41 protein-coding genes, 1 tRNA gene and 5 pseudogenes (1 of these 47 only partly in view) are annotated in these 43,669 nt (G+C 39.2%); 28 read left to right on the top strand and 19 right to left on the bottom strand.

All coding sequences use genetic code 11. The annotated features are described in order from the left end of the window. Positions 1-209: 209 nt before the first annotated feature. A pseudogene (groL, locus tag ACFIJ9_RS01945) lies at positions 210-1,854 on the bottom strand (chaperonin GroEL). 58 nt (positions 1,855-1,912) lie between these two features. Beyond that, positions 1,913-2,209: a co-chaperone GroES gene (gene groES / locus ACFIJ9_RS01940; protein ID WP_005774667.1), complete on the bottom strand. Its 297-nt coding sequence runs from the start codon at positions 2,207-2,209 to the stop codon at positions 1,913-1,915. A gap of 226 nt (positions 2,210-2,435) precedes the next feature. Here groES and fumC point away from each other — a divergent pair, with 226 nt between their 5' ends. The 3 genes from fumC (at position 2,436) to ACFIJ9_RS01925 (ending at position 6,163) form a co-directional block, all read left to right on the top strand. Next, positions 2,436-3,824: a class II fumarate hydratase gene (gene fumC / locus ACFIJ9_RS01935; RefSeq protein ID WP_375635572.1), complete on the top strand. Its 1,389-nt coding sequence runs from the start codon at positions 2,436-2,438 to the stop codon at positions 3,822-3,824. A gap of 319 nt (positions 3,825-4,143) precedes the next feature. After that, positions 4,144-4,275: a hypothetical protein gene (locus ACFIJ9_RS01930; RefSeq protein ID WP_375635571.1), complete on the top strand. Its 132-nt coding sequence runs from the start codon at positions 4,144-4,146 to the stop codon at positions 4,273-4,275. A 997-nt stretch (positions 4,276-5,272) separates the two neighbouring features. Beyond that, complete coding sequence (locus tag ACFIJ9_RS01925) at positions 5,273-6,163, top strand: outer membrane protein (protein WP_375635570.1); 891 nt, start codon at positions 5,273-5,275, stop codon at positions 6,161-6,163. A gap of 1,372 nt (positions 6,164-7,535) precedes the next feature. Here the strand turns inward: ACFIJ9_RS01925 and ACFIJ9_RS01920 are convergent. Then, positions 7,536-7,620 (bottom strand) — tRNA-Leu (locus tag ACFIJ9_RS01920). A 221-nt stretch (positions 7,621-7,841) separates the two neighbouring features. Here ACFIJ9_RS01920 and ACFIJ9_RS01915 point away from each other — a divergent pair. Both ACFIJ9_RS01915 and ACFIJ9_RS01910 read left to right on the top strand, forming a co-directional pair. After that, positions 7,842-8,447, top strand: coding sequence for a YqaA family protein (locus ACFIJ9_RS01915; RefSeq protein WP_015856907.1), 606 nt, complete (start codon positions 7,842-7,844; stop codon positions 8,445-8,447). Between the two features lie 12 nt (positions 8,448-8,459). After that, a complete protein-coding gene (locus ACFIJ9_RS01910) occupies positions 8,460-9,032 on the top strand; it encodes a disulfide bond formation protein B (RefSeq protein WP_015856908.1) in 573 nt (190 codons plus the stop codon). On the opposite strand, the gene ACFIJ9_RS01905 is transcribed toward ACFIJ9_RS01910, so the two are convergent. Beyond that, entirely contained in the window at positions 9,029-9,163 is a 135-nt protein-coding gene (locus ACFIJ9_RS01905; RefSeq protein ID WP_375635569.1) for a hypothetical protein, read from the bottom strand. The genes ACFIJ9_RS01910 and ACFIJ9_RS01905 overlap by 4 nt on opposite strands. 164 nt (positions 9,164-9,327) lie before the next feature. Between ACFIJ9_RS01905 and ACFIJ9_RS01900 the strand changes: the two genes are divergently transcribed. Next, on the top strand, positions 9,328-9,852 hold the full coding sequence (locus tag ACFIJ9_RS01900; protein ID WP_375635568.1) for a type II toxin-antitoxin system PemK/MazF family toxin: 525 nt from the start codon (positions 9,328-9,330) through the stop codon (positions 9,850-9,852). A 1,264-nt stretch (positions 9,853-11,116) separates the two neighbouring features. After that, positions 11,117-11,485, top strand: a complete 369-nt coding sequence (locus ACFIJ9_RS01895; protein ID WP_375635567.1) for a hypothetical protein — start codon at positions 11,117-11,119, stop codon at positions 11,483-11,485. Positions 11,486-12,270: 785 nt separating this feature from the next. Here ACFIJ9_RS01895 and ACFIJ9_RS01890 read toward each other — a convergent pair. Then, entirely contained in the window at positions 12,271-12,753 is a 483-nt protein-coding gene (locus tag ACFIJ9_RS01890) for a hypothetical protein (protein WP_375635566.1), read from the bottom strand. Positions 12,754-13,818: 1,065 nt separating this feature from the next. Between ACFIJ9_RS01890 and ACFIJ9_RS01885 the strand changes: the two genes are divergently transcribed. The 3 genes and pseudogenes from ACFIJ9_RS01885 (at position 13,819) to dut (ACFIJ9_RS01875) (ending at position 16,052) form a co-directional block, all read left to right on the top strand. Further along, entirely contained in the window at positions 13,819-14,628 is an 810-nt protein-coding gene (locus ACFIJ9_RS01885; RefSeq protein WP_375635564.1) for a VIT1/CCC1 transporter family protein, read from the top strand. Positions 14,629-14,873: 245 nt separating this feature from the next. Continuing rightward, positions 14,874-15,404, top strand: a complete 531-nt coding sequence (gene dut, locus ACFIJ9_RS01880; RefSeq protein ID WP_375635563.1) for a dUTP diphosphatase — start codon at positions 14,874-14,876, stop codon at positions 15,402-15,404. 181 nt (positions 15,405-15,585) lie between these two features. Continuing rightward, positions 15,586-16,052: pseudogene (gene dut / locus ACFIJ9_RS01875) on the top strand (dUTP diphosphatase). Positions 16,053-16,887: 835 nt separating this feature from the next. Here the strand turns inward: dut (ACFIJ9_RS01875) and ACFIJ9_RS01870 are convergent. Next, positions 16,888-17,469: a biopolymer transporter ExbD gene (locus tag ACFIJ9_RS01870; RefSeq protein WP_375635562.1), complete on the bottom strand. Its 582-nt coding sequence runs from the start codon at positions 17,467-17,469 to the stop codon at positions 16,888-16,890. Continuing rightward, positions 17,466-18,350, bottom strand: a complete 885-nt coding sequence (locus ACFIJ9_RS01865; RefSeq protein ID WP_375635561.1) for a MotA/TolQ/ExbB proton channel family protein — start codon at positions 18,348-18,350, stop codon at positions 17,466-17,468. Before ACFIJ9_RS01865 ends, ACFIJ9_RS01870 begins: the two co-directional genes overlap by 4 nt. 1,002 nt (positions 18,351-19,352) lie before the next feature. Here ACFIJ9_RS01865 and ACFIJ9_RS01860 point away from each other — a divergent pair. Both ACFIJ9_RS01860 and ACFIJ9_RS01855 read left to right on the top strand, forming a co-directional pair. After that, the gene (locus tag ACFIJ9_RS01860) at positions 19,353-19,682 is read left to right on the top strand and encodes a YqjD family protein (protein WP_273787730.1); all 330 of its coding nucleotides are present in this window, start codon (positions 19,353-19,355) and stop codon (positions 19,680-19,682) included. 3 nt (positions 19,683-19,685) lie between these two features. Next, positions 19,686-20,129, top strand: a complete 444-nt coding sequence (locus ACFIJ9_RS01855) for a hypothetical protein (RefSeq protein ID WP_375635560.1) — start codon at positions 19,686-19,688, stop codon at positions 20,127-20,129. Positions 20,130-20,148: 19 nt separating this feature from the next. On the opposite strand, the gene ACFIJ9_RS01850 is transcribed toward ACFIJ9_RS01855, so the two are convergent. Beyond that, positions 20,149-20,556 (bottom strand): hypothetical protein, encoded by a 408-nt coding sequence (locus tag ACFIJ9_RS01850; RefSeq protein WP_375635559.1) that lies wholly within the window; start codon positions 20,554-20,556, stop codon positions 20,149-20,151. Between the two features lie 151 nt (positions 20,557-20,707). Then, positions 20,708-21,436, bottom strand: coding sequence for a nuclease (locus ACFIJ9_RS01845; RefSeq protein WP_375635558.1), 729 nt, complete (start codon positions 21,434-21,436; stop codon positions 20,708-20,710). 156 nt (positions 21,437-21,592) lie between these two features. On the opposite strand from ACFIJ9_RS01845, the gene ACFIJ9_RS01840 reads away from it, so the two are divergent. The 16 genes and pseudogenes from ACFIJ9_RS01840 to virB11 all read left to right on the top strand — a co-directional run bounded on the left by ACFIJ9_RS01840 (position 21,593) and on the right by virB11 (position 32,775). Next, positions 21,593-21,943, top strand: a complete 351-nt coding sequence (locus tag ACFIJ9_RS01840; RefSeq protein ID WP_375635557.1) for a TrbC/VirB2 family protein — start codon at positions 21,593-21,595, stop codon at positions 21,941-21,943. A gap of 27 nt (positions 21,944-21,970) precedes the next feature. Then, entirely contained in the window at positions 21,971-22,294 is a 324-nt protein-coding gene (locus ACFIJ9_RS01835) for a type IV secretion system protein VirB3 (RefSeq protein ID WP_375617900.1), read from the top strand. Continuing rightward, positions 22,294-24,654, top strand: coding sequence for a VirB4 family type IV secretion/conjugal transfer ATPase (locus ACFIJ9_RS01830; protein WP_375635556.1), 2,361 nt, complete (start codon positions 22,294-22,296; stop codon positions 24,652-24,654). The genes ACFIJ9_RS01835 and ACFIJ9_RS01830 overlap by 1 nt, the downstream gene beginning before the upstream one ends. Beyond that, entirely contained in the window at positions 24,651-25,412 is a 762-nt protein-coding gene (locus tag ACFIJ9_RS01825; RefSeq protein ID WP_375635555.1) for a type IV secretion system protein, read from the top strand. The genes ACFIJ9_RS01830 and ACFIJ9_RS01825 overlap by 4 nt, the downstream gene beginning before the upstream one ends. 24 nt (positions 25,413-25,436) lie before the next feature. After that, on the top strand, positions 25,437-25,703 hold the full coding sequence (locus ACFIJ9_RS01820; RefSeq protein WP_273787721.1) for an EexN family lipoprotein: 267 nt from the start codon (positions 25,437-25,439) through the stop codon (positions 25,701-25,703). Then, on the top strand, positions 25,703-26,077 hold the full coding sequence (locus ACFIJ9_RS01815; RefSeq protein ID WP_375635554.1) for an EexN family lipoprotein: 375 nt from the start codon (positions 25,703-25,705) through the stop codon (positions 26,075-26,077). The genes ACFIJ9_RS01820 and ACFIJ9_RS01815 overlap by 1 nt, the downstream gene beginning before the upstream one ends. Before the next feature lie 2 nt (positions 26,078-26,079). Next, on the top strand, positions 26,080-26,355 hold the full coding sequence (locus ACFIJ9_RS01810) for an EexN family lipoprotein (RefSeq protein ID WP_375635553.1): 276 nt from the start codon (positions 26,080-26,082) through the stop codon (positions 26,353-26,355). 2 nt (positions 26,356-26,357) lie between these two features. Beyond that, entirely contained in the window at positions 26,358-26,669 is a 312-nt protein-coding gene (locus ACFIJ9_RS01805) for an EexN family lipoprotein (protein ID WP_375635552.1), read from the top strand. Between the two features lie 2 nt (positions 26,670-26,671). Continuing rightward, a pseudogene (locus ACFIJ9_RS01800) lies at positions 26,672-27,075 on the top strand (EexN family lipoprotein). A gap of 283 nt (positions 27,076-27,358) precedes the next feature. Then, a complete protein-coding gene (locus ACFIJ9_RS01795; RefSeq protein ID WP_375635551.1) occupies positions 27,359-27,658 on the top strand; it encodes an EexN family lipoprotein in 300 nt (99 codons plus the stop codon). A gap of 63 nt (positions 27,659-27,721) precedes the next feature. Further along, complete coding sequence (locus ACFIJ9_RS01790) at positions 27,722-28,672, top strand: type IV secretion system protein (RefSeq protein WP_375635550.1); 951 nt, start codon at positions 27,722-27,724, stop codon at positions 28,670-28,672. Between the two features lie 6 nt (positions 28,673-28,678). Then, positions 28,679-28,966, top strand: a complete 288-nt coding sequence (locus ACFIJ9_RS01785; protein ID WP_375635549.1) for a type IV secretion protein VblB7 — start codon at positions 28,679-28,681, stop codon at positions 28,964-28,966. Further along, positions 28,963-29,634: a virB8 family protein gene (locus ACFIJ9_RS01780; RefSeq protein ID WP_375635548.1), complete on the top strand. Its 672-nt coding sequence runs from the start codon at positions 28,963-28,965 to the stop codon at positions 29,632-29,634. Before ACFIJ9_RS01785 ends, ACFIJ9_RS01780 begins: the two co-directional genes overlap by 4 nt. 2 nt (positions 29,635-29,636) lie before the next feature. Continuing rightward, positions 29,637-30,491 (top strand): P-type conjugative transfer protein VirB9, encoded by an 855-nt coding sequence (gene virB9 / locus ACFIJ9_RS01775; RefSeq protein ID WP_375635547.1) that lies wholly within the window; start codon positions 29,637-29,639, stop codon positions 30,489-30,491. Between the two features lie 27 nt (positions 30,492-30,518). Then, positions 30,519-31,703, top strand: a complete 1,185-nt coding sequence (gene virB10 / locus ACFIJ9_RS01770; RefSeq protein WP_375635546.1) for a type IV secretion system protein VirB10 — start codon at positions 30,519-30,521, stop codon at positions 31,701-31,703. A 19-nt stretch (positions 31,704-31,722) separates the two neighbouring features. Next, positions 31,723-32,775 carry a P-type DNA transfer ATPase VirB11 gene (gene virB11, locus ACFIJ9_RS01765; RefSeq protein ID WP_375635545.1) on the top strand — a complete coding sequence of 351 codons (1,053 nt, stop codon included), beginning with the start codon at positions 31,723-31,725 and terminating at the stop codon, positions 32,773-32,775. An 837-nt stretch (positions 32,776-33,612) separates the two neighbouring features. Here the strand turns inward: virB11 and ACFIJ9_RS01760 are convergent. The 10 genes and pseudogenes from ACFIJ9_RS01760 to ACFIJ9_RS01715 form a co-directional block, all read right to left on the bottom strand. Next, positions 33,613-33,819, bottom strand: coding sequence for a type II toxin-antitoxin system RelB/DinJ family antitoxin (locus ACFIJ9_RS01760; RefSeq protein ID WP_375635544.1), 207 nt, complete (start codon positions 33,817-33,819; stop codon positions 33,613-33,615). Positions 33,820-33,896: 77 nt separating this feature from the next. Next, positions 33,897-35,420 (bottom strand): type II toxin-antitoxin system protein adenylyltransferase VbhT, encoded by a 1,524-nt coding sequence (gene vbhT / locus ACFIJ9_RS01755; RefSeq protein WP_375635543.1) that lies wholly within the window; start codon positions 35,418-35,420, stop codon positions 33,897-33,899. Further along, positions 35,407-35,595, bottom strand: a complete 189-nt coding sequence (locus tag ACFIJ9_RS01750) for an antitoxin VbhA family protein (RefSeq protein ID WP_375635542.1) — start codon at positions 35,593-35,595, stop codon at positions 35,407-35,409. The genes vbhT and ACFIJ9_RS01750 overlap by 14 nt, the downstream gene beginning before the upstream one ends. 167 nt (positions 35,596-35,762) lie before the next feature. Continuing rightward, a pseudogene (locus tag ACFIJ9_RS01745) lies at positions 35,763-36,034 on the bottom strand (HigA family addiction module antitoxin). 16 nt (positions 36,035-36,050) lie between these two features. Then, positions 36,051-36,161 (bottom strand): annotated as a pseudogene (locus ACFIJ9_RS01740) (type II toxin-antitoxin system RelE/ParE family toxin); the annotation flags it as partial. 310 nt (positions 36,162-36,471) lie between these two features. Beyond that, positions 36,472-36,645 (bottom strand): hypothetical protein, encoded by a 174-nt coding sequence (locus tag ACFIJ9_RS01735; protein WP_375635541.1) that lies wholly within the window; start codon positions 36,643-36,645, stop codon positions 36,472-36,474. Between the two features lie 282 nt (positions 36,646-36,927). After that, entirely contained in the window at positions 36,928-38,301 is a 1,374-nt protein-coding gene (gene glmM / locus ACFIJ9_RS01730; protein ID WP_375635540.1) for a phosphoglucosamine mutase, read from the bottom strand. A 547-nt stretch (positions 38,302-38,848) separates the two neighbouring features. Next, on the bottom strand, positions 38,849-40,999 hold the full coding sequence (gene ftsH, locus ACFIJ9_RS01725) for an ATP-dependent zinc metalloprotease FtsH (protein ID WP_375635539.1): 2,151 nt from the start codon (positions 40,997-40,999) through the stop codon (positions 38,849-38,851). Positions 41,000-41,113: 114 nt separating this feature from the next. Further along, positions 41,114-42,601: a tRNA lysidine(34) synthetase TilS gene (gene tilS, locus ACFIJ9_RS01720; RefSeq protein ID WP_375635538.1), complete on the bottom strand. Its 1,488-nt coding sequence runs from the start codon at positions 42,599-42,601 to the stop codon at positions 41,114-41,116. Between the two features lie 18 nt (positions 42,602-42,619). Continuing rightward, positions 42,620-43,669 carry the 3' portion of a tol-pal system protein gene (locus tag ACFIJ9_RS01715; protein ID WP_375635537.1) on the bottom strand. Its footprint extends 810 nt past the window's final position, so only the last 1,050 of its 1,860 coding nucleotides appear in the window; the start codon falls outside the window, past its right edge — the gene reads right to left on this strand; it ends in the stop codon at positions 42,620-42,622.

Raw genomic sequence — 43,669 nt, 5'->3', positions numbered from 1 at the left:
TGGAACTTCAGCAACCATTGCTTCTGTTGTAATCAGAAGGCTAGCAATTGAAGCCGCATTCTGGAGAGCAGAACGCAAAAACTTTCACTGGATCAACAATTCTTGAAAGCAATCAAATCACCAAATTCACCGGTTGCAAAACGTGAAAAAGCATTAAAAAAAACGGGCACAGAAAGCCCGTTTCTTTATTACTTCTATGGAATAAGAGCTTAGAAATCCATTCCGCCCATTCCACCCATTCCGCCACCTAAGCATTGGAGGCATTGGTGTATCTTTCTTTGGAACTTCAGCAACCATTGCTTCTGTTGTAATCAGAAGGCTAGCAATTGAAGCCGCATTCTGGAGAGCAGAACGCACAACTTTCACTGGATCAACAATTCCCAAAGCAATCAAATCACCAAATTCACCCGTGGCAGTATTGTAACCATAAGTGTCAGCATTATTTTCCAGCACTTTGCCCACAATAATAGCGGCTTCTTCACCGGCATTGGTTGCGATTTGACGTGCTGGCGCTTGAAGAGCACGACGAACGATATGAATACCTGCTTCTTGGTCAGGATTGCTTCCTTTAACGGTCAACGCATTTGCTGCACGCAACAATGCGGTACCACCACCAGCAACAATACCTTCTTCAACAGCAGCACGTGTTGCATTCAAAGCATCATCAACACGGTCTTTCTTTTCTTTCACTTCAACTTCTGTTGCACCACCCACGCGGATAACAGCAACACCACCAGCGAGTTTAGCAAGTCTTTCTTGCAATTTCTCACGGTCATAGTCAGAAGTTGTTTCTTCGATCTGAGCCTTGATTTGATTGACGCGAGCAGTAATTTCAGACTTTTGTCCAGCACCATCAATAATGGTGGTGTTTTCTTTAGAAATGTTCACTTTCTTTGCACGTCCAAGCATATCCAAAGTGACATTTTCAAGTTTAATGCCCACATCTTCAGAAATAACCTGTCCGGATGTCAAGATTGCGATATCCTCTAACATTGCTTTACGGCGATCACCAAATCCAGGTGCTTTTACAGCAGCAATTTTCAAACCACCACGCAACTTGTTGACCACGAGTGTTGCCAAAGCTTCACCTTCCACATCTTCAGCGATAATGAGAAGTGGTTTTCCAGATTGCACAACAGCTTCAAGCACTGGAAGAAGAGATTGTAGATTAGACAATTTCTTTTCGTGAATGAGAATGTAAGGATCATCAAGATCAGCGACCATTTTCTCAGCATTTGTGACAAAATAAGGGGAAAGATACCCACGGTCAAATTGCATTCCTTCAACGACTTCTAATTCCGTTTCAGCAGTTTTAGCTTCTTCTACGGTAATGACGCCTTCATTGCCCACTTTTTCCATAGCATCAGCGATCATTTTACCGATTTCAGCAGCACCATTAGCAGAAATAGTTCCTACTTGTGCAATTTCTGCTGAAGTTTGGATTTTTTTTGCTTTTTTGAAGAGGTTTGCCACCACTTCATCCACAGCAGCATCAATCCCGCGTTTAAGATCCATTGGGTTCATGCCAGCAGCAACAGCTTTAACGCCTTCTTGCACAATAGCTTGTCCTAAAACAGTTGCTGTTGTTGTTCCATCACCAGCGATATCATTGGTTTTAGAAGCAACTTCGCGCAACATTTGTGCACCCATATTTTCGAACTTATCTTCAAGTTCAATTTCCTTTGCAACGGATACACCATCTTTTGTGATGCGAGGCGCACCGAATGATTTATCAATCACCACATTACGACCTTTAGGGCCGAGTGTCACCTTAACAGCATTAGCAAGGATGTCGACACCGCGCAACAAACGCTCACGCGCTTCACGGCCAAATTTGACTTCTTTAGCAGCCATTTAATTTCTCCTTGGAGTTTTCTCAAAATAGTACACAATGAAAAGTTAAGCGCTTCAATTAGCCCATAATTCCCATAATGTCAGATTCTTTCATGATGAGGAGGTCTTCCCCATTAATCTTGACTTCAGTTCCAGACCATTTTCCAAAGAGGATACGGTCTCCTGTTTTGACTTCTAAAGGCACACGCTTTCCGTTATCATCGAGAGCGCCATTGCCAACAGCAATCACTTCGCCTTCTTGAGGTTTTTCTTTTGCTGTATCAGGGATGATAATCCCACCAGCCGTTTTATTTTCAGATTCAACCCGACGGACAACGACACGGTCGTGAAGTGGGCGGAATTGTATATTAGCCATGTTTTAAATCCTTAAAACTGAACATAATTGCATTAATCTTAAAAGTTCTTGCTAGCACTCATAGCTTGAGAGTGCTAGTATAAGTTAGATATAAAATCTGCATCTCTTAATGTCAAGAATAGCCATAAAATAATTTCTCTAAATGAAGCTTCAAAGTCTTGCCTCTCATTGCACTTTCGCGTTATTTAGCTTTTTTAAGAACCCGTGAACAAAAAAGGATCTTATCATGGTTGAAACACGTCAGGAAACGGATAGCTTTGGAACGATTTCGGTACGTCAAGATCGTTATTGGGGAGCACAAACTGAACGTTCACTGCATAATTTTAATATTGGCAGTGAAAAGCAGCCTCTTGCCATCATCTATGCCTTAGTCCTTATCAAAAAAGCTGCAGCTGTTGTAAATATGGACAAAGGAAAACTACCAGCAAATATTGGAAAAGCAATTATTGCCGCCGCCGATGAAGTGCTTGCCGGCGATTTTGATACGCATTTCCCACTCTCCGTCTGGCAAACAGGTTCTGGCACACAAAGCAATATGAATGTCAATGAAGTAATTGCTAATCGTGCCAGTAAGATTTTGGGAGGAAAACTTGGAAGCAAAAAACCAGTTCATCCCAATGACCATGTCAATATGAGTCAATCATCGAACGATTCCTTTCCCACAGCGCTTCACATTGCCACCACGTTGCAAACACGCCAACACTTACTGCCAATCCTTGAAGCTCTTATTGCTACACTAAAACAAAAAGAGCAAGAATTTGCAGACATCATTAAAATCGGCCGCACCCATACCCAAGATGCAACGCCTTTAACCTTAGGACAAGAATTTTCAGGCTATCGTGCCGCATTAGAAGCCAATCTTCAGCGCATTGAAAATGCTCTAACCGATGTCCACATGCTTGCTCAAGGTGGCACGGCTGTTGGCACAGGACTAAATGCGCCAAAAGGTTTTGACATTGCTTTTGCGCAAACAGTGAGCGCTTTCACAGGAATAACGTTTCAAACTGCCAGCAATAAATTTGAAGCACTCGCCCATCATGGAGCCCTTGCGCATTTCCATGGGAGCTTGAATGCCTTAGCTGCTGATCTGTTTAAAATTGCTAATGACATTCGATTTTTGGGCTCAGGACCACGTTCAGGTTTAGGGGAACTCAGTCTTCCCGAAAATGAACCCGGATCTTCCATCATGCCAGGCAAAGTTAATCCCACGCAATGTGAAGCCTTAACCATGGTCGCATGCCAAGTTTTTGGCAATCACACCAGCGTAACCTTTGCCGCAAGCCAAGGACATTTTGAACTCAACGTTTATAAACCTGTTATTGGCTATAACGTTTTACAATCAATTACCCTTCTTGGTGATTGCATGCGCTCTTTTGATGAACATTGCATTCAAGGATTACGAGCCAATCGCATTCATATTCACTCGCTCATGGAGCGCTCACTCATGTTAGTCACAGCTCTTGCACCAGAAATTGGCTATGAAAAAGCTGCTGAAATTGCCAAAGCAGCGCATAAAAATGATACAACTTTGCGCGCAGAAGCAATAAAAGCTGGCGTTTCTGGAGCTGATTATGACCGGCTGGTTGATCCCAAAAAGATGATTTCTCCCCAATAAACAACTCACTAAAAAAAGATGCAAACGTCTTAAAACAAATCTTTCTGTCAAAAGATCGGGGTGTTTACACCCCGACGATGACCGATAACGATTACCCACAGCGTTCATTTTAGGCTCTGGTCCATATTTCTGCTCTTGTCTCAATGAGATAATGTATTTATCTATAATGATAATCTCGCGTCATTCATATTGAATGAGAATCCTGAATACCGTAGGATTTTCTCATTTTAAATCTGTCCCATGTTAAATCAATCAAAATCACTTACTTCCACATCACAAGCGGGATAAATGTATGGATAGAAGTTGTATAAAATAAGAAATGACTAAAAACGCCTCTAACGAACCGCCTCAAGTGCCAAGAACTGTCACAACATTGTGGAGAGGGCTGTCACAACACCCACGAGCTGGTAAATATAATGATCGTACCGGCTTGATTCTTTATGAAGCGTAAAGATAAGGGGGGCTCAATGGCTTTATCTTTATACCATTCACGAGCCACCGCCATGAAATGGGTTTGGGAGCATTGAGAAATGTCTCCTTTATGAAGCGTGAAGATAGAAGTGCTCAATAGAGGAACAGCTGTTGGAAAAAACTCAATGCACCGAAAGGTTTTGGCCTTTACTGAAACAATCAGCTCTCTGACAGGGATATCCTTGACAGTTCGCAAAAAATTTTGGAGCATTTACCCATCATGACGCCCTCACCCATTTCCACAAAAACCTGAGTGCACGCGCTAATCTCTTTAAAATTGCCAACGACATTCAGTTTTTAGGCTCTCATCCACGTTCCGGCTTTAAGCGAACGAAAAGAAGAATTTATCGTTTTACATGGTGCATGAGAAACCTCATGAAACATCAGATTCTCGCACTTTGCTCCTTCTTATTCTTCATATCCCATTCAATCAATCAAAACTATTCGCTTGGATTGTTATAAGCAAAAGTGGCATATAGATAAAAAAAGAAATAAAGAAATAAAGTCGCTCATCCTCTCAAGTGCTCAAAAGGCTATCGCAATACAAAGCTACGCAATATCAGAAACGAGCAAAGAATGTGATGGTGCCAATATGTATTTTTTACGATCAATTGAATATTAAGCACAATGATATCAATCATTATAGACAATATATTTAACACTGAATAACAAAGAGTGTTTTTAATATATATATAATAATGGTTCTTTAATAATGGTTCTTTAAAAAAATTAAAATCTTATTTACTATACTATATTTTTTTCTAAAACATAGAAAACACTGAAGGAATATATACAAACCCTGAAAAATTAAGAAAAACGCGGAATAATAGCACGAAAACAAGTTTTAAAAACACTTTAATATGGTTAATTATAGATTTTATACGTATTTTAGTTTTCATAATGATATTAACTATAGATTTTTTTAACCAATTTGTATATAATACGATTTGTATCCGAAATGAATTGGGGATGTTTTTATGAAAACAAAATATTTAATCGCACTATCTATTTTCACTTTCATTACCACTTCAACAGCGCAAGCAGCAGATACGGTAATCTTTGAGCAATCAAAACCGAAGGTTTCATTGCAAAATGATTCATCGTCACGTATCACACCGGTTACTGTTTCTGCGCCTTTTTCTTGGTCTGGTTTTTATTTTGGAGGACAAATTGGATATTTTTCCAGTAAAAATACTCTAGATTACGCAAAAGAAGCCAGGGACGGAAAATGGGCTTGGGTTGATAGAGATTTATCACCGAAACCATCAGGATTGAGAGCAGGTTTGTATGCAGGTTCTAATATTGATCTGGGAGAGAACCTTGTTTTCGGTTTTGATACGGACATAGTCTGGTCTGGGAGGAAAAGCACCCAAACAGACAATGGAAAGAAAATTCTAGATGAATTAGACTCTATTAACATTGCCTTTAAAGAAGCTGGGATTCCTATCGTAAAACCTGCAGCTCAGGATGAAACGATACCCAACTATGGTGACATTGTTGTCAGCAGTGTAACATTGAAAGAAAAATGGTCTGGTGCTGCACGCGCGCGTATTGGTTTTGCTTCCCATCGTCTTATGCCTTATGTTGCAGGGGGTATAGCCTATACACAAATGCAATATATCATGTCACTTTTATCAAAATCACAAGAAGATTCGACAGTTTTTGCTTCTGGCGATGTGTTAGATAAAACAAAAACAATGTTTGGTTACACTATTGGTGGTGGTTTTGATCTTGCAATGACAGATAATATCATCATGCGTACAGAATATCGTTATTCAGATTTTTTGAAAAAGAAATTTGCAGACGATAACCTTGAAATCTCTTCTCAAACGCATGATGTTCGCTTTGGTATCGCTTATAAATTCTAAGTTTTGTAGAAAAATTGAACTCTTAAAAAACCCTGTTAAAACGGGGTTTTTTTTATGCCTCTTTTCCTCCTAAAAAGACGCAGATTCTAAAAACCAAGACTAAACTGTAAACAAATCGTCACAAAACAATAAAGCCTCTCCCTCTTTTAAAGCAAGCTCCTATCCTCTCCCCCTTTCATGTATACATTTAGAATATAAAAGCTTTACCATCATACCACTGGCTACCATCGTAAAATAAATGAGAGCAGTTATTAAGAGATGTTTCTTTAAAAGAACTATGGATATTGTGCATCAATTGCAGTTTTATAGGATGATGTTGACTTGCCTCCCCACTCTCAAAGGATCAAGATTCTAAAACCCATTTCTAAAATCATGTCCGTTTGTAAAAACACAACAACTCTTGGGGACTCTTGGGGCAGGCTCCTCTTGGCGCCTCCCCATGGAATGCCCTTAAACCTAAAGTAAAACAAACACTCTTAAGAATATCCAACACACACTGAAAAAAAATTACTGTAACGTTTCAAGGAAGTTTACAGACCCTATATGACCACACTTCAAATGACAGTGTTTACAGCTATTGTATACCAGAGTAGAGAGAGGATATTGCGGTTCTCTGTTTATGTAATTTCTGTAACGGGGAGACAGCTTCATTTGGGGAGAATATGAAGTTGTCAAGGCAAAAACCAATTTCCAACCTTACTATTTCCTTTTACTTCGGTTTTACGACTTTCAAAGCCTCTAAAGCACTATCTTTTAGGCCTCTACAGCTCTGTCTTTTAAAGAAAGGAGTTTACGCATTGCCTCATGCTTGTGTTTCTCACGGGACTTTTTTGGATCACGCCCCTCATGTCATACGACAGCGCTCCAAACCAAACACACTCAAATCCCAAACACACTCAAATCCAAGACACTTGGGTTGGTAATTCACATGCGTGTTTTCAAGAAACATCTCTCAAAACCCTGACGCCCATTTTGCAATAACGCCCACAAGAATATAAAATCTATAGAGCATCATCTTTACACTTCATAAAAGTGCAAGCTGGCACCATCCATCATATACTCCTACCCCCCAATGATGCCCTTGAAACGGTTTATTAAGAGGCATTTTTATTCATTTTTTGTAAAATTTCATTCCACATTTTGTAAAATTTCATTCCACAATAGCGCATCTAGCTTGCAATGTACAAAAGACATGATTTCGGTTAATTTACTATAAATAAACTTAAAATAAACAAACTTAAAATGAAAGAATCCTATGGTATTCGAGGTTTTTCATTCAACATGCAAAACAGTGAACACTATTTATAAATCCCACATGTTTTATAAATTAACATGATACGCCATAACAGGATAAAGGAAAATCTCTATGAGATGGTGCGGGTGGTCGGACTCGAACCGACACTCCTCTCGGAACCAGATTTTGAGTCTGGCGCGTCTACCAGTTCCACCACACCCGCACATTGCTACAAAAGACAGTACTTAAAATACAGACTTGTCGATTATTCCTTTGCACTATATGAAGAAGCACAGATTCGTCAACAGCAGACTTCTCATTTTTTAAGAATTCATATCATTTTCTTATCTGTTTTATGAAATATTTTCTTTATTGGATTTCTCTACCGGATTTATAACAATCTCATTTGTAAAGTCTTTACCTCTTAAATTTATAGAAAGCCTCATGATATTAAACAAATTAAAGCTTTGGACGATTTCTTTGGCAAATCGGCGTACTGCACCACACTGGCTTGGTTTCATTGCCTTTATTGAAAGTTCTGTTTTTCCAATTCCCATAGATGTTTTATATATTCCGATGCTGCTTATCCATCAAAAGCGAGTTTATCGCTATGCTTTGATTGCGACTATCTGTTCTGTATTAGGAGGCATTGCCGGTTGGTTTATCGGACATTTTGCCTATGATACTCTTGCCAAACCCATTTTAGAAATTTATGGTAAGGTTGAAAGTTTTGAATCTCTGAAAAATAGTGCAACCCTGCAATTTCTAGTCATTTTACTGATAACATCAGGTTTTTTTCATCTTCCCCCCATCAAAATTGTCACAATTTTGGCCGGTGTAATGAGTGTACGTCTTGAACTTTTCATTCTTATTTGTATTTTTTCTAGAGGCGCTCGTTTTTATCTTCTCGCGTGGCTGATTAAACATTTTGGGCAAAAAGCAATGAATTTTCTAGTACAGAATTTCAAATGGATTATTCTCATTGGTTGTGTTAGTCTCGTTTTAATTTATGGGATTTTCATAGCTTTTTTAAACAAAAAGCTTTTATAAGGAACAGACTTAATGGCGTGCGTTTTGTCTTCTCACCCACTTTTATACAAGCACCTTCATCTTGAACCCAGCAGAAAAGAACAAAGTTTATGGGCTTTTTTTCTCGCTTTTTGCTTGTCCGCTACAATAGGTCTTGCCCTTGGTTTTGAATATTTTGGAGGGTATCTTCCTTGCGATTTGTGTCTCATAGAGCGTTTTCCCTATTATGGTGCCATACCCTTTTTGCTCTTAGCAGGTTTTGGGGCATGTTTTTTTCGCATGTCTGCTTGGATACAACTTTTATTTTTGTGTGTTTTTGTCTTAATGTGTATAAGCCTTGTTTTAGCCATTTATCATGCAGGTGTTGAATATGGCTTTTGGGCAGCCCCCCTCAGTTGTGGTTTAAGCGCAGTGAGAAAAACCTCAGACATTAACCAGCTTCTTAACCAATTAAACAACATTCATCCCCCTTCTTGTTCTGAAGCATCCGCACGCTTTCTTTTTCTTTCATTTGCCGGCTGGAATGTCGTTGCTAGTCTATTTTACATGCTTATCAGTTTTTATGTTGCCTCAAAAGGACTCCTTTCAAGCAATAAGAAACTCTAACCATAAAATAGAAATGAAGCCGCGTGCACTCGTTCTCTCCAATCGCTTCCCCCTAAACCAACAACCCTCCAGTCACCAATCACCACCCAAAACCACCCACCGCCAAACCAACCCAACAACCCACCTATCACCAATATCCCTCCTCTAGCGTTGTACGCAAAAGACAAAAATAAGCAGATATATCCATTTTATGGTTTCACCTCTCTGTACTTATGAGCAACATTTTGATAAAAACTCGTGGTAGAAAAGCCGTAAAATAATAAGTGAGGGGACCGATAAATATAAATGGTCTGCTATGGCTGAAGATAAGAACACAGCGCCTTCTACCCTATCACCTATTTCCTTAGATATAACCAAACTTGAAGAACCATGTGTTATGATGGAACATGATTATAATGCATGGCGCGAGCATATAAGAGAAAGAGATTTAAATGCTCCTTACAAAAAACCACCTCACATAAAACCACGAATCAAATCGGCACCACGCATCAGACAAGTTTTTTGGTGCGATTTTCCTCATGATTCGATACTCCCTGAATTTTGGAAAAAGCGGCCTGTTTTAGTGCTTTCTAAGAATGCAAAATTATATGGAAATGTGACAGTTTTACCTTTTTCAACGAAATCACAACCCAATAATCCCGCTGCGTATCCAATACAATCTCCCATAGAAAATAAAAAAGCATGGATTATCTGCAATTATGTCACAACAGTTTCTGTAAGTCGTTTAAGTTGCTCACGTACTGTTCCAAGATTATCCAGCGAAGATTTTCATAAAGTTGTAGCTCTGATGCTCAAACATTTACCGCATTTACACTATTGACTTTTGAAAAAAATAAGCGTATATGTATCACCATATACGGCATCAGTAATGGTGGCCGCTTCCCCGAAAGGGGAGATAGGAACGAAGGAGTGGGCAACCGCTCCTTTCGTCATTTTTGGTATTTTTTTTGAGAACTTTTTAGCCATTTTTTGCAACCTTCCCTAGAACATATCCAACATTCATTCTCCACCGTTGTTGTTTTGAAATATCTGCGATTTGGGGTAAGCAGAAGACACTATCCGTACTATTGATCTGGTAAAGTTTCCCACGGAGATTACCGAGATGTTGTACATATTTATCATTTCATTGCACAAAAAACCGTGCTGCCGTTGCTTAAACTTTATATGATTTGCCGCAATGGGAATATCTTTCCAAGATTGAAAAAAATTTTTCATAATTTGGCATAACAAATAATCCCTTGTTCTTCGCGCTCTTGAAGTGTTCAATCGCTCAATTTACCAAAAGATATTCGACCTCACAACTTGTTTATTTACGTCCCTCAATACGGATGAAGCGGATGAAAAAGCCAGCATTTTTGAAAAGAAAAATAAAGAGCATTTAATGATTCAAACGCTTTAAGACTACACAGAATACTCCATTCATCTTTGAACGCATCTATTTCTGTAAAGAGAGCTAATAATGCTTATATAATCTGAATAATATTAGTTTACTTACCATATGATAACCGATTGATAACGATAACGCTAAACACAGAACTTACATCACCATACCACAAAATAGTGTTTTTACGAGATAACAAAAAACGATTACTTCACACCGCAATATATCTTAAAAATTGCATCAATAATCCATAGCATTTTTATAAAATACTATGAAATTTGAAAAATTCATACAGAACATATGTCATTTACACCACAATAAAACTACATTTTGTTTATTTAAAAAACATTTTGTATATTAAAAATATCTCCGTTAATAATATAGAATTGCGTTTACGACTTACCAAAACAGATGATACAATAAAAACAATAATATAATTTAAACTTATTTCTAAATTAACAAAAAAACTACAGCTTATAATTTAAGTTAAAAACTAAAATTGAAAAGTTGACAGAATCAATAAACTATGGAAATTACATAAAAATATAATACAAAATGTGCAATTAAACACTTTGTATTAACAGCACATTAAACACATAATGAAATTATGCATCATAGGATGCCACGGTGCTTTTTTTGTTTTGTTTAGAGAGTGTAATGAAAAAACTTTTTTGATTAAATCTTTTAAATTTGGATCATTATAATGAAAATATTTCAAAAAATCGCGTTATATATTGTTACAATAGCCTTTTTCTTTTCACAGGTTTTGGAAGCTAATGCTTATTATTTGAATAGTCATTCTCAAGGTTCTAGTTTTGCTTCTACAGTGTCAAAAGAAAATAAAGTTGTTAAAGCTATTGATATGATTATGGATCATATTTCAACACAAAGCACTGAACAAGATTTTAAAAAAGGTGTTGTAAAGGTAGGAGTTATGATGGGACTTGCACCAGCACTTTGGGGTCTTATTGCGTATTTTTCATGGTTGTTTTCTAAAAAGCGGGCTCCCTATCGTACACCGGGTCAAAAAGCATTTGATGCTTTTGCAGACAGTGCGTGGATGCTTGTTTAAACAACGTTTCACTTAAATACAGTTTAAACAGTAAGCTTATTTAATACTTAATAACATAAACTGTAATTCAGATTACAGTTTATGTTTTTTTATATTCAATTAATATTGTTAACTTTTCCCCACTCTACATGATAAATAAAATTTGATCAGCTATATTCACACAAATGCAATGCGATAAATTGAACACTGTTTGATATGATAATATCTCTCTCTCATTTATGCACCCCCACCCTTAAACCTACCCCTGAAATTGCAGCACAAAAGATAATTCGTTACACGCTAAAAAATCCACCTAAATGCAAAAGCTGTAACAACGCTCAACTTCGACTATTTGAATAACAGCAATCATTCAAACTTTAACCAACACGATAATACGCCTATTCTAAACGATTTATGTACCACCTCATCCGCAACACATTGCCAAATATCCGTACATTTCCCCGAAAAATTTTCACACTTTTACGCATAGTAAAAAAAAGATTAACTTTAATCATGTTGCACTCCTTAAATTGATAACGGATTTTAAAAATGACCAAAAAAATCAAACAAAAATAGAGAGGTAAGTTACGAAAACTACAGGGTAAATTTTACTGCCCCAAAATGTCTATTTTCCCCCGCCTGAACAGTCAGAGGAACACTATAAAAATTATTTTCATTGAAAAACAATTACTTATAATCTAGGGAAGAAAAGTAAAAATCTCCCCCAGAAAAAGAGATTATCTTCAAAATTATCAAAAAAACAGCACAATTTTAGTGATCTTTTTATTTTTTTTCTTTTGATAAAATTAATTGGCAGGTGTCTTAGGCGCCCCTCCGGTAGGTTCCCAATTCGCAACAGCCGCTAATTCCTCAATAACATCCTTTTTTAACTTACCATTTTTCTTATTGTGTAAATCATATTGATCAGCATTCTGTTGCAACCATTTTGCAAGCGTTCCTTTAACAGTTTTACCACCCTCAACCTCACTCACCGCTTCCCATGCCGCAACAATAGCAGCAAGCTTTGGAGCATAACGTGGATGCGTTGGATCTTGAAACGCATATTTTTGATCCTTAACGTCACGAGAATCATCCTCAGGGAAAAAAACTTTAGGTCTCTTACCACGCAATAAAAGCCATTTCCTCAAATCATCTAGGGAAACAGAAGAATATTCAGCAATAGGATCGTTCAAATGCCCCACCCGAAAACCACTAAGATAGTACCATTCTACCCTTAATTTTCCCTCTTTTGCTTCTCTTACTATGTCACTATAAACAGCTCGGAACAAAGCAATTTTATCAAACGGTACTCGCTTCTCTCCTTCACTACACAGAGATTATACTCCCCTCACATTGCGCACTTATCACACTTTTTAATAATCCCACAACCACACCCTTCCTTGTGATACACAAGAAAATGATTTGAATTGCTTCAATATAAGAAGTTTTGAAGTGAGAGGAAACCTACTGAACTTTGGGCTTTCATGCAAGATATCAGGCAAGTTACAAGGCGATAAATGCCCCTTCATAAAGCATAAATTTTTATGCGTGATCAAACAATTTGATATGATAATGTCTCTCTCATTTATGCACTCCCCCCCCTAAACCTGTATGCACTCCCCCCCTTAAACCTGCCCCTGAAATTGCAGCACAAAAGATAATTCGTTACACGCTAACAAATCCACCTAAATGCAAAAGCTGTAACAACGCTAAATGCGCGTAAATATCATAAGAATACTGGCTTACACCTCCACAAGCAGAATGAGTGGCGTAAAACTGTACAATAAAATGCCATACCCATAATAAACCGTGCTAAAGATTGTCGCAACACTGGGAGCTAAGGTGTATGATGATGCCGGCTTGCTCTTTTATGAAGCGTAAAGATTAAGAAGACTCAATAGAGTTTATATTATTTCATGGAAATTTTGTCGCTCTACCCTTCTATACTCTTCACAGGGGTCCCCTCGCGAAATGGGCTTTTGTCCCTTGAAAAAGGTCTCCTTTAAAAGAATCATCTCAAATTCCAAGAGCTGTTACAGTCTTTTGAACGCATAAAATGAATGATGACGCCAAGCCTATTTCTTTCCCTACATTCTCGAGCATCAATACATTGAAACACTTCATTCAAACGCCCCTTTAGCAAAATAAAGCACATTGTCTCTTAATTTTTTCACGCAATCATTTCTTTCATGTGACCATACTTCTTGATAAATCTCCTTTGCTTTCTTGACTTCCCAGCACTCTTTTTTCTCAGTGCAACCTTTTTGCAATTTTTCAGTTTTTAACTTTTAGATTGACTTTTGGTTTATTTTTCTTATGGTTTAGAACTATTCTAAAGTGCAGAGGGACAGAAAATGTTGAGATCGTTTTTTTCATTTGTACAACGTAAAGCTCTGTTCTTTCGTTCAGCACAAAAAATGATGCTTCAAGCGCTCAAAGTAAAAGAGCAGCATGCAGCGCTCTATTTGAAATATGCAAAAGCTCTAGAATCTTATTCCTCTAAGGAAGCGGCGGTTTTTACCGCCATGGGGCTTCAAGAGCTTGAAAATTATAAGGAACTTTTGTGCCTTACTTGCCATAATCGTGCAAACACTATCGGTTCATTATGTGACCGAACTTCTCTTGTAAAAAGCAAGAGTAGCCATCCCTCTAAAAAAACAACAGTGGCCAATAACACCGTAAAAAAACCTTCGAAAACGCAAAGACAAACACTTTTGACTTGGATTCAACCAGGTCTTGCAGGATTAATGGATGGCTCTGTCTCTACCCTTGCCCCCATTTTTGCAGCAGCTTTTGCCACAGGAGACACACATCAAACTTTTTTGATAGGGCTTTCAGCTTCTATTGGTGCAGGACTTTCGATGGGTTTCACAGAAGCAGCCCACGATGACGGTAAATTATCAGGGCGTGGTTCGCCATTAAAAAGAGGTCTTGCCAGCGGCATTATGACAACATTAGGGGGGTTGGGCCATACTCTTCCCTATTTGATCAACTCTTTTTATGTAGCGACAGTTATTGCATTTATCATTGTTTTTTTCGAACTAGGCGCAATCGTCTGGATCCAAAACAAATTCATGTCAACTCCCTTTTGGCGCGCCTCTTTACAGGTCATCATTGGTGGTGCTCTGGTTTTTGCCACGGGTATTCTTATTGGTAGTATCTAAAAAATCTTATCTCTAAACATAATTTAGATCTCAAATAAGCGCATGTCCTTAGGTATAAGCCATCATTGATGATGCCATTATTGAAAAATACCATTAATGGTGTCAGATGGTGTTTTGGAATATTCTAGATCAGCAAGCTCTGGGGACAACCTATATCAACAAACCTTTATCGACTTGGTTTTATGGATATCTTTTGTTAAAGTACCATTTCTTTCTAGACCTCATATTTTGGAAATACCTTGATCATGTCGCACTCTGAAACCAACACCCCTCTAAACAATCACCCTGTCTCTTCTCAATCTTCACATGCCCTGACTTTATTTGTTCAGCGTCTTGCACACGGACAAGGTTTAGAACTTCCTCACTACGCAACGGCTGGTTCTGCGGGTCTTGATCTACGTGCAGCAATTGGAGAAGAAGAAACGCTTGTTCTTGCCCCTGGGCAGCGGGCACTTATTCCAACAGGTCTCATTTTTCATTTATCACGTGGGCTTGAAGCACAAATACGTCCACGCTCTGGCTTAGCCTTAAAACACGGCATCACATGCCTCAACACTCCAGGAACAATTGATAGTGATTACCGTGGTGAAGTCAAAGTCCTTCTTATCAATTTAGGACAAGAAGACTTTTCTATCCAACGAGGAATGCGCATTGCCCAAACAGTCATCGCTCCCGTATCCCAAGTCAATGTTTGCGCCATTGAACCAGAGCAAAATACCCAAAGCCATAACGAGAGCCGTGGAACAGGAGGTTTTGGTTCAACGGGGCATACTTAAGAAGCTCTGAAAAAATCGCTACTCTCAAAATATAACACTCGCAACCACTCTTTCACTGGAAGTCCTTTGGGCTTTTAAAGTGTAGAAGGAGTGTGCATGTGCCTTCAAAGTTTTTTACTAAACGGAACCTCTAAACAATCATCCTTACTCTTCCTCTGTCTCTTCTCAATCTTCACATGCCCTGACTTTATTTGTTCAGCGTCTTGCGCTTGGGACAAGGAAACTTCTTCACTACGCAACGACTGGTTCTGCCGGTCTTGGATTTACAAACAGCAATTGGTAAAGAAGAAACGCTTGTTCTTGCCCTTGGGCAAGCGGGCACTTATTCCAACAGATCTCATTTTTCATTTATCACGGGGGGCTTGAAGCACGCATCCATCCACACTCTGACTTAGCCTTAAAACACGCCATCACATGCCTCAACACTCCAAGAACGATTGAGTGTGATTATCCGAAAGTGAAGTCAAAGTCCTTCTTATAAATTTAGGCCAAGAAGACTTTTCTATCCAACGGGGAATGCGCATTGCCCAAACAGTCATCGCCCCCGTATCCCAAGTCAATGTTTGTGCCATTGAACCAGAGCAAAATACCCAAAACCATAACGAGAGCCGTGGAACAGGAGGTTTTGGTTCAACGGAGCATACTTAAGAAGCTCTGAAAAAATCGCTACTCTCAAAATATAACACTCGCAACCACTCTTTCACTTAAAACCCCTTGGGCTTTTAAAGTGCAGAAGGAGTGCGCATTTGCTCTCAAAGTTTTTTACTAAACGCACCTCTAAACAATCATCTCTCAATTACGTTTCTTGCGCTATACAAAACTTCGTTATCACCGGACACCCCTCCCCCATAACAAAAACATTGGCATTAATCATTGAGAGCCCACATACCGCTTGTAATGTCCACAGTCTATACATCATATTGATTTATAATAATTAATTATCTTGCAACTTAAATGAGAAAACTCAATACTGTAAGATTTTTTCATTGCAAATCTATTTATATTACATCAATCAAAAGCATGTCTCTCACGTTCCAAATGTGGCTGGCATGTAGATAAAAACTGGAAAAATACCTATAATGAATACTTGTACTAAGTACTGTCACAACATGGGGAGAAAATATAAATACTATAATGGTGCTCGCTTGCTTTTTTGTTAAGCATAAAGATAGTGAGGTTCAATAGATTTTTTATTATTTTACGGGGGCTTTACCGTTATACCATTTATGAACACCGTCGCAAAAAGGGCTTTAAGATGTATTAAGACACACAACAATCGCGCCTGCTGTTTTTCTTGATCGTACCTCTTGAGGCAAGATTAGTAGAGCTTAATCCTACACAACCGATTCAATATATGAACCCCATGCGCAATATCAACCCCATGCGTATTTGGTTTAATAAATCCACGAAAGAACCCTCTATCAATTTCACTCTACGATTTTGAGTCATATGCTTTGCTTCCTACAACAAAGGCTGTTTTTTATCACTGGTCAGAAGCAGCTCCTGAAATATTAGCGTTTACCGCAGTGCCCGTTGTTACGGCATCCACATGCCCCACAACGTTACCACCCGCTCCATCGACAGTAGCGTCCACTACCCCTGTGGTTTTATTATTGATCACACCTTTTGAGGTAAGATTGGTAGAGTTTTGCAATCCTACAAGACCGATTTTATTATATCCAGCCATGCGTATTTGATTTAATAAATCGATGACAGCACCATAATCAATTTCGCTATCGGCTTTGATTAAAATTTTTGTCTCTAAATTTTGCGTAGTTTCCCTCAACAAAGCTTCTCTCAAAGCTGCTTGTTCTACAAGATGATCACCAATGTAAAGAGAACGATCTTTTTGCAAAGTAACATAAAGAGGTTCATCAGACTGAACCACTGAAGGTACTTGAGTTATAGAAGGAAGCTGAACGGGAATGACAGATGTTGCCAAAGGTGCAGCAACCATAAAAACAATAAGCAACACCAATATAACATCAATAAAAGGGGTCACATTGATTTCGCTTTGCAACCCACTCTCATCTGTATCCCAATCATTATTAAGGCTTGCTTTCATTTTTTATGACTTTTCTGTTGTCTTTGTCTATCAAGTTCACGGCTCAAGAGCCTTTCAAGAGCCGCAGCGATATCGCCTAAATCATTGCGATAACCATTCAAAGCACGCATAAGGCTATTATACATAACAACGGCGGGGATAGCTACAAAAAGCCCAATAGCTGTTGCGAATAAGGCTTCAGCAATCCCAGGAGCAACCACATCAAGTCGCGTTGTTTGAGACTGAGCAATCCCAATAAAAGAATTCATAATGCCCCAAACAGTTGCAAAAAGACCAACAAAGGGAGCAATTGCGCCAATGGTTGCAAGAACAGTGCTTCCACATGCAACACGGCGTGTAGCAGCCAACAAGCAGCGTGACAAAAGCGAATGAACCCTTTCTTTTAAACCTTCATGAACATCGCGAACCTTAACATCGCGAACATCGCGGGAAACATCTTCATATTGATTGCTCTCCTCATAAAAGAGAATGTCTTCAAGCGTTTGTGCACTTTCCCTTGCACCGGTTCTTTCCCCAGAGCTTTTATTTATCCCTTCAGGAGCAGAAAAATGAACCTGTTGTGTAGAAAGATACACCTCTTTAAGAACTTCTTTGAGAAAAAACACACCAGCCCCTTTGCTTTCTTTCAAGCTAGCTGCCAAACGTGTAAGAGTCTGAGCATTAAGAACCAATTGAAGTTCATGACGTACTCTTCGTTTTGCCAAAGTGATCTCAATAATTTTCACAAAAGCAATTGTCCAAGACATAAGAGAAGCAAGTAACAAAATAATGATAACGGCTTTCACCACCCAATCAGCAGCCATAAACATAGAAAAAGGAGAAAAATCATGCGCTGTCAATACAGCAGACATATTATCTAAAGGTACTGTTTCAGATTCCATTTCTATCTCACATTCTTATGGTCTTATCTTTTTTATGAGCTGGATCGTCACCCCGCACAGCATCGCTGTTCCACAATGCCACTACCCTTTTAACGTCATTTTCGCATTCCTCTTAAGAAAGAAAACTTGATAAATCAAGTATAGTTTTATTCCACAAGCTCTCTCTTATTCTAAAGAAATCACTCAAGAAATTTGTCTCTAACAATTCAACAAGTTGATCTTAGCCAATCAATTTATTACATAAATTTGGCAAAATGATAGACTCGCAAGGAGTATTGCATATAATATTTTAATTTATAAGAATAATTTATCATCGTTTCTGTTGAATGAATCCCTCATATCGCAAAGCTTCTCTCATTTCAGCAGCTCTTTTAAACCCAACAAAATATTTACTTGCAGAGAATAAGCAGCAAAAATATCATAAAACTCTTGAAGAAAAGGATATGCACATCTCTAACAACCAGTGCACTGAAGTACCACCTATCCCAAAATAAAAATATACCTTACATTTAAAAAAAAGAACTATCGCAATATCTTAAACTGACCACAAGTATAATGGGAGTGCTCGTTTAGCCCCCAAATACATAGAGAGCAACGAACAACAATATTATTTTCTTGTTCTTCTGCAAAAGCATAAAAATGACATTACTTCTGCCGCAAAAGCGCAACAACCATGTTTTTTATCTGTCACAAACCTAAAAAATAAGCCTCAACACGCTTTTAAAAAACTATTATAAGAACTGCGCCACAAGAAACTAAAGAATGGTGCTAACTTCCTGCAAAAGCATAAGACAATTTTCAACGGATGCAATCCTTTACGGGTATTGCCTATCGTATAGGAAAGATTTATTTTATCAAAAACAGTTTTAAATTCGACAAAATGAAAGGAACCAAAAAAAACTTTTGGCGTTACTCAACCAGTGAAAATTTTCACTCCAATGCAAATGATCACTATGAACACACCAATACAAATATAATAAATCAAGAGAGGGAAAGAATATCATGGCCCAGAACAAAACAACACAGCATAATAAAACAGCCGTAGAAGAAAAAGACCTACAAGGACAATTAGAAAAGCTACGCACTGAAATTTCAGGGATTACCTCAACCCTGACAGATCTTGGTGCAAACAAATTTAACGCCGCCAAAGACAAAGCGGAAAAACTATATCATTCAGCGAAAGAAAGTGGTGAAGACATGATGTCTCAAGCAAAAGACAAAATCAGTGATCTTGAACAAACCATGAATCAATGCGTTCGCAAAAATCCTGGCAAAAGCGTTTTGTTTGCCGCAGGGGTTGGTTTTATTCTTTCTCAATTACTGCGTCGTTAAGCAATGCATAAGTTTATCGCTCCTCTTTTAAACCATCTTGTCGGTGGAGGGCTTAAAAGCACTGTCAAGCAAGTACGCCTTCAAGCAATTTGCTATGGGTTTATTGGCATTTCATTCTTCATGTCTTTGCTTTTTTTATGTATCATCGTTTTTATTGCGTTATGTTCTGTTATGAAGCCTCTTGCCGCTGCGAGTATCATGTTTTTAATTTGTCTTTCTCTTGCAGGATTAGGTCTTATCATCAGTCGGGTTTTCAAGGCTTATCAACGCTATGACCAACAAAAAAAGACAGAAGAACAACGCCAAAAACTAATGACAGATGCAACCGTTTCCAGCCTTGCAGCTCTCAGTCAACATTTCCCTTTTGCCAAATTGAGAGTTCCCATTCTGGGACTTGTAACTTATTTTTTGTGGAAAAAAGGTAAAAAAGACCGCTTTTCAAAGTAAAATATGTAAAGCTGTCACTCTAATCCCCCAATGTGCTTTCTTTTATAGCAAAAGAAAGCACATCTTTTCTTATAGTCTCTTTAGCTTCTTCAAGTGCCTGAAAGGAAATCCCTTTCATTTTCGCTAAAAATTCCATGGATCCGATTAAATCTCTTTCAGATTGCAATCCATGTTTCATGAACATAGCAACATGAGGCAATGCTTGCATTAAAAATTCTGGTTTGATTTGAAGCAATGTAGTATTTTTTGAAGATAGAGATAGTTCGTTTCTGCTTTTCTCTATTTTTTCATAAGCCTTTTTTTCATGACCGAAGGTCACGTCATCGATTTGAATGTGTTCATATTTTTCTGAACACTCATGTTTGTTACAATGACTATTCTGTTTAGGGGAAGGAAACGCGCTCTTACATAGCGCTGTAGTAAGCAACCTATATGCATACACGAGCTTTAAACACAACAATTTTTACTGAAGAGAGTTGTCCACCAAGGACTGTGTGGACTATGATTAACTTTTTTCTGATAAAGTTCGTAGTGGAATATTGTCTTGATTTTTAAATAGCGCTTGAGAGGACGTTTTATCAATAATGGTCAATAGGATTATAGCTCCCGTGATCTCTTCGCCAATCTTCTGGTTGTTGAAATTTGCTCGACCATAAGCCATTTTGTGCTTTTTGAGCAGCAGATTGTAGAGTTTTATAGTCTGCTGGAGATGGAAAATTATGCTGATCTTTTGTTAACACCATTAACCCTTCTGCAAGCCCCAAACGTGCCAGATCAACCCCATCCACAAAACATTGTGCATAATGAACCTGTTGAATGACACGTGCTTGCCGACAAGTAACCTTTTTATCGATTGTTTTTGAGACAAGCCAAGCAGTAACAAAAGCACCGCACGGCCACTTAACTCCGTTGCGTGAGGCAAATTGCCTCATTTCACAGCTTTCCACACCATATAAGCGGATATCACGGATAATCTTTTTTCTCCATCCATCATCCACAAGCGTAATCATTTTAAAGGTCACACCACTTGTAACCTGTATAGCACCTGAATAAACCGGCACATTTTCTTCATAAAATTGTGATGCGAGTGGTTCTGGATGTAACACCACATTTTGTTGGTTTGCATAATCTATCAATTGTGACTTCGGATTTTGAACAAGGTTTTCTATTGTCTTTTCTGGCACTTTAAAAAAAGAAGATTGCATAAGTTTTTCAGTATGTTGACTGAAATAAAAGTATCCCAAAATAATAATATAAATTAAGACAATATATTTAGGCGATGCTTTAAGATATTTTAAAAGTATCATTTTGAATATTAGTATATTTTTTGTTTATTAATTAAGAAAAGATTAAATATTGTTAATTTATCGATAGAAAAATTTATTTTTTTCATTTTATAGGATAGATTAGTATTTTAACTATTAATTTAATTTTCAACTTTAAAATAGTGCGGGGGAATTTTCATGAAAAACATGAATAATTTGTTCATTAATGAACATACCTTACCAAAAACTACTCTATCCAACACACAAAAGAAATGGTTAACAGCAGCATTGATGCTGTTTATTGCCTTCATCGCACTGAGTGAGCCAGCATTTGCCGCAGGTGACTTTGGAAAAGTTGAAACTGCTCTTGATAAATTAGTCAAAGCTTTAACAGGAAACATTGCAAAATCGATTGCAACCATTGCGGTTGCTGGTATTGGGCTTGCATGGATTGCTGGTTATGTTGAAATGCGTAAAGCTTTCTTTGTTTGTGTTGGCATCGGCATTGTTTTTGGTGCACCACAAATCGCATCAATGTTTATGTCTTAATTCGCTTGACTCTAGCCTTTCAAAGCCATGAAAGAGCACGACAAGCTAACAGAAGATACGTTATTTCTTGCTTGCACGCGCCCTGCAATGATTGCAGGCGTGACGGTGGAAGCTATGGGATTAAATGGGATAGGAACGATGATATTGTTCATTATGGCAGGCAATATTTTTCTTCTAACCTTTGGTGTGATGCTGCATTTCATATTCAAGGAAATCCTAAAGCATGACCATAACAAATTTCGTATTCTTCTGACATGGCAAAAGACATCTATTTTTGCCAGAAATTCGAGTCTATGGGGTGGGGGAAGTATTTCTCCATTACGATTAATTCGTAATTATGAGGAATTATAATGAACACAACAGAGCGCAAACGTGAAAAGCAGCCAGAGGCGATCATTCCTTACGTGCGCCATGTCAATAAACACATCATTGCGCTGGATTCACGCGCTCTCATGAGCGTTATTAAACTTGAAGGGATTAACTTTGAGACAGCGGATATTATTGATCTGAATGTGCTTCACGAACAGCTCAATAATCTGTTTAAAAACATAGCGGATGAACGGATAGCGCTTTATAGCCATATTATCAGAAAGCGTGAAACTGTTTATCCGGATGGGACTTTCAGATCGGCATTTGCCAAGCAATTAGATGATAAATATCGCGAGCGGATGGTTTCACAGGAGCTTTATCGCAATGATCTTTATCTTTCAATTTTGTGGAATCCACATGTTGATCAAACAGATAAATTAGTGGAGTTTTTCAAACGTTTAGGCAAAGCCAAGCAAGAAAAAACAGAAGTTGATGCAGAGTCCGTTCGCAAGCTTGAAGATATTACAACAGATCTTATTCAAAATTTAGAGCGCTATGGTGCAAAAAGACTAAGCCTTTATGAACATGAAGGTAATATTTATTCGCAGCAAAGTGAGTTTATCCACCAATTGGTGGGAGGTCGTCGTGAACGTATCCCCCTCACATGGGGGACGATAGCTTCAACTGTTTATTCAGACCGTCTCATTTTTGGGAAAGAGATCATAGAAATACGCTATGAGGCGGAACAGCGGTTTGCGGGCATGTTTGGTTGGAAAGAATATCCAGCAAAAACCAGGGTAGGCATGGCGGATGGTTTGCTCACGCTTCCCTTTGAGTTTATTTTCACCCAATCTTTTGTTTTCAAAAGCAAAAACATTGCCAAGCAGATTATGGGGCGCAAACAAAACCAAATGGTCAATGCAGGCGACCGTGCGGGCTCACAAATTATGGAGCTAGATGATGCGCTTGATGATCTTGAATCCAATCGTTTTGTTTTAGGGGAACATCATTTATCATTGGCAGTTTTTGCTGATACGCCGCAAGAGTTAGCGGATAATCTTGCCAAAGCGCGTTCTCGTCTTACAGATGGTGGGGCTGTGATTGCGCGGGAAGATTTAGGGTTAGCGGCGGCTTGGTGGGCACAATTGCCTGGCAATTATGCTTATCGCACCCGCTCTGGTGCAATAACAAGCCGCAACTATGCAGCGCTTTCTCCTTTTCATTCTTTTCCGGTTGGAAAAATAGATGGCAATGTGTGGGGACCAGCGGTAGCCTTGATGAAAACCTCTGCTGGTTCACCGTTTTATTTTAACTTTCACTTTGGTGATTTAGGCAATACGTTTGTTTGTGGTCCCTCTGGTTCTGGGAAAACGGTTATTGTCAATTTTCTTTTAGCACAACTTCAAAAGCATGATCCCAATATGGTCTTTTTTGACAAAGATCGGGGTGCAGAACTTTTTGTCAGAGCGGGTGGCGGCACTTATATGCCCTTGAAGAATGGTAAACCGACAGGCATAGCACCGCTAAAAGGCTTAGACTATAACAATCCAGCAGATAGAGTTTTTTTACGCCAATGGATTATAAAGCTTGTTTCGTCTGAAGATCAAAAGATCAGTGAATCAGAAAGACAAGACATTACGGCGGCTGTTGAGCAGCTTGCCTTGTTGCCAAAAGAACAACGGACGATCTCTGCCTTACAAATGTTTTTTGATACCACGCATAGAGAGGGGATATCGGGTCGTTTAGAAAGATGGTGTAAAGGCAATGCCTTAGGGTGGGTTTTTGACAATCCTGATGACGACATTGGCATTGATGCAAAATTTATTGGTTATGACATGACGGATTTTTTAGACAATGATGAAATTCGTCCACCTTTAATGATGTATCTTTTTCATAGGATTTTGTCTCTGATTGATGGACGTCGTATTATCATTGTCATTGATGAGTTTTGGAAAGCCTTAGAGGATGATTCCTTTAAAGCCTTTGCGCAAGACAGGCTGAAAACTATTCGTAAACAAAATGGTTTGATGTTGTTTGCAACGCAATCTCCCAAAGATGCGATCAATTCGACCATTGCTCACACCATTATAGAGCAATGCCCCACACAGATTTATTTTCCCAATCAAAAGGGCAATCATGGGGATTATGTAGAAGGTTTTAAATTATCGGACAGAGAATTTAACCTGATACAATCAGAATTAAGCCGTGAGTCACGGCGTTTTCTCATCAAACAAGGACAAAGTTCAGTTGTAGCAGAACTGAATTTACGCGGCTTTGATGATGAAATAGCCATTTTAAGTGGCACCACCAAGAATATTGAACTCCTAGAGACCATTATGGATGAAGTTGGTGAATCTCCAGAAAAATGGCTTCCTATTTTTCAAGAAAGGTCAAAACAATGAAAAAACTTTTATTGGCAACAGCCGTCTGTGCAGCTTCATTTGGCTTTCAAACAAATGCCTTTGCTATCATGGTATATGATCCCGCGGCTGTTGGACAAATAATGAAACAAGTCCAGCAAGGCACACAACAGCTTGGCAAATTGCAAGAACAAATTCAACAAGGTGCACAACAGCTTGAGCAATTAAAGAGCCAACTCGATCAAGCGAAACAATTATATAACTCCTTGAATGTCAAGCCTGACATCTCGGGATTGAAAGACATGTTCAACAAGCAAGGGAGCAGTGGCGCCCTTCCTTCAGATTTTAACCACTTTCAACAATCGATGGGTGGTGGTGGCGGTGGTGGCGGCAGCAAAAACACGCAAAAATGGCAAGAAGAACTTAAATACAAAGAACCCGCGGGGGGCGCAGGATCAAAAGAGGCAGTGGATGCTTTTTACGCACAGGAAGTGAAAAAAGCCGAACAGCGCATAGTGGGAGAAGCAGCAAAAGGCCAAGACGTCTACGAAGAAGCCAGTGAAACACAAAAAAAAATTACCAAGCTCCTTGACGAACTTGGAAGTACTGAAGATGCAGGTAAAATTCAAGGCATTCAAGCACAATTAGCAGCGGTACAAGCAGACCTCCAAACAAAAATACTACAAATGCAAGCTGCCATGATGATTCAACAAGCGGAATACAAAGCTGCTGAACAACGATCTTACGAAGAATTTGCAGCGCGATACAAGGACTATGCCAAAAAACTGCGTGGTCAATAAACGAGAAAAAAGAGGGGCTTGAATATGAACAAGATCATCATAACAACATTGCTACTTTGCACAGGGCTGATCACGGCTGGTTGTGAAAAAACCTACAGCGTAGAAGAACTTAAAAAAAATAAAAAACTGATGGAAGAAGTATTAGTGAAATGTTTGACGTCAGGGGATTTGAATTCGAAAAATTGTAAAAATGCAGAGCAAGCTGAATTTGAAACCCGTAAAAAATGGAGAGGCTTTGGCTCGACAAATGACGATAAACAAGAATCTGAAAAGAAACAGGACAATAAATAATGAATAAAGTTCTCATAACAACATTGCTACTTTGCACAGGGCTCATCACAGCTGGTTGTGAAAAAACCTATAGCGTCGCAGAATTTAAAAAAAATGAAAAATTGATGGAAGAATGGGGAGCAAGATGTGGATGGTCAGGAACTTCAAAAAATTGTGAAAACCTAAGAGTAGCAGCTTTAGAACTTGAAAAGGAACGTCGGAAAAAAGCTGAAGAACATAATCGCAAACTAGATGAAGAATTTAAAGCTAAACAAAAAGCTTGGATTGAAAAAATGAGAGCTGAGAATGAAAAATTCCGAGCTGAACAAAAAGCAAAAGAACAAGCCGAACGAGAAGCAGAAGAGCGCGCTAAACAACAACAGGACACCCATTAATCATGAATAAAGTTCTCATAACAACATTGCTACTTTGCACAGGGCTCATCACAGCTGGATGTGAAAAAACTTACAGCGTCGCAGAATTTAAAAAAGATAAAAAATTGATGGAAGAGTGGAATGCTAAATGTGGATTCGCAGGAACTGCCAAAAATTGTGAAAACCTAAGATTAGCACAACTTGAACTTCAAAAGGAATATTACCATAACCTTGCAAATGAACTTCTTGAAGATAATCAAGAACAAAAAGAGTCCGAAAAACAACAGGACAGTCATTAATCATGAATAAAGTTCTCATAACAACATTGCTACTTTGCACAGGGCTCATCACAGCTGGATGTGAAAAAACCTATAGCGTCGCTGAATTTAAAAAAAATGAAAGCTTAATAAGAGAGTTTCAATGGAAGTGTGGAGCTTCTGATAATTCGAAAAATTGTCAAAATGTGCGACAAGCCGCGAAGGAACTTGATGAAGAACATTCTAAGAAAGCGTTAGAAAATTATAATAAAGCTCTAGAGAAAATAAATAAAAGGCGAGAAGAACGAAAAGCAGAAGAGCGCGCTAAAGCTAAACAACAACAGGACAGTCATTAATCATGAATAAAGTTCTCATAACAACATTGCTACTTTGCACAGGGCTCATCACAGCTGGATGTGAAAAAACTTATAGCGTCGCTGAATTTAAAAAAGATGAAAAATTACGCCTAGAGTGGGATGCTAGATGTGGATTTGCAGGAACTTCAAAGAATTGTGAAAACATGCGGTTAGCATTTTTAGAACTTGATAAGGAACGTCAGGCACAAGCAGCAGAAAGAAGTCGTAAAATTGCAGAAGAAAATCGTAAAAGAGAAGAAGAAGATATAGCTGAAATGAGAGCCAGACTTAAAAAAATGGAAGCTAACACTAAAAAAAATTAGCTGAACAAGAAGCAAAGCGACGTGCTGAGGAAGAACGAAGAGCAAAAGAGCGCACGGCAGAAGAACAACAAAATAACCATTAAGACACAATGAAGAGCGGAGCATCTCAATGGCAATAGTAACCAAAGGCGTATTTTCTTATATCGACAATATGTTAATGAATCCCATTACAAAAACAATGGATAACATCTATTGCGCTTTAGCTGCTCAACTTAAATAACCTTACAGACTATACAATAGATTTATGGCAACATTATGTCTGTGCTCTAGATTTATCATCACTGGTTATAAAAAACCGATAACCTAGCATAATTTAAAAATTGTGCTCAAACCTTGTAAAACTGAAAGAAAGAAGGGGAAATATCTATGAATAAAGTTCTCATAACAACATTGCTACTTTGCACAGGGCTCATCACGGCTGGATGTGAAAAAACCTACAGCGTAGCAGAATTTAAAAAAGACGAAAAATTACGTAATGAGTGGACACCTAAATGTATGTGGAAAAAGCCTTCTAAAACAGAATCTCCTCAAAATTGTGAAAACTTAGGAAAAGCACTAGACGAACTTCGTGAAGAATCCTTTCAAAACTATCTAAATAAATATCGTAAAAATGACGATAAGAAAAAAATGAAAGAACAATCTGAAAAGAAAGAGGACAGTAATTAAATCATAAAAATTTGACTCCGTATGGAACACGAACCCCATATGATAAGGAGCGGAGGAAAGACAATGGCAGCGTATGATATATTTACCAAGATAGACAACGGATTGATGGAGCCCCTTACAAGGGTAATGGATAACACCATTGGAAATCTCTCATCGTCTTTATCTACTCCGCTTAAAGCATCTTGTACAATCTACATTATATTTATAGGGTACAATATTATCTATGGGCGTTCTTCCATGCCTTTGTGGGACTTTATAGCAACAATTTTCAAACTTGGCATCATTGTTTCACTCGCCACAAACGCCGCTCTTTATAATGCGGGGGTTAGGGATATATTTTTCAATGATCTGCCGAATGCCATTGCAAATGTCACCCAAGGAGCACACTCGGATAAAAATGTATGGGATAATATGATACAAACTGCTGCTGGACACGTTTTTGATGCAGCAAACAACGAAAATGGATTTACGTTTGTTGTTTACTGGCTTGCTGGCCTTGTCTGCTTAGTAATTTCTGCTTTCTTTTGTGCTATTGGTTTTTTCGTCTCAATATTTGCTAAAATTGGTTTATTTCTCGTTATATCAGTGGGGCCCCTCTTTATAAGCCTTTATATGTTTTCCTCAACAAGAAGGTTTACAGAGGCATGGTTAAATCAAACAGCAAACTTCATCATTTTGCAGGTATTAGTAGTTATAGTTGGTGGTCTATATGTTGATCTTTCAACAACCATCCTTTCAGATAGTGTTCTAGATATGATAATTTCCTTAGTCCAATTCTTCTCTATTGCCAGTTGCGGCATTTTGATTTTCCTCAAATTACCTGATATAGCATCAGCTTTAGCTTCTGGTGGAGCTTCCCTCACAGGCTCAACAAAATTAGGTGTAGGTGCAGGACAAATTGCTGGAAAAGGAGCTTTCCGTGCCGCTAAAGAAGCTGGTCACCTTGCTAATGTAGGTGGTAAAGCCGCTCTTCATGGTCTACAAAAACTCATCTCGAAAATAAGGGAGCACTAAGTTCAAATGCGGGAATTTAAAAAAATTGGGATTATCTTACCATTTCTCTTTCTCAGTGGCTGTGTGTCTTCACCAAACACACTGAAGTCACTCCCAAAATGTGATGGATATTCTAAACGTCCACTCAACAGATCGATGTGGAATTGGGAAGGGAAAAAACCCATGCCCACGCCCATTATCATCAGTAACGACACCCCTTCACCCGTGAAAGAAGGGAAGCTGGAAATGCTTCTGGCACAAAAATTAACGGATGAAGAAATCAAATCTTACAAAAATTGCGGGCAAAAAGCATGAAAGAAAAAGACATAGAACAATACATTGCTGAAGCACGCTCGTTTGATCAAGATCGCATGCTCGCCTCACGCCGCACCACCCGCGTCTCGCTTGCCATTGCCGGCATAGCCGTTGCGGTTGCAATAATGTCTTCTCTCGCGGTCATCACCCTCACACCCCTTAAAACCGTGGAACCTTTTGTCATCCGGGTGGACAATTCAACCGGCATTGTTGAAGTTGTGGAAGCCTTAAAAGAAGGTCCTACCAATGTCGACGAAGCAATCACACGCTACTTTGCTGCAAAATATGTCCGCTCCCGTGAAGGCTTCACCGCAGGAGAAACACAACACAACTTCCAAACCGTCTCTCTCCTCTCTTCTTCTGAAGAACAGGAAAGATTTGCCAGCTGGTATGGAGCAAGAAATCCCCAAAGTCCTCAAATTCTCTATAAACACGCCTCCGTTACAATAACAATAAAATCAATCTCCTTTATCAATGACGATGTCGCCCAAGTGCGTTACTACAGAACCATTCATGACAACGACAACAACAAAGAATTCATCACCCACTGGGTTGCAACACTCACCTTTGAATACATCAATGCCCCTATCTCTGTCCAAAACCGTTTGATAAATCCTCTAGGGTTTATTGTTAATGAATATAGAACCGATCCGGAAGTGGTCAACTGATCATGACAAAAAAAATTCTTTTTCTCATTCTTAACATCGCTATTACCCTTTCTCCTATAGCCTTGAGCCATGCCAGTATTTTTCCCACCCGTGCGCCAAGCGATAGCCGCATTCGCTTTATCAACTATGATGCCTATAATGTCACAAAAATTATTGGCTCTATACGCTCATCGGTACAAATAGAATTTTCTCCCAATGAAGAAATTGCCCATGTGGCAATTGGCAACAGCGTTGCATGGGAAGTCGCTCCCGCTGGCAATATTCTTTTCCTTAAAGCCCGAGAAGTCCAACCCATTACCAATCTCCAAGTCGTCACCACAAAGCTTGATGGCTCAAAGCGCTCCTATCAATTTGAACTCATGGTCAAAGATGGGGAAATTTCATCTGGACAAGAAACATATTTCCTTGTGAAATTTCGCTACCCACAAGAAGAAGCAGAACAAAGAAGACTCGCAGCCCTTATGCGACAAGAAAAACAACAAGCCCAGCGTATCGATAATGTCTTCAACGCTTCTGAAACCTATGGACCACGCAATTGGGCTTACACCGCTCAAGGATCAAGCACGCTCGAACCCTCCTCCGTTTATGACAATGGCAAAACAACAACATTTACATTTCCCGACAACCAAGAAATCCCTGCCATTTACATTGTCAGCAATGACGGTACAGAATCGCTGGTTCCCAAAACCACAAGAGGCAACATGGTGATTGTCCATGCCATTAGCGCACGCTTCACCCTAAGACAGGGAAGAAACGTCCTATGCGTCTTTAACGAAGCCTATCAACCAAAAGGCACCAATCCAAATACCGGAACAACCTCACCATCTGTTGAACGTAAAATTGCATCAGATCTTTAAATAAGCGGGAATTGAAGGGGACAACACATGAGTGATAAACCAATCATCGAAGATCGAGGATCTATTGGGGATGGCAAAAACAATAGCGCCAAAACCGCCGGCAAAAAAATAGTTGTCGCAATCGCCTGTATAGGAATCTGCGGCTATGTACTCTGGAACATCTTATCCACCCCCACAGAACAAAAAGACACCGCAAAAGCTCATAAAAAACAAGCACAAAACTTTCACAATTCCCTCGCCCCTCTAGAGCTCGCGCCCTCTGACCCGCGTGCAAACATAGCACCAATAACCTTACCACCACCACAACCACTCGCACAAGAACCCAAAAAAGATGACCCATTACTTGATGCCGCAAGACGCGCCCCTGTTTTAGCTTTTGCCAAAGGTTCTCAATCTCAATTAAAAGACATTGTCAACACGACTCTCAACCCCTTTGACAAACTCCATGCCCTTGAAAATCTCGCAAATGCGCAAAATTCTCCTGCCCTTCAAGACACACAAAATTTTGCGACCCTCTTAAAGCCTACCAAAACAGAAGAAACAAAAGCAAAACTCATCGGCAATAGAAACTTTATCATCGCCATGGGAACCTCTATCCCCTGTATCTTAGAAACCGCATTAAACAGTGAGCAACCAGGCTTTGCAAGCTGCATCATCAACCGTGATATCCTCTCTGACAATGGGCGCGTTGTTTTGCTTGATAAAGGAACCCAAGTGATTGGCGAATACCGCGGAGGGATAAAACAAGGTCAATCTCGCCTCTTTGTGCTCTGGACAAGAGCAAAAACCCCAACCGGTGTCATCATCGACCTTGCCTCACCCGCAACCGACAGTTTAGGCAGAGCTGGGTTTGATGGCAACATCAACACCCATTGGTGGGAACGCTTTGGCTCTTCCCTTTTGTTGACCGTTATTGATGGTGCCACAACCGCCCTAACAAATAAAATAGTAGGCAATTCCAATAAAGAAGGTTCAAACAACTCTGGAGGCAGCGGTTTTGAAGGCGCAAACAACACTGGAAAAGATGCCGCCAGTATTGCCCTTGAAAATCAAATCAATATCCCTCCTACCTTAGAAAAATTTCAAGGCGAACTCGTCAACATTTTCGTAGCAAAAGATCTCGATTTTTCCTCTGTCTATAAACTAACCGTAAAGAGCAAAAGAAACCGCTCTACTCCCAGCTATTCCTTTTTTCATTCTCAAGTTCAATAAAAGCCAATAAAGTCACATTATGCCATCAGCAAAAAATGCAGAACGCGCCTCCATCGTCTTAACAAAATTAAAGATCTTAGATGACTTCCTCAATGATGAAAATTTATTTGAAATTGTTGTCAATCGCCCCGGCGAAGTAATCGTTGAGGGTCCCAATGGTTGGCAAACCCACATCTTAAAAGAACTAACCTACAGCGAACTAGAAGGGATTGCGAAAGTTGTTGCTGCCTACACAACACAAAAAATCAGTGTAGAAAACCCCGTTCTCTCCGCAACACTGCCAAACAACGAACGCATACAAATTGTTATGCCTCCAGCTGTTGCAGCCAATACCATTAGCATGACCATTCGTAAACCTTCATCACGCACTTTTTCTCTTGAAAGTTTACATGAAAACAATCTGTTTTCTGTCGCCCAAAACACCAGTTTCACACCCGCGCAACAAATGACAGAACGGTTATCCGAACTCTCTGATACAGACAAAGAGCTAACAGATCTCTTTATCGCCAAAGATTTTTGCAACTTTTTAGAAAGAGCCGTTATTACACAACAAAATATCTTAATATCGGGCAAAACCGGTTCTGGGAAAACAACCCTCTCTAAAGCTTTAATTGCAAAAATCCCTGAATATGAACGAATTCTCACCATTGAAGACACGCCAGAACTTGTCGTTCCGCACGCCAACAAAGTCCAACTCTTTTATTCAAAAGATAACCAAGGCTTAGCAAAAGCAGGTGCAAAAGAACTGCTTGAATCAGGATTACGCATGCGCCCCGACAGAATCCTTCTACAAGAGCTGCGTGATGGTACAGCCTTTTACTACATCCGTAATGTCAACTCTGGTCACCCCGGCTCCATTACCACCGTCCACGCCTCAACAGCACTTGCAGCCTTCGAACAAATGACCCTTTTAGTCAAAGAAAGTGACGGTGGTGGTAATTTAGCACGCGATGATATCCGCGGCTTATTAATCTCGATGATAGATGTCATCATCCAATGTAAACGCCTCGAAGGAAAATTTCGTGTAACAGAAATCTATTACGATCCTTTCAAACGCCGTGATGCCTTTTAAAAAAAAACGCAACCCTCACACCCCTTTTATACCAATAGAGCTTTCTTAAAAACACAATTATAAGCCGCGGATATCATCGCGTGCTAAATTACCACCATAGCTTCAGATTCATTTTCAATAATCGAAAGCAAAAAGAAGTAAAAATATCATCCCCATTCCCAATCACGAATGCGCCCCACAGAAAAACCACAACGTGCCGAAAATGATATCTATAACCCAATATCTTTTCTGATTTTTTTTGACATCAACATTTGCAGGAATATCGATACAAAATTTAGTGACATCCACTTCACCTTTAGCTTCAGACAAGAGCTTCACAAACACCTTTTAATATACCAGATCCTGCTTTATTTGTCTTATCCATTATTATTCTTTTCGATATTCATCAAGGCGCAGTATAAAAATTTTCTTCAACGCATTCCTCTCTGATTTTGCCAAATTGCCTCAAGATGATTAACTGTAAACATCTTCAATCAACACCGGAATATTTTGACCACCCCAAAAGGATATAACCCTATATCCCCCCTCTTTTACCCTTATGCTTTTAAACCTGACATTCCCTAGCTTCCTCTCGTACCTTCCACAAGATCACCAGCATCTGAATGAGTAGCAATAAAAGAAACAATATCAAATAATTCTTCAAGCGATAGGCTTTCTTCTTTTGCAGAAATTCAATAAGCTGCCATTTCAATCACTGTTTGCGTACATCATTCAATATACGGAAACACCCATAACGATAATGATGTAAATTAAAAGCTAATTTGAAGTGAATGATCAGAAATATCAAATAACCAAATGACGAAACAAATCTTTCTTATCTTTAGCAATACATATCTCTTAACCCTTGTCACTTTTCTCAAAAGTTTTAAGCGTTTCCGCATAAGGAATATACATATCAAACGGCAATCCCTTTTCATTGACAACTTTTATCAAAACAATACGGATGAAATCAGACACCGTAAGTCCTAAATTTGCTAATATTTCACCGGATTTTTTTAACGTCTTATCTATGCGGGATCGTATAACATCTTTTGTCACACCCATATTAAACCTCCTTTGATTACCTCTCTTTTACCGTATGGTTTAATAGGGCTTATACAGCATAAGACTTATCCTTGCCCTCACCGTATCACATCTCTTGATCTTGCACGCGCTATTGCGTTGATTTTCTCCTGTTGTCTCTGTTGCAAAAATTTAACCGCCATTTGAAACTCTTTTATGCGTTCTTTATTATAAGACTGTTCTTTGGGGATTGCTTTTGATAAATCAAAACCATATTTATGAATAGCATCATGTCCAAAACGTTTATCTAAAGCACTTTGCAGCTTTAAAAACTCTTTATTAACCTGCTCTGGTATCTTTGAATAACTATCACAACCAACTTCAACATTTTTCATAAAAGTCACTGCTTCTTTTGAAAGTGACGGGACTTCAACTTTTAACTGTTCACGCTCCCGTGTAACACTATCCATATGTGTCTCATAAGAATTCTTATAAAAGGATTGAAGCGCTCTCATAGTAGAAACAGCAAGAGGAACATTGTAAAGCGCGGTTTTACATTCTTTTCCTGTAGATTTGAGTTTATCGATTAAACGATCTGATCCACGCAGCTCACCAGCTTTCTCTGGAGACTTAGCTAGAATATCAGGAAGTTTATCGCCTTTACCCGCTAAAATTGTTTGCTCAATCCTAAGCGCAGCCTCTTGCGGATCTCTATAAATAAATGCTAAACGATTGCTTAATTTTTTAAACATATCAACGTAAGACTTTTTATTTCTAAGAGCGCTTAGCACCTTCTGTTCTAGATTAGAGTTATCCGTATAAGCAGCAAGGTATGGCTCTCGTTCTGTTGCTTTTAACGTAGCATTAACATCCCTTTGCGATTGCTCAATTTCAAGTTCTTCTTTTTGACGTTTAGCAAAACTTATCTTTTCTCTATCCCAAGGAGTTTCAATCTTCTCTTTTTGTTGTTCCAAGCACTCTTTATTAAGATCAACGCCAAAAGCAATATTTTTGCCAATACCTTGAGAAACATCATCCCTTTTATTTTCTGTAAACTTGGTAAGGTTCTTATAGATGAGTGCAGACAGATATTCTGAATTACCAAAATGTGCTTCAATTGACGCACGTGTCATTTCTTGTCGCTCAATACCCTTCCAGTTGATATGATAACCAGCTTCACGAGCCAGTTGCACCATAAATTCACGCTGAGTACGCCCATTCCCCTCTCGAAACGGATGCAACGCATTCAACTCGCCCATGTAATACCCAGCCCTTTGGCTAAAGTCATAAGCGCCAAGACCACACAAATACTGTTCTTTTGCAAGCTTTTGTGTAATCTTCGGTGCATAACTTTCAATCTGATTATAACTAGCAAACATACTATTGCCTTTGGCAATATCCACTAAACGAACTTGTCCCGCCCATTCATATATGTCACCAAACAGTCTTCTATGGATCTCTTTCATGTAATTCAGATCAAACTCACCACGAATAGGAGTATGTACAAATTCGAAAGATTTTACATAAGAAATCGTAGATTCTACGCGCTGCAGTGTGGCTTCATCTTTAATACCAAGCCGATTATACATCACACCAGTTTCAGGATCAGTATAAAGATCACCGCTCCCCTTATACTTCCCCACGTTTTACCCGCTCCATATAATCTTTGAGGATATCACTTGTTTCAAGCTCTCCAATAATAACACGTTCCATTTGCGCAACGACTTTTGGATCTGGCTCTAATCCCTCTAAACGTTGGCTTGCCAATGCATTTTTAGCAGCAAAGCGACGTCGCTTAATTTCCTCTTCACTCAACATATAAAACCCTCCTTTGCTTATATTTATTATAGCCAAACAGACTACAGAAACAAGATTTTATCCTTATCTTACCGTGTTCACATCTTTTGATTTTGTACGCTCATACGCATGATTTAGCTCTTGTATACGTCTCTGTTGCAAAAACTTAACTGCCATTTAAAACTCTTTTATGCAATCTTGATCATGAGACTGTTGTTAAGGATTTTTTTTGATAGATCATAATTTGTTTGCATAGCAAGCCAAGCACGTGCTGTGCTTACACCAGACATTTCAAGCCTAATAGCAAGATTAGCACTCATAGCGGCTTTTCCATTTAAAACTCTAGAAAGTGCTACACGAGAATACCAAGCCGCTCTGCTGCTTCATTAACGGATAAACCAAGCTCTTTGATCACATCTTCACGCAATAATTCACCGGGATGTGAAGGATTCTTCATCATTGTTTGGATCTCCTTTTTAATGATAATCCAGATAATCAACCATTTCGACATCTATGCCATCAAAGCGAAATATTACGCGACAATTTCCATTTACGGTAACTGACCAATAACCTTTGAGAACGCCCTTTAGTAGATGTAATCAAAAAGACGGAAAATTGAAATCATTTGGCGATATAGCAACTTCAAAGGCACCTAGAATACGCTTTAATTTTTGAGCATGGGCGGTTCTAAACCCTTTAGTCGTACCAGTATTATAGCAGGCTTCAATCCTTTTATGTTTAAATCTTAAAAGCATAAATTAATATAGAGTGTAACCCTCCAAGATACAAAAAATGTTCATTATTTTTACATCACAGGGCTTTTTTTACTTTATAAACATTAGAACTGTCGTGAAAAAATTGATCATTCTCATCTCTTTCTAATTATTCTACTCATTATTAGAAAAGTATACGTTCATAATTAGGGGGAGCTAAACGTAATAGGAGCGCATCATATCCCCAATTGGCAGCTGCACTTAGAAACATAACGACGATATAACCAATGACCATTGCTGTTTGATGTTCATAAGGATCTGCCCCCACTGTATATCCAGCAAAAAGAATGAATAACACTAATAAACTCCCCCCTGCTATAAACTCTGTTAAAATAATAACTAGTTTACGAACAAGCAAAAGAAGGCATGGTTTTAATATCTTACGAACTATAGAACACTCTACGCGTTATATTTATGAGAACTCTATTTTTCTCTTTTTTATTTAATTGATTAGTAGATAGAGTATCCATTACCGTTATTACATCACTAACATAGCTACCATACCTTTTTGTAATTGCCAACATCCCGCATTACAATAAGAGCTTTATCAAAAGATGATCTGATAATTTTCTCAAAAAATTCAAGATTCCTCAAGTGCAGTACCCATGCGTACATCATGATGGATAATAACATCCATCAACTCTGTCACGACCGTGTCCAATACTTCTCGTGCATCGCCTTCAGCCATAAGGCGGATAAGCGGCTCAGTTCCAGAAGCGCGGATCACCAGCCGTGCCTCTTTTCCCAATTGTTGCGTTGCTTTATCGATTGCCGCTTTGACTGGATTTTTTTTCAGTACATTTTTATTTTTAATCGTTACATTTTTTAAAATTTGCGGCACAGGTTCAAACCGTTTACACAATTGGCTCATAGGGCTTTGACTTTCTTTCATACAGGCTAAAATCTGCAATGCAGCCACCAAACCATCACCCGTTGTACCAAAATCACTAAGCACGATATGCCCAGAAGCCTCACCACCAACATTATATCCCTTTTGGCGCATGGCATCGACAACATAACGATCTCCAACATTTGTCCTTACAAGGTGCAACCCTTTACTGTTCAAGAAACGCTCCAGTCCAAGATTTGACATAATCGTTGTGACAACACCATTGCACCGTAATCGTCCCATTTTATGCCAATTTTCAGCAATTACAGCAATCAACTGATCTCCATCAACCGTTTGTGCTTTTTCATCAACAATGAGAACACGATCTCCATCTCCATCAAGAGCAATCCCCACATCAGCACGCACTTCATGAACTTTTCGTTTTAAAGAGCTTAAATCGGTTGATCCACATTTTTGATTAATATTGGTACCATTAGGCTCATCATGAATAGCAAAAACCTCAGCCCCCAATTCCCATAAAGCACGGGGAGCAGCTTTATAAGCAGCTCCATTGGCACAATCCACAACAATACGCAAAGCATCTAAGCGAACATCACGCGGCAAAGTTCGTTTAGCATATTCAATATAACGATAAATATCCCCCTCAACCCGTTTTGCATAACCAATTTCAGAAGAACTTGCTAAAGACTTTGAAAGATCTGTATCGATCAATTGTTCAATTTTCGCTTCCATATCATCTGAAAGTTTAAAACCATCAGGACCAAAAAGTTTAATTCCATTATCATAGAACGGATTATGAGAAGCAGAAATCATCACCCCAAGATCCGCTCGCAAAGAGCGGCAAAGCATTGCAACAGCAGGTGTTGGCACTGGCCCCAATAAAAAAGCTTCCATCCCCGCAGCAGTCAACCCTGAAACCAAAGCATTTTCCAACATATAGCCAGATAATCGTGTATCCTTGCCAATCACCACACGACGCGATTGATGTTGTGAGCGAAATAAAACCCCTACAGCCATCCCCACCTTCATGGCAAAATCGGGTGTCATAGGAAATGAATTGGCTTTCCCCCGAATTCCATCTGTACCAAAATATTTTTGCACCATGCCTCTTTCCTTTAATATATAACTCTTCCCTTGGCTTTTCTTTAAAACCCTAACAAGCCCCCTTGGTACAATAGGCCCCCTCCCCATATAAAATCAGATCATTGGTCTAAACCTTCATGCATTTAGACAATCAAGAACCCTATTCACCATCTACACATCTAAACCCCTCTCAACCAATTATGTTTACACCCTCACACATACAAGCAATATTATCTCCTCAAAATGCTTTACACATCTCTTGAACACAACCAAAGGATAATCTCACACATTTGCTAAATCCGTAAAGAAACCCAGCACCTAACCTCAAACCTTACCAAATCCGCAAGGAAATCTATCGCCTAGCCTCACACCTTGCTAAATCCGTAAAGGAAAATACCACCTCGCCTTATAGCCTGCTAAAACTGTCATCATACAACAGCTTTGCTTAATTTTTTGCTTCCATATTTTTGCAAATATTACATTAAAGGCGCAAGCTTTGCTTGCGCCTTTCTCAAAGAATTTAGAAATTTTCCTAAAACATCGTTACTCAAGCGTTATTAAACAGTTCTTATTTTTCTTTATCATCTCCCGCAGTACTGGACTTCTTTTCAGCATTACTTTTAGAGCGGTTGACTGATTTTGTGGTACCTTTTGTGCTTTGCGCTTTTTTCTCAGTCTCATCCGATTGCACTTCTTTAGACTGAGCCTCCTTAGGCTCAACATTACCGGATTTTGCTGTTTTTTTCCCAACAGCTTCCTCTGCTTTACCTGCCTTGCCTTTATCGGTCTCTGCTTTATGAGGGGCTGCTTCAGCATCTTTTTCATCTACCACTGTTGTCTCTGTCTTCATTTTTCCAGTTTTTGGAACAGAAGATCCCCGTGGCGCAGCACCCTCATCTTTCTGTGTGCGTGAAGGAGGCTTTCCTGCAATAACTTCGTTAATTTCAGCTCCCGTTAAAGTCTCATATTCCAGCAAACCTTGTGCCAAAGCAAACCATTCTTTTCTTTTTGTTTTCAAAATGTTAGTCGCATTTTTATAGGCATCATCAATAAGCTTACGCACTTCCATATCAATCATGCGCGCTGTTTCTTCAGAGACATTTTGTGTTCGCGCAACAGAATGACCCAAAAAGACTTCATCTTGGTTATCGCCATAAGCTACATTTCCAAGCAGATCAGAAAATCCCCACCGTGTGATCATTGCGCGCGCCAATTTAGTTGCTTGCTCAATATCAGAAGAAGCACCGGATGTGATATTTTCCTTTCCAAACTTTAATTCTTCAGCCACACGTCCACCCATCATAATGGCCAAACGAGAAATCATCCATCGATAACTCATGGAATAGCGGTCACCTTCAGGCAATTGCATCACCATTCCCAATGCTCTTCCCCTTGGAACGATTGTTGCTTTGTGGACAGGATCAGCAACCGGCACATTAAGAGCCACAATAGCATGTCCTGCTTCGTGATAAGCAGTGAGTTCCTTTTCCTCTTGTGTCATAGCGGTTGAACGACGTTCAGCCCCCATCATCACCTTATCTTTGGCATCTTCGAATTCTTGCATCGTGACAACTCTTTTATTACGGCTCGCAGCCATAAGAGCAGCTTCATTTACCAAATTCATCAGGTCCGCACCGGAAAATCCTGGTGTTCCCCTTGCCAAAATTTTTAAGTCAACGTTAGGTGCTAAAGGCACGTTGCGCACATGCACTTTCAAGATTTGTTCACGCCCAGAAACATCAGGATTTGGCACAACAACTTGTCGGTCGAAACGCCCTGGTCTTAACAACGCGGGATCAAGCACATCGGGACGGTTTGTTGCAGCAATAAGAATAATACTTTCATTGGGCTCAAACCCATCCATTTCGACAAGCAACTGATTTAAGGTCTGTTCACGTTCATCGTTTCCACCACCAAGTCCAGCCCCCCGATGACGTCCAACAGCATCGATTTCATCGATAAAGATAATGCAAGGTGCGTTTTTTTTAGCCTGTTCGAACATATCGCGCACACGGCTCGCCCCAACACCAACAAACATTTCAACAAAATCAGACCCTGAAATGGTAAAGAATGGCACATTAGCTTCACCTGCCACAGAACGTGCTAGCAAAGTTTTACCGGTTCCTGGAGGACCAACAAGCAAAACACCGCGTGGAATACGCCCCCCTAAGCGTTGAAATTTTTGTGGTTCACGTAAAAATTCAACAATTTCTTGAAGATCTTGCTTTGCTTCTTCAACGCCAGCAACATCTTTAAAGGTAACACGTCCTTGCGCTTCATTAAGCAATCTCGCTTTTGATTTCCCAAATCCCATTGCACCGCGTGATCCATTTTGCATTTGCCGCATAAAAAAGACCCACGCCCCCACGATAATAATAACAGGCAATAAGGAAAAGAGAAGATTGAGGAAAATGCTATTTCCAGAGCTTTCAGGAATAGCTTTAACATTAACGTTTTTGCTTTCCAATTTTTGTATCAAACCTGGATCACGAGGAGCATAGGTTGAAATAGCTCTATGTTCAATGGTTTGTCCTGTTAATTTTTGACCTTGAATGGTCACAGATTTCAACTCATTATTCTCAACTTTTTGCAAAAATTCAGAATAGGAGACTTCTCCACCACCAGAACGCTGACTATCTCCATTAAAGAGAGAAAACGACACAATCAAAATGAAGGCAATAACTCCCCAAATGAGGAGAGAGCGGTAATTGGAATTCATATTCAGCCCACTTAATCAAATATAGATTTCAAACAGTTCCCCTTAACATATAACCTTGTCAGCCCCTTGCCAAGGGATGAGAAGCTGTTTATTTTCTTTTAACGTAATTTTCCTTTATCTTTTCACCTCAATATTAAAAAAAGGTTCCACAATATTTACCACAGCAGCATCTTCTCGTGAAGAAAGCCAATCGAAAGGTGCCATAATCCGCTTGATTATAACATGTTTATGAACAACTGCTTGAGAAATCAACTCTGGAATATCATACCCTTTGTGATTTGAGATCATCAGCAGCGATTGTAAAGAGGGAAAATGAGGCTTTTCAAGCTCAAAATCGCTATTTTTCAATAAAAATTTCAGCTGTTCTAAATTTGCGGCTCCAATCTTTATAGCCTCAGATCCATGATTTGTGATCTGATAGCGCCCATCCCATATAAAAGTTTTATCTGGCTCAACGATAGCCTCTTTCATATTCCGCCCTTCACGCCACAAAGAAATTCCGTACTTGTTATATTCAATAACAGAGCCCGCATAAGTAAAACGCTTCTTTTCTGGAGAATCGAGACAGAGTTTTTGAACAAGCATGCTTAATTTTTGATTAGGAAGCAAATAAAATCCCCCTCCCATCAACACCGCAAAGAGCCCCACCACAAAAGGAAAACTGGAATGTTTCTGTAAAAATAGCGCAGGCTTTGCTATGAAACAACGCCCATGTTTAACAGTAATATCCAGCGCTAAGATCAAATCAGCAATATTTTTCGCTTGTTGACGACGCTGCAATGCGGCTTCATTTATTTTTTGAGCAATATAAGCCAATTTTTCAGGATGAAGAGATTGACGTACGCGCACACGTTCAAAATTGCGATCTTCATTGGTTGGATCATCAATCCATGTTTGTCCTTGTAAGCGTAAATAATTCCGTAATGTTTGGCGTTTTACACCAAGGAGCGGCCGAATCAAACGCACTTTTCTATGCAACAACGCCTCACGCGGAATACAGGATAAACCACGCTCATATAGGGGACCATAGTTTTTTTCGGCAATATTTTTTCCCGTTTCTCTGGCATGATCCTCATCATGTATACCTTCGGCTTCACCGCGCAAAACACCGGCAAAACCACTGGAATAAACCTCATCACGCATGGCACCAACTTCACCGTGCAACGCACCTCTATTTTTTTGGAGACGTTGATACCGCATTTGATAGGTTTCAACCTGATCATTGAGTGTATGGCCCGTCATAATAACTGATGCGCCTTGTTTTTGTGCTTCTTTAACCAAGAGATCATAGCGTGCAACACGAGCACTGGAAGCAATATGCGTCTTTGGTTTTTCACCTTCCCACCGCACAGCAATATGTTTAATGTGATGGACTCGACAAATTTTCGCAACAGTTTCTACTTCACGCGTTGATTCTTTACGCAATTGATGATCAACCGTGACAACAATCATTTCTGGAGGAACTGAGAGAGTTTCCAAATGCTCTTTGACCAAAAACATCAAAGCCAAAGAATCACTTCCCCCTGAGACGGCAAGAATCAACTTCTGACACTGAATAAAATCCGATGTTTTAAAGAGATTTCTTGCCAGTCTAACGCACACCGAAAACAACCTCGCTATTTATTTTGCAGGTTTACAAAAAATAGACTCTAATGTTTTTTGATGTTTTGATTTTTTCAAAAAATGAGCACAATCGTCTTTATTTGGCTCAAGAGCGATCATACTTCTTGCTAATTTCAGCAAAATCTCGGAGGTATAGAGCTTCTTTTTATCTGCATACCATGCGGTAAGATAAACTTGCGCTGCTTCATGATAGCGTTTTTGTCCCAACAAAGATTCAGCCAACCAAAATAAAGCATCATCACTCAAAGAATCTTTTTTGTAACGATTTTGAAAAGCGCAAAAGCTTTTTTCAGCATCAACATAGTTGGCAGAACGAATAAAATCATACCCTTCCTTATACAAAGCTTTAGAAGAAGAAAGATTGTCACTCTGATGTGCTTCAATTGGAGCACTTACTTCATGCACTTTGTTAAAATGTTGACTGTTTTCATGATCATGGCTCTCCACCTTAGCTTCCACAGCAGCAACCTTTGTCTGATCACCTGTACTATGCTCCTGCTCTATCTCTTCTTTTACAGTCTGAGATTTTTCATCCACAGCGGACTTTTCAAAAGAGCAAGAATAAACAGACGGGGATTTTTTATCAAAAAGCCCATAAAACTGCTTGTTAACATTTTTTAGATTGTTATGCTCAAGCACCATTCGTATCTTATGCAAAAGCTTATCTAAATCATAATCTTTAAATAAAGCCTGTTGATTCTCTAAAATAATCCCTTGGTGCTCCACAACACTAGCGGCTTTTTCCTCCGCGCTAGATGCTGCTTTATCAGCTGCTTCAGGTGCTTTCTTCACTGCATCAATAGCCTTATTAACAGTGTCAGTGGCTGTTTCCTCCGCGCTAGATGCTGCTTTATCAGCTGCTTCAGGTGCTTTCTTCACTGCATCAATAGCCTTATTAACAGTGTCAGTGGCTGTTTCCTCCACGCTAGATGCTGCTTTATCAGCTGCATCAGGCGCTTTCTTCACTGCATCAATAGCCTTATTAACAGTGTCAGTGGCTGTTTCCTCCACGCTAGATGCTGCTTTATCAGCTGCATCAGGCGCTTT

This window comes from Bartonella sp. MR90HLJMH, assembly GCF_042194115.1.
Lineage (GTDB): Bacteria > Pseudomonadota > Alphaproteobacteria > Rhizobiales > Rhizobiaceae > Bartonella > Bartonella grahamii.
This window is presented reverse-complemented; position numbering and strand designations above follow the sequence as displayed.

Coding starts and splice junctions, on each gene's coding strand:
- groES (WP_005774667.1), bottom strand. CDS start 2,209: ATGGCTAATATACAATTCCGCCCACTTCACGACCGTGTCGTTGTCCGT.
- fumC (WP_375635572.1), top strand. CDS start 2,436: ATGGTTGAAACACGTCAGGAAACGGATAGCTTTGGAACGATTTCGGTA.
- ACFIJ9_RS01930 (WP_375635571.1), top strand. CDS start 4,144: ATGACTAAAAACGCCTCTAACGAACCGCCTCAAGTGCCAAGAACTGTC.
- ACFIJ9_RS01925 (WP_375635570.1), top strand. CDS start 5,273: ATGAAAACAAAATATTTAATCGCACTATCTATTTTCACTTTCATTACC.
- ACFIJ9_RS01915 (WP_015856907.1), top strand. CDS start 7,842: ATGATATTAAACAAATTAAAGCTTTGGACGATTTCTTTGGCAAATCGG.
- ACFIJ9_RS01910 (WP_015856908.1), top strand. CDS start 8,460: ATGGCGTGCGTTTTGTCTTCTCACCCACTTTTATACAAGCACCTTCAT.
- ACFIJ9_RS01900 (WP_375635568.1), top strand. CDS start 9,328: ATGGCTGAAGATAAGAACACAGCGCCTTCTACCCTATCACCTATTTCC.
- ACFIJ9_RS01895 (WP_375635567.1), top strand. CDS start 11,117: ATGAAAATATTTCAAAAAATCGCGTTATATATTGTTACAATAGCCTTT.
- ACFIJ9_RS01885 (WP_375635564.1), top strand. CDS start 13,819: ATGTTGAGATCGTTTTTTTCATTTGTACAACGTAAAGCTCTGTTCTTT.
- dut (WP_375635563.1), top strand. CDS start 14,874: ATGTCGCACTCTGAAACCAACACCCCTCTAAACAATCACCCTGTCTCT.
- ACFIJ9_RS01870 (WP_375635562.1), bottom strand. CDS start 17,469: ATGAAAGCAAGCCTTAATAATGATTGGGATACAGATGAGAGTGGGTTG.
- ACFIJ9_RS01865 (WP_375635561.1), bottom strand. CDS start 18,350: ATGGAATCTGAAACAGTACCTTTAGATAATATGTCTGCTGTATTGACA.
- ACFIJ9_RS01860 (WP_273787730.1), top strand. CDS start 19,353: ATGGCCCAGAACAAAACAACACAGCATAATAAAACAGCCGTAGAAGAA.
- ACFIJ9_RS01855 (WP_375635560.1), top strand. CDS start 19,686: ATGCATAAGTTTATCGCTCCTCTTTTAAACCATCTTGTCGGTGGAGGG.
- ACFIJ9_RS01845 (WP_375635558.1), bottom strand. CDS start 21,436: ATGATACTTTTAAAATATCTTAAAGCATCGCCTAAATATATTGTCTTA.
- ACFIJ9_RS01840 (WP_375635557.1), top strand. CDS start 21,593: ATGAAAAACATGAATAATTTGTTCATTAATGAACATACCTTACCAAAA.
- ACFIJ9_RS01835 (WP_375617900.1), top strand. CDS start 21,971: ATGAAAGAGCACGACAAGCTAACAGAAGATACGTTATTTCTTGCTTGC.
- ACFIJ9_RS01830 (WP_375635556.1), top strand. CDS start 22,294: ATGAACACAACAGAGCGCAAACGTGAAAAGCAGCCAGAGGCGATCATT.
- ACFIJ9_RS01825 (WP_375635555.1), top strand. CDS start 24,651: ATGAAAAAACTTTTATTGGCAACAGCCGTCTGTGCAGCTTCATTTGGC.
- ACFIJ9_RS01820 (WP_273787721.1), top strand. CDS start 25,437: ATGAACAAGATCATCATAACAACATTGCTACTTTGCACAGGGCTGATC.
- ACFIJ9_RS01815 (WP_375635554.1), top strand. CDS start 25,703: ATGAATAAAGTTCTCATAACAACATTGCTACTTTGCACAGGGCTCATC.
- ACFIJ9_RS01810 (WP_375635553.1), top strand. CDS start 26,080: ATGAATAAAGTTCTCATAACAACATTGCTACTTTGCACAGGGCTCATC.
- ACFIJ9_RS01805 (WP_375635552.1), top strand. CDS start 26,358: ATGAATAAAGTTCTCATAACAACATTGCTACTTTGCACAGGGCTCATC.
- ACFIJ9_RS01795 (WP_375635551.1), top strand. CDS start 27,359: ATGAATAAAGTTCTCATAACAACATTGCTACTTTGCACAGGGCTCATC.
- ACFIJ9_RS01790 (WP_375635550.1), top strand. CDS start 27,722: ATGGCAGCGTATGATATATTTACCAAGATAGACAACGGATTGATGGAG.
- ACFIJ9_RS01785 (WP_375635549.1), top strand. CDS start 28,679: ATGCGGGAATTTAAAAAAATTGGGATTATCTTACCATTTCTCTTTCTC.
- ACFIJ9_RS01780 (WP_375635548.1), top strand. CDS start 28,963: ATGAAAGAAAAAGACATAGAACAATACATTGCTGAAGCACGCTCGTTT.
- virB9 (WP_375635547.1), top strand. CDS start 29,637: ATGACAAAAAAAATTCTTTTTCTCATTCTTAACATCGCTATTACCCTT.
- virB10 (WP_375635546.1), top strand. CDS start 30,519: ATGAGTGATAAACCAATCATCGAAGATCGAGGATCTATTGGGGATGGC.
- virB11 (WP_375635545.1), top strand. CDS start 31,723: ATGCCATCAGCAAAAAATGCAGAACGCGCCTCCATCGTCTTAACAAAA.
- ACFIJ9_RS01760 (WP_375635544.1), bottom strand. CDS start 33,819: ATGGGTGTGACAAAAGATGTTATACGATCCCGCATAGATAAGACGTTA.
- ACFIJ9_RS01750 (WP_375635542.1), bottom strand. CDS start 35,595: ATGTTGAGTGAAGAGGAAATTAAGCGACGTCGCTTTGCTGCTAAAAAT.
- glmM (WP_375635540.1), bottom strand. CDS start 38,301: ATGGTGCAAAAATATTTTGGTACAGATGGAATTCGGGGGAAAGCCAAT.
- ftsH (WP_375635539.1), bottom strand. CDS start 40,999: ATGAATTCCAATTACCGCTCTCTCCTCATTTGGGGAGTTATTGCCTTC.